Genomic DNA, 56,454 nt, shown 5'->3' with positions numbered 1-56,454 from the left:
GTCGAACGGCCCGTGCCCGAAGGCCCGCGGCCGGCCCCGGAGGAGCTGGCCGCGGAGCTGGCGGAGGCCCGGCGGCGGACCTCCTTCGGCTTCCCCGCCACCCAGGACCGGGTGGCGTGCCGCTACTGCCTGCACATCACGGAGGAGGGCGACGCGCTGGCGGTGTCGCTGACCGCGGACACCGCGTATCTGCCGCCGGAGGCGATCCGCGGACACCTGTACGCGATGGAGGAGCTGATCGTCGCGAGCGCGGCGGGCAGGCCTCCGCTGCTGGGCGGACTCCGCGCGCTGCTGGAGACGGCGGAGGGCGAGCGGCCATGAGCACCGGCGAACCGTTGCGGGCCTGGGCCGACCGGACCTCCTGCGTCCAGGGCGGCCGGCTCGCTTTCCACCTGACGGGCCTCGACGGTACGGGGGCGAGCGCCCGGGTCCGGATCACCGACGGGGTGAGCGGGGCGCCGCTCCTCACCGCCGAGGTGACCGGCCCCGACTGGACCCTGGACGTCCCGCAGGACTGGCCCAGCTCGCTCTGCCGCGCCGCCTTCGACGTACCGGGCGAGGACCGGCCGACGACCGACGAGGCCGAGCACGAGGTGTGGTTCGTCGTCCGGGCCGCCCGCCCCGGCACGACCTCCCGGATCCTCGTCACGGTCCCGTTCGCCACCTGGCGGGCGTACACCCACGCCGGGCAGCCGCACCGGGGCCTCTACTACTCCGAGCAGCCCCACCGCGCCGCCCGGGTCTCCTTCGCCTCGCCCGGCGGCGGCCCGCCGCCCGAGCGCTGGGAGGAAGGGCTGCTGCGCTGGCTGCCGACGGCCGGCCATCCGGTGGACTTCTGCTCCGGCCTGGACCTGCACGGTGGCGACGAACTCCTCTCCCACTACCGCCTGTTGGTGGTCAACGGCCATGACGAGTACTGGTCGATGGAGATGCGCGACAGCGTCGAGGCGTTCGCGCGGCGCGGCGGCAACGTCGCCTTCTTCGCCGCCAACACCGCCTGGTGGCAGATGCGGCTGGAGGACGACGGACGCACCATGGTCTGCCACCGGGACGCGCTCACCGACCCGATGACGGCGACCGACCCGCGCCGGACCACCGTCGAGTGGTCCAGCTCGCCCGTGGACCGCCCGGAGAACACGATGACGGGCCTCAGCTTCCGCCGGGGCGCGGGCGCGTGGGGCGAGGGCATGGCGGTGATGCGCAAGGACGCCTACACGGCCCGGTTCGCCGGGCACTGGGCCTTCGCCGGTACGGGCCTGGCGGACGGCGAACCCTTCGCGCGCGGCGCACTCGGCTACGAGACGGACGCCTGCGACCTGGAGTGGACCGGCGAGGTGCCGCGCGCGACGGGCGTGGACGGGACACCGGGCTCGTTCGTCGTCCTCGCCACCGCCGATCTGCGGCACTGGCGGGAGTACGGGCAGGGCGGCGCGGCGACGATGGGCGTCTTCCGGCTCGGCGCGGGCACCGTGTTCAACGCGGGCACGATCAACTGGGGCAGCGTCCTGGCGGACGACCCGGTCGCGGACCGCATCACCCGCAACGTCCTGGACCGGCTCGGCGGAACGGCTCCCGGCGACGGCTGGGAGGCGGCCGGAGACCCGGACGACGTGCACGCGCTGGCCGTCTGCGCGGGCACCCTGTTCGGCGTCGACGGGCGGGGCCGGCTGCTGTGCCGGGAGCCGTCCGGGCAGAACCTGCCGTGGCGGCCGGCCGGGCACGCTCCCGGGGTGCGGGCGCTGGCCTCGGCGCGCGAGGCGTCCGGCGGGCTGCCGCTGGAGCTGTACGCGGCGACGGAGGACGGCCGGCTGCTGCGGCGCGACCCGGTGCCGGAGCCGGTGCCGGGCCCGGGGGAGTGGGCGGAGGCCGGGACGGTGCCGGCCGGTACGACGGCGCTCGCGCTCTGCGACGCGGGGATCTTCGCCGTGACCCCGCACGACGACACGCTCCACCACCTGTCCGCGCTCGCTCTCGACGGGCCGTGGCAGGTGCTGGGCGACGCGGGCGGGGCGGTCGCGCTGACCACGCTGAACAGCAGGCTCTGGGCGGTCACCGCCGACGGCCGGCTGCGTACCCGGCTCCCGGCGGGCCCGGCGGACGGGCCGGTCGCGTTCACGGACAGCGGTGCGCCGGGCCCCTCCCCGGCCACCGGCCACCCGGGCGTCTGCACGGGGCTCGCGGGCCGTGCCGGGAGCCTGTACGCGGCCGTCGCCGGAGGCCCGCTGCTGCTGTGCGCGCGGCCCGCCGTACCGCCCGGCTGATCGGCTTCCGGCACGACGCCGGGCCGCCCGCCGCCGTAGTGTGGGCGGGGAGCAGGGCAGTGGGGGCGGGGAGGAAGCCGGACGTGGGTGCAGTGAAGAGCAAGCGGATGCCGCGCGCGGTGCGCGAGAAGCAGATGATGGACGCCGCGGTGCGGACCTTCGGGCAGCGCGGCTACCGGGCGGCCTCGATGGACGAGATCGCGGAGCTGGCGGGCGTCTCCAAGCCGTTGGTCTACCTGTACCTGAATTCCAAGGAAGAGCTGTTCTCCGCCTGCATCCGCCGCGAGGCGGCGGCCCTGCTGGAAGCGGTACGGGCCGGGGTGGAGCCGGGACTGCCCGCCGACCGCCAACTGTGGTCGGGACTGCGGGCGTTCTTCCTGCACACCGCCGAGAACCCGGACGGCTGGTCGGTCCTGCACCGCCAGGCGCGTTCGCACGGGGAGCCGTTCGTCAGCGAGGTCGGCTCCATGCGGGACGAGATCGTCGCGTTCGTGACGGGCCTGATCGGAGCCGCCGCCCGCGAGGCCCACAGCGACCCCGCCCTCGCGGACCGCGACGTGGCGGGCCTCGCCCAGGCCCTGGTGGGGGCCGCGGAGTCGCTGGCGGGCTGGGCCAACGACACCCCGGACGTCTCGGCGAAGGAGGCCGCGGCGACCCTGATGAACTTCGCCTGGGCGGGCCTGGAGAACCTGATGCACGCCCGGCCGTGGACGCCCCCGACGTCATAGGCACGTCATCAGTGGCTGGTTGAGTACGTGTACTCAAGGAGGCGTCGGCCTGCGAGCCCGAGACTGAGGGCCCGAACCGACCTCCTAGGAGCAGGCGATGGCCGCCACCACCCCGAACCCCGCCCCGTCGCTCGACGTGAGGCTGTCGCCGAGCCGCCGGCTGCCGGCCGCACTCGCCGTCGCGGTGACCGCGGCGCTCGTCGTGTCGAGGTTCGGAGCCGCCGACCCGACCACCTGGCTGCTGGAGACGGTGTGGGTGATGGCGGGCCTGCCGTTGATCATCCTGTTCCGGGCCCGCTTCCCGCTGAGCGGCCTGCTCTGCGGGCTGCTGGCGGCACATGCCCTGGTGCTCATCGTGGGCGGCCACTACACATACGCGGAGGTGCCCGTCGGAGACTGGGTGCGCGACGGGCTCGGCTGGGAGCGCAACCCTTACGACCGCTTCGGCCACCTCATGCAGGGCTTCGTCCCGGCGATCCTGGTACGCGAACTGCTCGTTCGTACCTCGCCTCTGCGCGGCAGCCGCTGGCTCCCGGTGCTCACCGTCTGCGCCTGCCTGGCCTTCAGCGCCGTCTTCGAGATGCTGGAATGGCTGGCGGCCGTCACCGGCGGCGAGGCCGCGGACGCGTTCCTGGGAACCCAGGGAGACGTGTGGGACACCCAGTGGGACATGTTCTGCGCCCTGATCGGTGCCGTCTGCGCCTTGCTGTTCCTGAGCCGCCTCCACGACCGCTCCCTCACCCGTACGGGCCTGAACAAGCCGGCACGCTCCTAGGACATGTCGTCCTGGGCCGGACGCGTCACCGCCCCGACGAGGTGCACGCGCCCCCCGGCACCCCGCAGGGCGAAGGCGCTCCCGGCGGGGTCGGCGGCGTACGTCACGGTCGCGGGCAGCAGCACAGGGGCCTTGAACTCGGCCCGTACGGAGCGGAGTTCGGCGACATCTCCGGTCTCGGCAAGGCAGCGGGCGACCGTCCACATGCCGTGCGCGATGGCCCGGGGGAAGCCGAACAGCCGGGCGGTCAGCGGGTGCAGGTGGATCGGGTTGCGGTCGCCGGAGACGGCTCCGTACCGTCGCCCGAGATCGCCGGGCAGCCGCCACTCGGTGACGGCGGGCAGCTCCTCGGCTGCCGGGGGTGCGTGCGGTGGGGGCGGGGTGTCGTCCGCCGGCTGCCGGTGCCGGGACAGATAGCCGCTGCGGGACTCCCACACCAGCTCCCCGGCCACCCGCGCCTCGGTCACCATCGTGACCTCGGTGCCCCGCCGGTGCGGCGTCAACCCATCGGCGTACACGGTCAGTTCGAGCGGTTCGTCGGGCCGCACCGCCCGGTGCGGGGTGATCTCGATCCAGGTGTGGACGAGCCCGAGCACCGGCAGCGGGAAGGCGCGGCCGGTCATCAGCCGCATGGTGAGCGGGAAGGCCAGGACGTGCGGGTACGTGACCGGCAGTGGGCCGGACTCGGCGAACCCGCAGATCCGGGCGTACGCGGCGAGGGGCCCGGGCGCGACGGGCGCGGCCGGGCGGGTGAGACGTCCCGGGGGCAGGGTGGCGTCCGGCTGCCCGGCGCGCTTGAACGGTGACGTGACGGCCCCGCGCACGAGCGAGGCGCTGAGTGAGGTCATCGGGCTCACGCCCCCAGCAGGCTCTGGCCGCAGACGCGCAGCACCTGGCCGTTGACGGCGGTGGAGTCGGGCTGCGCGAACCAGGCGACGGCCTCGGCGACGTCGGCCGGAAGGCCGCCCTGGGAGAGGGAGTTCATGCGGCGGCCCGCCTCGCGGATGAAGAGCGGCACGGCGGCGGTCATCTTCGTCTCGATGAACCCGGGGGCCACCGCGTTGACCGTGACGCCGTGCTCGGCGGCGGCGCGCGGGCCGAGCGAGCGGACGAGGCCGATGACGCCCGCCTTGCTGGCCGCGTAGTTGGTCTGGCCGTTGTTGCCCGCGATGCCCGCGATGGAGGCGGTGGCGACGATCCGGCCGCCCCGGTTCAGCGCGCCCGAGGTGAGCAGCTCGTCGGTGGTGCGGAGCACGCTGTCGAGGTTGACGTCGATGACCTGGGCCCAGCGGTCGGCCGGCATGTTGGCGAGGCGGCGGTCGCGGGTGATGCCCGCGTTGTGGACGAGGACGTCGAGCCCGTCCGGTGCGGCGGCGGCGATGCGGGCCGCGGCGTCGGGTGCGGTGATGTCCAGCGGCAGCGCGGTGGCCCCGAGCCGGTCGGCGGTGCGTACGAGATCGTCCTGGGCCTGGGGGACGTCCAGCACGATCACCCGCGCCCCGTCGCGGGCCAGCACCGAGGCGACGGACGCGCCGATGCCCCGGGCCGCCCCGGTGACCAGGGCGGTGCGCCCGGCGAGCGGCGCGTCCCGGTCGGCCACGGGGTCGGGCGCGGCGGCGGTCAGCTCGATCACCTGGCCGCTGACATAGGCGGACCGGGGGGAGAGGAGGAAGCGGAGGGTGGACTCGGCGGCCACCGGTGCGGCTTCGGCCGGGAGCCGCAGCAGCTGCACGGTGGAGCCGCGCCCGATCTCCTTGCCCAGCGACCGGACGAAACCCTCCAACGCCTGCTGGGCAGCGGCCTGATGGTGGTCCTCGGAGGACGGCGGCGTGCCGAGAACGACGATCCGGCCACCGGGAGCGAGCGACCGTACAACAGGATGGAGGGCCGCGTGCACCTCGGCGAGGCCCTGGGCGGAGGTGACCCCGGTGGCGTCCAGCACGATCCCGGCGGGCCGCGCCGCCCGCGCCTCGACGGTCAGCCCGGTCGCGGCCAGCACCTTCGCCAGCTCGTCCGTGATCGCCGAGGCCCCGGCGGTCAGATGCAGCAGCGGCCCGTCCAGGCCCGGCGTCTCCAGGGTCCAGCGGCGCAGCGGGGCGGGCTGCGGCAGGCCGAGCCTGCGGGTGAGGAAGCGGCCGGGTGCTGTGCCGGTGAGGTGCAGATAGCGATCGGCCATTGTCCTGACTCCCTGCTCGGTCGTAGATTTACTCTTGAGTAAGGTTACTCAAGAGTCAGGAGCTGGTCGAGATGAACAATCCCGGACCGACCGAGACGAGATGGTCACGGTGACGAGCGCGCACCCCTCGATTCCCCTCGCCCTGCCGCAGCCGCGCCGCGTCGCGGTCATCGGCGGCAGCCGCACCCCGTTCGCCCGCTCCGACGGCCCGTACGCGACCGCCTCCAACCAGGACCTGCTGACGGCCGCGCTGAACGGTCTGGTGGAGCGGTACGGCCTGGCCGGCGACCGGGTCGGGGCGTTCGTCGCGGGCGCGGTCCTCAAGCACAGCCGGGACTTCAACCTGGCCCGCGAGACCGTCCTCGGCTCCGCGCTCGACCCGCGCACGCCCGCGTACGACATCCAACAGGCCTGCGGCACCGGCCTCCAGGCGGTCATCGCCGCCGCGAACCAGATCGCGCTCAGGTCCGTCGACTCCGCCGTCGCGGGCGGCTCCGACACCACCAGCGACGCTCCGCTCGGCGTCAACGACGAACTGCGCCGCATCCTGCTCGCCGCCCGCCGCGCGAAGACGACGGGAGCCCGCCTCAAGGCCCTCGCCGCCGTACGCCCCCGCCACCTCGTCCCGGACATCCCGCGCAACGCCGAACCGCGCACCGGTCTGTCGATGGGCGAGCACGCAGCCGTCACCGCCCGCCGCTGGGCGGTGAGCCGCGAGGACCAGGACCAGCTGGCCGCCACGAGCCACCAGCGCCTGGCGGCGGCCTACGAACGGGGCTTCCTGGACGACCTGGTGGTCCCGTACCGCGGCCTGGACCGCGACCAGAACCTGCGCCCGGACTCGACGGCCGAGAAACTGGCCCGCCTGAAGCCGGTATTCGGCACCTCCGGCCCCAACCCCACCATGACGGCGGGCAATTCGACACCGCTGACGGACGGCGCGGCGACGGTCCTGCTGGCGAGCGAGGAATGGGCCGAGGAACGGGGCCTCGAACCACTCGCCTACCTCTCCCTGTACGAGACGGGCGCGGTCGACTACGTGGACGGCGACGACGGCCTCCTCATGGCCCCGGCGTACGCGGTGCCGCGCCTGCTGGAGCGGGCCGGGCTGGGCATCGAGGACTTCGACCTGTACGAGATCCACGAGGCGTTCGCCTCCCAGGTGCTGGCCACCCTCGCCGCCTGGGAGAAGCAGGGCCTGGCCCCGGTGGACCGGACCCGCCTCAACGTGGCCGGCTCCTCCCTCGCCACCGGCCACCCCTTCGCCGCGACGGGCGCCCGGATCGTGGCGACGCTGGCGAAGCTCCTCGCGGAGCGGGACGGCCCGGGCCGGGGCCTGATCTCGATCTGCGCGGCGGGCGGCCAGGGGGTGACGGCGATCCTGGAGCGCCCGTAGCGCAGCTGTTCCCTTCTTCTCCACCCTGCCGGACGGACGACCCGGCGAACCGACCCGCCCGACCCCCGAACCGAGGAGCCGCACGTGTCAACGCCACCTTCCGCCCCCACGTCCGCTACGCCCCCTGGGCCCGTCCTGATCGAACCGACGAAGCAGCGCGGCCCGGACGGCAGGGTCCAGGAGGTCTCCGTACCGAGGTTCGCGCCGACCGTGGAGCGCGGCTCGCTGGCCGAGATCCCGTTCGACAACGCGAGGGAGGCCCCTTCGGAACCGGTCCTCAGCCGCAAGGACGCCGAGGGCGCCTGGTGGGACGTGACGGCGGCCGAGTTCGCCGCCGAGGTGGTCGCGGTCGCCAAGGGCCTGATGGCGGAAGGGCTGCGGGCGGGGGACCGGGTCGCGATCATGGCCCGGACGACGTACGAGTGGACGCTGCTGGACTTCGCGGCCTGGGCGGCCGGGCTGGTGACGGTCCCCATCTACCCCACCTCCTCCGCCTTCCAGGCCCGCTGGATCCTCCAGAACTCGGGTGCGGTGGCCTGTGCGGTGGAGACGAAGGAACAGGGCCGCCTGATCAGCCAGGAGCGCAAGCAGCTCGGCGACCTGGCGCATCTGTGGCAGTTCGACACGGGGGCGATCGGCCACCTCAAGTCGCTCGGCAAGGACATCCCGGACGCCGCGGTCGCGGCCCGCCGGGCCACCCTGGAACCGGACACCCCCGCCACCCTGATCTACACCTCGGGCACCACGGGCCGCCCGAAGGGCTGTGTCCTGACCCACGGCAACTTCTTCGCCGAGGTCGACAACGCGATCGAACTCCTCCACCCGGTCTTCAAGTCGGTCTCCAAGGACCCGGCCTCCACGCTCCTCTTCCTCCCCCTCTCGCACGTCTTCGGCCGCATGGTGGCGATCGGCTGCATGCGGGCGAGGGTCCGCCTGGGCCACGCCCCCTCCATCCAGACGGAAGACCTCCTGGCCGACCTGGCGGGCTTCCGCCCCACCTTCCTCCTGGCCATCCCGTACGTCCTGGAGAAGGTCTACAACACGGGCCGGGCGACGGCGGAGAAGATGGGCCGGGCCTCGTCGTTCGACCGGGCGGCCCGCATAGCCCAGCGCTACGGCAAGGCGGTCGAGGCCGCCGAACACGGCACAGGCCCGGGCCCGGGCCTCGGCCTGCGCGCGGCCCGCGCCCTGTACGACCCGCTGGTCTACCGCCGTATCCGGGCGGCGCTCGGCGGGAAGGTCCGTTACGTGATCTGCGGCGGCTCCCCGCTGGGCCGCCGGCTCGCCGCGTTCTACGAGGGCGCGGGCATCGGCATCTTCGAGGGCTACGGCCTCACCGAGACGACAGCCGCCCACACGGTGACCCCGCCGCTCAAACCCCGCCTGGGCACAGTGGGTTGGCCCCTGCCCGGCACTTCGGTACGCATCGCGGACGACGGCGAGGTGCTCCTGAAGGGCGGCCAGGTGTTCCGGGGCTACTGGGACGGCGAACGCGCGGAGGTGGCCCCGGCGCTGCTGCCGGACGACTGGTTCCCCACGGGTGACCTGGGCGCGCTGGACGAGGACGGCTACCTGACGATCACGGGCCGCAAGAAGGACATCATCATCACGTCGGGCGGCAAGAACGTCACCCCGGCCCCGCTGGAGGACTGGCTGCGCGCTCACCCCCTGGTCAGCCAGTGCATGGTCGTCGGCGACAACCGCTCGTTCGTCACCGCCCTGATCACCCTGGAACCGGACGGCCTCCAGCACTGGCGCCAGATGACGAAGAAGCAGGACATCCCGATGCGCGACCTGATCCACGACGAGGACCTGCGCACGTCGCTCCAGAAGGCGGTGGACGAGGCGAACCGCCTGGTGTCCCGTGCGGAGTCGATCCGCAAGTTCACGATTCTGCCGGTGGACTTCACGGAGGAGGCGGGCCACCTGACGCCGTCGCTGAAGCTGAAACGGGACGCTGTCGCACGGGACTTCTCGGGGGAGATCGAGGCTTTGTACCGGAAGGGGTGAGGGGGGTGGGCGGCGGCTAGGGTGAAGCGGGCTCGCCGCCCTCCGGCGGACCGTGGTCGTGGGCGCGGGGTGATGCCCCGGAGCGAGCTGTCTGCCTTGCGCGTGCAGGGATGATCCGGTTTGGAAAATGGGCGACCTGCCTGATCTGTAGTGCTCCCCGCCCGTGCGGGGGTGGCCCCGAGGTCCAGGCGAAACTGGCGCTGGGGCTCGAACGCTCCCCGCGAGTGCGGGGTTGGTCCCGCGTTGAAAACTGCTGGTGGCGGCGTTGGGCGGTTTCCCCGCCCTGCGGGATTGCGGGATGGTCCGTTATCGACGTCCGCGTCACCGCCCCGGATGACGCGTTCCCTGCGTCCGCAGGGGTGGTCCCTTCACCGGGCCGGGCCTCCTGATGAAGCAGTGATCCCCGCCGCTGTGGGGTTGGTCCAGCTGTAGGGCAGATGATCAAAAACGGCCTGGCCGTGCTCCCCGCGTCGGCGGGGACCATGCGGAGCATCCGTCGGCACTCTGCCGGCCAGGGGCGCGTCGCGGTCTGGCGCAAAACCCGTCGATCATCGTCCGCGCCGCCTGGCACCCTGGCCGTAAGGGCCCGACGGCAGCAGATCCGCGGGCAGGGCGTCGCGAAGGAGAGGCCGCATGGCCACGGTCGTCGATCTGATCACCTACCCCGTCAAGGGCTGCGCGGGAACGTCCGTGGACAGCACATACCTCACGTCGGCGGGGCTCGCGCACGACCGTAGTTTCATGGTCGTCAGCGTCGAGGGGGTCTACCGCACCCAGCGCCGCGACCCCCGCCTCGCGCTCGTCCGGCCCACCGCCTCCGCCGACGGCAGCAGGCTCACGCTCGCCTCGGCGGAGCCGGACAGCGGTCATGGCACGCTGCACCTCGACGTCACCACCTCCGCGCCCCGGCGCGACGTCGACCTGTTCGGCGCGACGTACCAGGGCATCGACCAGGGCGAGGAGGCCGCCGAGTGGCTCTCGGACTTCCTCGGCGTACCGAGCCGCCTGGTCCGCGTGCCGCCGGAGCACGACCGGATCGCGGACGGCCTGACCCCCGGCACCTCCGGCTACGCCGACAGCAGCGCCGTACACCTGCTGTCCCGCGCCTCGCTCGCCCTCCTGAACACGCGGATGGCCGAGCGCGACGCCCCGCCCCTGGCCATGGACCGCTTCCGCCCGAACGTCGTCGTCGACAGCCACCCCGAGGGAGCCCATGGCGAGCACGGGGATGACTGGGCGGCGGAGGCCCACGCCGAGGACCGCATCCGCCGCATGACCATCGGCGAGGCCGAACTGGGTTACGCCAAGCTCGCCGTGCGCTGCGCGGTCACCCTGGTCGACCAGGAGGCCGGGGCCCGGGGCGGGCCGGAGCCGTTGCGTACGCTCGCGGGCTACCGGCGCTTCTCGGCAGGCGGCGTGGTGTTCGGCGCGAAGTTCGCCGTGGTGCGGCCGGGGAAGCTGTCCGTGGGCGACGAGGTGGCCGTCCAGGAGTGGGGCGAGGCCGAAAGCTGACGCGCCTCTCTGCCCGAGTCCGTGCGGGGCACTTCTACCCGCCCCGCACTTCTACCTGCCCCGCACGCGCCGGCACGTCCCGGTGAACACGCGGCCGAGCCGCTCGTCCAGAGCTGCGAGAACGGCCGACTCCGGTGTGCCGTCCGGGTCGATGTGCGTGTGCAGCGCGAGCCCTTCCGCTAACGCGACGATCCGCAGGGCCTGTTCGGCGGCCTCGACGTCCCGGCGACCTCACCGCATTCCGTGCCGTTGCCGATGGCCCGGAATCGTGAACAACTTCCCTCAGGGATTGCTCAAACGAATTTGATCATCCCGCCAAGATCGTTAATGTTCCTTCTACTCAATCGGCCACCATGCTCTGCCCGTGGGGAGCACCACAGAAAGCTGAGGTTGCGAAATGGACGTTCTGACCGTTCTGGCGTCGGCCGGGTTCGGCTCCACCGTGTATCTCACAACCCACTCGAACGTGAAATGGCTGAACCAGAAAGCCTCGCATGTGAAGGTCGCGGGCCTGGTGATGGTCGGCATGGTTCTGTGCGCGATCATCGGGATGATCGCGTTCGCGAGCCAGAGCGTAGCGATTGGATTCATCGTGGGTGGCGGCATCACGCCGCCCGTACACCGGCGGATCCTGCAACGACCTGGGCAGCTTCGTTTGGATCAGTAGGTTGTTGGTCCAGGTGTGCCGATGGCGGACGGGTGGTGGGCGCGGTGTCCGGATGCGCCCGGAGGACCGGCGGCCGCCCCGTCCGGCGATCGGGTAGGGTCTCCGAATCACCAAAGGGGGAAGCTGCGTTGGACGCTGAAATAGAGCGCTTTTTCACTCACCCGCGCTACTGGTTGATGTACGCGCTGCCGTGGCCGGCGACGGACCCGAACGCCGACATGGCGGAGGCGGCCCACGTGATCGCGCCCCCGACCGTCCCGGCCGGACAGCTGGACCGTCTGCCCCCGGACGTGGCCGATCTCCTCGGGTTCGTCGGCGTGTACGCGAGCGAGCATCCGGACCAGCGCGTGATCTGGTTCACCGACGTCACGCGGTGGCTGGAGTGGGAGAAGGACAGCAGCTGGAGCGCGCTCGGCGTTGACTGGGAGCACGCGCTCGCACAACTGACGCGACCCCCTTTTCTAGGGTTGTACATGACGGTCAGCCGCCGGGCGTACCACCATCTGATCAACACGGCCGAGCGCTTCCGGTTGACCTATACCGACGGGCACAGCGAGGTGCTGACCGACGAAGAACGCCAAGCGGTGCACGAGGCGTTCGAGCACAAGCTGGACGCGGACTGGCCGGCATACGTCCGCGACATGGTGGCGAGTGGACACCTCACCGTCGGTTAGGGCTTGTCCGGTGAGTCGGACCGTGCCGTCCGCCGTCCCGTGGGAGCGGAGGTGGTCTCGGGGCGGCCAGGGAGAACATGCCGGGCTGGCCGAGCCGCCCGGTGTCGCCGACGGACAGGAGGTCGCGCAGCGACGCCATATCCGTGACCCAGCATGAGGGCCTTCACGGCTTCGGTGCCGTTGCCGACGCCCGTACGGCTCACTCGAAGAACTTCAGGCTCCACCCCGTGTCCGAATTCGGCCCCGGGACGTTGGCTCGCGAGTACGTCGTGTTGCCCCACCAGGCGAACGTGCCCGTGTACCAATGGCGGTTGGCCCAGGAGTACGGGGTGCCCTTGGCGACCGCGTGGTACATCGACGGGAACCTCGGACCGGCGGGCGGGCTGGTGCCGATGTCGCCGTGCAGCAGGACGAACGTGTGGTGGCCGGGCCCGTTCACGTACAGCGTCGGGTCCCAACCCGCCATCATCGTCGACCGGTTGGAGCCGAATAGGCAGCCGTTCGACTTGTACCAGTCCCATACGTACGTGGGGTCGCCGCCCTTGCGCAGCCGCAGGTCGGCCAGGCAGTACTGCTCGCTCCAACTGCCGTTGGCGGAGTACGTGATGTGCAGCTGCCCGTTCGGGTCCTTGATCGCCTCGGGGCTCTCGTTGATGAACGGGTCGCCCACCACCCGCTCCCAGCTCTCGCGCGGCTGCGAGATGACGTACCGCGCGCCGGTGGGCTGGGTCGGGCTGCTCATCCGGGCGATGTAGAGGTTCTGCTCGACGTTGGTGTCGCCCGCCCACCCGGACCAGACGAACCAGCGCTGCCCCTCGAAGGTGAACAGGGTGCCGTCGATGGCCCATTTTCCGTCGGGCAGCGCGAGTTGGGTCTCGGCCCCGTACCCGCTGTCCGGGGCGGCGGAGCTGATGACGAACATGCGGTGGGCGGCCCCGACACCGGCGGTGAAGTAGATGTAGTAGCGCCCGCCGTCCATCACGATCTCGGGGGCCCAGACCTCCCCGCGCCCCCGGCTGTCGGCCCAGACCTGCCGGGCGGGCGCGGTGGCAAGACCGTCCGTGGACGACGCCTGCCGTACGACGATGCCGCCGCCGGTCGACTGGACGCCGACGTACGTACTGCCCACCCGCAACACGCTGGGGTCGGCCGCGCGAAGGCTGGTCTGCCCCTGCGGAGCCGCCGCCTCACGGGCGGCCGATGCGCCCTGGGCGGTGTCGGGCGGCGACAGGAAGAGCGTCGCGGCAAGGGCGCCGACCAGCGCGAGCGCGCCGAGGCCGGACGATCGGCGGAAGGGTCTCCTGGGCCTGCGCATGGGCTCGCTCCTGGGTGGGGGATTCGATGATGACGACGATGGCCATCGGCATAGGCATCGTCATGGAGGGATTTACATCGATAGAAGAGCGCTCTCGCAGAATCCCGCCGGGGGCGAGACCTGTCAATGACCGGGGCGGGACTTGACCGTGATGCGAGACTTCCGGCATGGATATGGGGCGTGAGTCGCGGTGGGAAAAGGATGCGCTGACGGTGGAGATCGTCTTTGCTCTGATGACCGCTGTCGTCCTCGCCGCGGCGGTCTTCGCCGGCGCTCTGGCCCTCACTCTCGTCTTCGACCTCTCCGGTTCAGCGTCCAGAGGTGTACGGATGGGGGGAGCCCTGGTGGGAGCGGCGGTCGGAACATGGCGTCTGGTGCGGGTGCTGTATCGCTTCGACGTGGAGCGCCGTAAAGGCCACTGACGGCAGGCGCAAGAAGCCGCCTGAGGGCCTTCGGGCCGAGCAGGGCTCGTCGGTGTCATGCGTGCGGAGATCTTCCGACGTCTTCGGGTGCCGGGCCGGATGATGCCTGTGCTCGCCTCCCGGCGGGGCCGGCCGGAAGGCCGCTGCGAGGGACCTTCGATGCCTTACGGGAACGCTCAGTTCGTGGTGTCCCGACCACGAGGGCAGGCCTGGGAAAGGCCATTCAGAACTGGAGTGGGTGGCCTTGCTTCAGGCGGTCCTGGCCTTCATCGGGTCGAGGTCCACGACGTGCGGGCTGTTCTCCGGAGGTATTCGGGTCGGGCCCCGCGTTGGCCTCGGGGCCAGTGCAGGTGGTCCTCACCCGACGAATACTGGCTGTAGTCGCGCCCATGGGCATCGCCGGGGTCGTTGCGATACATGTGTCCAGGAATCAGCCATTCCTGGATGTGAAGTCGCCATGCAGGAACGACGTGCGTCTTTCGCTATCCCCTGACATGCAGGATCCAGTAACTCAAACTGCATGATGGGGAGAAAAGTGTCCGTACCGGATCACAGACGAACTATCACCACAGCCGCGACCGCGGTCGTGACGATGATGGTCGCGGCCATCGGAGTGCCGGCGTACGCCGGGCCGCCATCGGCGAACACCGCGACGTCCGCAAGTGTGGAACCTGCCGAACTCGTCGAGCTCGCCGAGGGCTATCTCCAGCAGCGGGCTGACATGCTGACGTCCACCCATCCGACGGCAAGGTTCGCGAGCACTCGGCTCGGAGTCACCCGGGCCATGGCCTCCCGTGCGCACGAGGAACTCGCGGCTCTGGAGGAAAAGGGGCAACGCTACAAAGAAGTTGACGGCGGATACACGCGGGCAGAGGTCGACGTCGAAACCTCTTCCGTGGAGCTCAACGAACGAACGGCCACCCTTCGGCTCACCGAACATACGCGCTTGTACCTGCCGGTGACCCGCCAGGAGGTCGAGGACGGAGCGCCGGAATACGAGGAGTCCTCTCTCGCACGCACCATGACGTTCACTCGGAACGCTGAGGATGCGTGGCTGTTGTCGTCGGACGAGGTGGAGACCGGCGGTGGTCCGACACCGACAACGCAGGTGACCGAGATGGACCTGAACCTCGCTGACGACGACGGTGGCGGCACGCCGGACGAGGACGAAGGAGGCAAGGGCTCCGCATCCGACACAAGGGCGCTGCCCGAAAACGGTATTGAGTACACCAAGCCCGCGGTGACAGCGAGTTACAACTACAGCAAGATGGTCTCCTACGCCAACAAATACTGGAAGAAGCACAACAGCGCCTACCGCACGTACGGGAACGATTGCACCAATTTCATATCCCAGGCGGTACATGCTGGTGGCTGGGGTCCCAAAGGGGGAGCCTTGATCCAGCGTAAGAGCAACAAGTATTGGTTCTACGGACCCGCGAAGCCCCTCACCAGCTACACGTGGGCAGGAGCCGAGAACTGGTACTGGTTCGCGAAGAAGCACTCGAAGCGAACCAAGCCGCTCGACAACGTGTGGAAGATGGCATCCGCGGACGTTCTCCAGGCGGACTTCGACCGTAATGGAAAGATCGACCACACCATGATCGTCACGAAGAAGCACAAAGGCACGCCCTACCTCACCTATCACACCACTGACACGCACAATAAGAGCCTGAAGAAGATCCTTTCCGACTATCCGCGAGCCTTGTGGTATGCCCACCGCACCTGACAGATTGCTCACCCGTTCCCTCCGGGGAGAACAGGAGTGTGTCGTGCAACGTCGACGCCTCATTGCCGTTGCGGCCGCTCTCGTCGTCGCATCCGGCTGCGCACCGCAGAATGACGACGGCCCGTCCGGAGGTTCGGTCACCTCTCCCTCCGCGTCGGGCTCCGCCAGCGGCGTACGCCAGGCCGTTGAGGCCTATGTGCAGGCCCTCAACTCCCGCAGTGTCTCCGGGCTGATCTCGGTCGGAGGTGTGAAGGACGAGGAATGGTCCCGGCAGGAAGCCAACCAGATCCTCTCCGACAGGGGAGGACGCGGTTTCACGGTCAAGGACGTGCAGACACAGCAGGACATGGGGCCGGATGTCGCCTCGGTCCGCATCTCGGCAGAGGGAAAGTCGGGCAAGCCGCTGCGCGAAACCTTCACTGCCGTACGGGAGAAGAAGGCCTGGCACCTGGTCGTCTTCACGAACCAGCCTGCCGATCAGAGCAAGGAATCGGCCTCGACCGACAAGTCGGCTTCCTGAACGCGTAGTTGTACCGATTGCGTGAGTAGGGCTGTTCAGAACTGAAGGGCGCGGATCAGGCGTCGAGCGGTCCTGGCGTCGATCGAGCCCAGGTCCAAGAGGTCCGGGGTGTTGTCCCGTACGGATACGGAGAGGGCGCCGCCGCCGGTGGCCTGCGGGAAGGCGTGGCTCAGCATGGCTCTCACGGTGCCGGCGTCGGCGTCCGTGCCCGGCTGTTCGGTGGTCTGCGGCACCGCACCGAGCAGCCGGGCCAGCCGTGCCGCGTCGTCGACCTGGATGGGCCCGAGCGTGATGCGGCCCTGCCGGACGCGTAGCCCCGGGAGGTCGATCCGGTACCCCTCGCAGATCTCCCGCAGGGCGCGGGCGGCCTTCAGCGTGCGCTTGGTTCCGGTGCGGATGAGGCGGGCCAGTTGGCGGGCGTCGGTGGGGCTGAGAGCGGCGATGCGTACGGGGTTCTCCGCCTGCGATTCCGTATCCGTGACGTCCGCGTGCAGTCCGGCCTCGCTGAGCGCGGCGCGCAACTCCGAGGAGGGCGATGGGGGAGCGGGCATGTGCGTAGGCGTGTCGTTCATTCGTGGCTCCTGAGCGGCGGCGGGTCGGTCGGTAACAGAGGAAGGGTGGAGACCGGGTACGCGGTCCAGCGCCAGGCTCCGTCGGGCGTGGGCAGTTCGTACGCGTACCCCTGGCCGCGCCGCAGGCTCTGCACGACCGCCTCCGCGCTCCGACGGTCGCCGAGCCAGGCCCGGGCCCGGTGCCGGACGTCACGGTCGAGCCCTGGCGTCAGTCGTCGTACGGATGCGCGCATCCAGGCCACGGCCGGCCCGGGCGCGGTGGTGACGAGGTCGTCCGGCGGCCCCGCGGCAGGCGCGTGGTCGGTGTCCGCGTGACACCAATAGGCGCGTGGCAGCGGCCTGTTCACGTGGCGCACGCGGGGGTCGCGGCGCGGATGTCGGCCCAGACGTCCTTGCCGTCCTTCCGCATCACCGTTCCGCACTGCGCCGCGAGCGCGGCGATCAGAAGCACCCCGCGTCCGCTCTCCTCGCTCCAGTCGGGTTCGCGACGCTCGGGCGGCGCGGTGTCGGAGTCGCTGACGGTGACGCGTACGCCGTCGGGCTTGCGGCGCAACGTGATCGTGCAGAGCGGTGACCCGGTGTGCCGCATGACGTTGGTGAGCAGCTCGTGGGCGCAGAGCGTGGCGGCGTCGCTCAGTTCCCGCAGATCCCAGAGGTCGAGGTGCGCACTGACGATGCGGCGCATGATCGCGAGCGTCTCGGGGCGGGCGACGAGTTCCTGGCGGTAGTCGGGAGGGTCCAACTCGATGGTGGGGGCCATGGGTTCCTCCGGTGTGAGGGAAGACGATCCGGCCCACGCGGCAACCCTGAGTGACCGAGGCGGTGCCTTGCGTGGTGAGCAACAGAGTGGACCGTCGACAGCACGGTTCGCAACCCGTTCAGATGCAAAATTGTAGATTCGCCTGTGTGGGTGAACGCTTGTGCATATAAAGGGAGTTGCTGAAAGCGGTCATGAACGGGTAGCACTGAGTGGCCCGCGTCAGGGGAGGGACAACCACATGCCAAGCCATCCACGCCCAACGGTGCGACGCCGACGACTCGGTGCCGAGTTGAAGCGGCTCCGTGAGAAGGCCGGAGTCAAGATGGAGGAGGCCGCCGAGCGCATCGGCGGCGACAAGCCCAAGATCTCCCGTCAGGAGAACGGCCGCCAAGGCGTCAGCAAGCTGGAGATCGAGGCACTGCTCGCGCTGTACGGAGTATCGGACGAGCGGCTGCGGACGGCGCTGACCACGCTGGCTCGGGAAGGGCGGCGCAAGGGGTGGTGGGCGCAGTACAGCGACATACTTCCCGCTGGATTCCAGGAACGGTTGTCGATCGAGTCCGATGCGGCACGGATCCTCACCTTCCAGCCGATGCTTGTTCCGGGTCTGCTCCAGACGGTCGAGTACGCCACGGAGCTGATCCGTTCCGTCGACAAGGGTGCGACCGAGGAAGAGCGCAACTCGTACATCGAGGTGCGTCGGAGTCGGCAGGAGATCTTTGCGCGGGAGAGCCCGCCGCAGTACGTCTGTCTCCTCGACGAGGCGGTGCTGCGTCGCGAGGTTGGAGGGCCTGCAGTCATGGTGGCCCAGCTCGACAAGATCCTGGAGATGAACAATCCGCCGAAGCTGACCATCCAGGTGGTGCCGTTCGCCCAGGGCTGGCACGCGGGTGCTGACGGGGCCTTCAACATCTACAGCTATCCCGATCCGATGGACCTTGACGTCGTCAACTTGGACTACCTCGACGGCGCGTTGTACTTGGAGGAAGATCAGCCCGTCGAGCGCTACAAGTTGGCCTTCGACGAGCTGAGGGCGGCGGCACTCGCGTCGCGGCAGTCCATGGAACTAGTCTCGGCGGTGAAGAGAGAGTTCATGAACAGAGCGTAGAGGTGGACGCAGCAGATGGCGCGATACGGCCTTCCCGACAGTGCCTGGGTGAAGTCCTCGTACAGCGGTGACAACGGGGGGACGTGCGTCGAGACCCAGCCGACGCCCGACGGCCTCATCGCCGTCGGCGACAGCAAGGATCGCTCCCTCGGCGCGCACACCTTCGGCCCCGAGCAGTGGCAGGCCTTCGTCACCGCCGTACAGGACGGCTCCCTCTGAGGAGCGCTGACGGCCGGGCTCCGGCCTGGATCGTTCCCTTGGCCGCGGCTTACCGTGCCTGTCCCGGCCCGCCTTCGGCGGTCGGGATCCAGGGCGGCCCGCACACCGGCGAAGTCACGGCGAGTTGAGCAGCTCACCGCGGTCGAGGGCTTCGCACAGCACGGTGGAGATCTCTTCAGGCTGCAGGTTGAGCTCGGTGATGGCCGACCGAGTGAGGGGAATCTCCTCAAGGATGTACTCACCGCGGTCCTCCTTCCGGAATTCGGGGCCGCTTCGGTCGGCGAAGTTCCACTTCGTGACCCGGGCGACGTAGAAGTACTCCGTCTCGCCCGCCCGATTCACAAGTCGGTGGAGCTCCCGCAGGATCTCGGCCTCACCGGCGATCTCCTCGACCCGGCCGGTCCCGAACCACCAGTTGCCCATGCCCTGTGTTCTGACCGCCGCCCACCGGGAGTCGTGGGCATCCAAGGCGCCGCTCGGCACTGCGGCGGGGCCGATCCTTCGGGCCAGGATGCCGAGCTGCTTGGTCTTGCCGGTGTTGTCCGCGCCGCTCAGTGCGACCGTCCGCATATCGGCCACGGGGGCCTCCGATCAGGGCTGATGCTGCACTCCGGGCACAGGCGGCCCGCTGAGGTGATTGCACCCAAATACGGTCGTGCGAACCAGTGTTTGAGAGTCATGCGGGCGTCATGCGGCTGCGGTGTTCCGGCCCCGTGCAGCCCGTTCGGATGGTCAGATGGAGAGGTGGACGCGATCCTCCAACACCCGCTCGCCATCGCCCGATTCCTGCACGGCCTGTCCCAGAGGGATCTCGCAGAAGGGATCAGGCAAGCGGCGCGACGGCGCGACCGTATGGCCGGGACCACCAAGCAGCAGGTCTCGGTGTGGGAGCGAGGCAGGGTGCCGGACGCCTGGTACCAGCGGCTGATCGCTGACGTCTTCGGTGTGGATCTCGACCACGTGACCGCGCTCGGCTGGCCGTACTGGCTGCCCGGGAACGAGGCGCCCCAACCCCTGGACGCAGGGGCAACGGTCGTCGCTCTCAGAGAGGCCCACCGCCGCGCCATGCTCAACCGCCGCAGTATCTTCGGGCTCGCCCCCGTCGCACTCGTAACGCTCGCCCAGCAGTGGGCAACGCTCGATGCCGCGCCGCCGGCAAAGACGTTGACCGGTACCAGCGTCGATCCCGACTTCGTCGACTGGTTGGAAAGAAGCGTTCCGCACCTCACCGGCATGGCGACCGCCGACCGGGAACGTGCGGTCCCCCTCCTCAACAGCTTCTACGAGACAGTCGTCGGTCTTCTCGACAACGCCTGCTACGACGAGAAGACCGGTACCCGGCTGTACGCACTGGCCTCCTCGCTCGGCCAGACGATCGGCTGGTACCGCTTCGACCACGAAGACCACCGCAGCGCCGGCCACTACTGGGCGGCCTCGCTGGACGCTTCGCGCCGGGCCGGGGACACCGACCGGGGAGCGGGCATCCTTGCCGACATCTCCTACCAGAGCATCTGGCTGGGCCAAGCCGGGCTGGCGGTCAACATCCTCGACCTGGCTCTCCGCCGCGCCCAGGATCCCACCGCGCGGTCGTTGCTCCACCTCCGCAGGGCCCGGGCCTTGGCCATGGGCGGCGACGCGCGCGCCTGCCGCCGGGCTCTCGACGCAGCCGAGCACGCCCTGGACACTGCCAGGACACCGCCACCTGCCTGGTGTTCCTGGTACAGCACTGCCGATATCGCCGTCGACTCCGGCCGTTGCCTGATCGACCTCGGGGAGACCGGGCCCGCCCTCGCCCAGATCACCCAAGGCGTCGCCGACCTGCCTGGCGCGCGTGACAAGACGCGCTCTGTCTTCCTCGCATACGAGGCTGAGGCACTCCTGCGCCAGGGCGAGATCGACCACAGCGCTGCCTCCGCCCACGAAGCGCTCGTCCTCGCCAAGAAGATCGGCGCCTCACGCTGTATCCGCCAGATCAGCGACTTCGCTCCCGGCTTCGAGGCCCACCGGCAGGTACAGGGGGTTCAGCAGCTTCTCAACGCCGTGCGAGCAGCCTGATCAGTGGATCATTCACCCGGCAGTGGCTTACGGTGCCTGCCTCGCGTCCCGGCGCTCCGACCAGTCCGGCAGTCGGTCGTCCATGATCCAGCCATCCAGGGCCGGGAGCAGGAGGTCACGTGCCGCGGACCGGGGCAGCCAGCGCATGTCCTCGCCCGCCGCGACGTTCGTGAACGTTCCGTCGTACTCGTACCGCGTGTAGTCGCTGAGAGGTTCGGACACGATGCGCAGCCGACGCATGCTGACGCCGCGTGCGGTGGCGGCGGCGACCACGTCGAGCCAGGGGCGCCACCACGACGCGCGGTCCGCCGGGTCGTCGCGGTGGCCCTGCTGCCGGCGGACGAAGTTCGGGTCGTCCCTCATGTAACTGTCGCGCATTTCCAGGTGCTTGGCCGAGTGACGGGCCTGGGCCAGTGCCTCGCGTACTGCGGTTGCCATGGCTGCCTCTCGCTGTTCGTCCGAGAGGTCATCCTCTCCCGAGCAGGTTGTGTCAGCGGGACGTGAGAAGGTCCGCCAGCGGGATCGAATCCGTCCGGGGCCGTCCGGGACCTGGTGATCGCTCCCGGCGGCCCTGGGGGCTGAGACGACCGGCCGCAGTCACACCGTCGGGCCGCCTCGGTAGCGGCGCTTGTCGAGGAGAATGTCCACGTCCAGGGCGCCGTCCCGGACGATTTCGCACAGCTCGTCCAGGGCGCTCAGGCGGCGGTCGCGCTCGGCCTTCTCGCGTTGCCGCGGGGCCGCCGCGTTCCGCTTCGTCGAAGAGGTCGTGTGGGGTTGGTCGGCCGAGGTCATTCGTTCGCCCCGAGCCCGTCCAGCCGCGCCCGCAGCTCCGGTGTGAGCGTGAGGTCCGCCGCCGCCGTGTTCTCCTCCAGGTGGGCGACGCTGGACGTGCCCGGGATCGGGAGCATGACTGGGGAGTGGTCCAGGAGCCAGGCCAGGCAGACCTGGGTGGGGGTCGCGTTCAGCTCGGCGGCGACCGCTGCCACCTCCGTACGGTCGCCCGCCTTGCCCCAGGCGACCGTGCGCCAGGGCAGGAACGCGATGTCCGCCGCCTCGCACGCCGCGAGGACCGGTTCGTGTTCGCGGTCGGTCAGGTTGTAGCGGTTCTGGACGCTCGCGATGTCGACGATCTCCCGGGCCTCGGCCAGTTCGGCGACCGACACCTCGGACAGGCCGATCCGGGCCACCTTGCCCTCGTCGCGCAGGTCCCGCAGCGCGCCGAGCTGGTCGGCGAGCGGGGTCTCCGGGTCGATGCGGTGGAGCTGGAGCAGTTCCAGGCGGTCGACGCGGAGGCGGCGCAGGGCGTGGTCCACCTCCGCGCGCAGGGACTCCGGGCGGCCGTTCAGGGCCCACTCGCCCGTCTCGGGGGAGCGGAGCACCCCGACCTTCGTGGTGATCAGGAGATCCTTCGGGTAGGGGTGGAGGGCCTCGGCCAGGACCTCCTCGTTGGCCCCGTTTCCGTACATGTGGGCCGTGTCGATCAGCGTGATGCCCAGCTCGACCGCCCGGCGGGCCACGGCGATGGCCGACGGCCGGTCCTCGGGCTTCTCGGTGGGCAGGTGCATCGCGCCGAAGCCCAGCCGCCCTACGGTCAGGTCTCCGCCGATACGGAACGTCGTCGATCGCATGCGCGCTGAACTCCCCCTCGTTCGGATGTGCTTGACAATCTAGGGGGTGTTCAGGGGGGTGTGTCAGGGCGTTTCGGGGCCCTGGAGGATCTGGAGGTAGTTGCCCACCGGGTCCACGATCGTGGAGAAGAACCAGCCCTCCCCGATGTCCTCGACCGGGCGCACCCACGTCACCCCGAGGGAGTCGAGGTGGCGCTCGGCCGCCCGGATGTCGCGCACGGTGATGTTGATCAGGTGCCGGCCCGGTTCGGCGGCCTTGTCCGCCACGTCGTCCCGTTCGTCGAAGCCGATGATCGCGCCGGGTCCGACGATCAGGAGATGTTCCGCCCAGCGGGCTCCGAGCGGCTCCAGCGCGGCGCGGTACCAGGCGATCAGGGCGTCGGAGTCCGTGCTGCCGAGGATGACCCCCAGGCCGGTGATGGTGGTGTCGGTGTTGTCGCTGGTGGGGGCTGTCATGGTGGGTCCTCGCTCGGTGCTTGTGCGTTCGTGTGCTCGTGGGGCGGGGTGAGGCTGGTGATCGGGGCGCCCGGTCGCTCGATGCGTCCCACCACTCATGACCGCCACCGGTCGTGAAACTCATCGGTGGTCGCCCCCGATGACTCCCCGCGGCCTCCCCGATGCGCCCCGCCTCTTGTCTGATGACCCGTCAGGTATGACGATGGCGGCCGTTGCCCGGGGCGGGACCGCTCCGGGCCGGAGGGGAAGGAGGCCGCAGTGCCGATACTGCCCAGCGGGCCGCTGTCGTACGGGATGCAGCTGCCGGTCCAGTCGCAGAGCGTCATCTACGCGGAACCCTGGGAGGCGGCGGCGACCCCCGCCGATCTCGTCCGCATAGCCCGCGCCGCCGATCGGGGCGGCTTCGCCTACATCGCCGGTTGCGACCATGTCGCCATCCCGCGAAGGCTGGCGGAGGGCATGAGCACCGTCTGGTACGACCCCGTCGCCACGCTCTCCTTCCTCGCCGGGGTCACCGAGCGCGTGCTGCTGATGAGCCATGTCGCCGTCGTCGGGCTGCGCCATCCGCTCGTCACCGCCAAGCAGTACGCCACCCTCGACCATCTCAGCGGCGGGCGGCTGATCCTCGGGGTCGGGGCCGGGCACGTACGGGAGGAGTTCGAGGCGGTCGGGGCGGACTTCGACGGGCGCGGAGGCGTCCTCGACGAGAGCATCGACGCGCTGCGGGCCGCGCTCGGGCCCGAGGAGTACCCGCAGTTCGCGGGGGAGCGGTTCTCGTTCAGCGGGCTCGGGCAGCTGCCCCGGCCCGCCCAGGAGAGGGTGCCGGTCTGGGTGGGCGGCTCCTCGCCCGCCGCCGTGCGCCGGGCGGCCGTGCGCGGCGACGGGTGGCTGCCGCAGGGCGATCCCCGCGACCGGCTGCCCGCGCAGATCGCCCGGGTGCACGCCCTGCGGGAGGAGGCGGGGGTCGAGGAGCCGATCGTCATCGGTGCGATCACCGAACCGCTGTACGTGGGTGAGCCGGAGTGGTCCGTGGGGCGGCGGACGCTCACAGGGAAGCCGGAGGAGCTGGCCGAGTCGTTGCGGGAGTACGCGGCGATCGGCGTGCACCAGATCCAGGTCCGCTTCCGGAGCCGGAGCGTGGACGAACTGACCGATCAGATGGCGGCGTTCGGTGCGGACGTGGCCCCTCATCTCGACAGGTAGGGGAGAGCGTTATGGGCAAGCTGGACGGGCGGGTCGTCCTCGTCACCGGGGCGGCGCGCGGGCAGGGTGAGCAGGAGGCTCGGCTCTTCGCGGCCGAGGGTGCGCGGGTCGTCGTCGCCGATGTGCTGATCGAGCAAGGCGAGGCGCTGGCTAAGGAGTTGGGGGCGGACGTCGCTCGGTTCGTGCGGCTGGACGTCGGCGACGAAGATGACTGGGCCGCCGCCGTCGCCGTGGCCAAGGACGCCTTCGGGAAGATCGACGGGCTGGTCAACAACGCGGGCATCCTGCGCTTCAACGAGCTGGTCAACACCCCGCTGGCCGAGTTCGAGCAGGTGGTGCGGGTCAATATGACGGGCGCGTTCCTCGGGATACGCGCCGTCGCGCCGGAGATCGAGGCGGCGGGCGGCGGGACGATCGTCAACACCTCCTCGTACACCGGACTGACCGGTATGCCGCTGGTCGGCGCGTACGCCGCGACCAAGCACGCGGTGCTGGGGCTCACCAAGGTCGCCGCCATGGAGCTGGCGGGCAAGGGGATCCGGGTCAACGCCGTCTGCCCGGGGGCCGTCGACACCGCCATGAGCAACCCGGCCCTGCTGGACCCGGACGCCGACCTGACGACGTCCGGCGCCGCGCTGGACGCGTACTACCGCAAGCTCGTGCCGATGGGGCGGATCGGCCGGCCCGAGGAGGTCGCCGCGCTGGTGCTGTTCCTGACCTCGCGGGACTCCTCGTACATCACCGGGCAGCCGTTCGTCGTGGACGGGGGGTGGCTGGCGGGGGTCAGTCCCTTCTGAGCCTCTCTGTGCCGCACCGCGCCTGACGTGGCGTCAGCTATTGACGAGGTGCGGTGGTGGTGGAACAGTCGGTCGCATCACAATCTGACGGTGCGTCAGAAAAACCGCCAGGAAAACTTGAGGACGGTGAACCTCCGTGGAATTCGGGCTCTTTGTTCAGGGGTACGTGCCCGCCGCGCGTGCCAAGGTGGACCCCGAGGCAGAGCACAAGGCACTGATCGAGGAGACCGAGTACGTCATCCAGGCGGACAAGTCCGGCTTCAAGTACGCCTGGGCCTCCGAGCACCACTTCCTGGAGGAGTACTCGCACCTCTCCGCCAACGACGTGTACCTCGGCTACCTCGCGCACGCCACCGAGCGCATCCACCTCGGCTCCGGCATCTTCAACCCGCTCGCGCCGGTCAACCACCCGGTGAAGGTCGCCGAGAAGGTCGCGATGCTCGACCATCTCTCCGAAGGGCGCTTCGAGTTCGGCACCGGGCGCGGGGCGGGCAGCCACGAGATCCTCGGGTTCATGCCGGGCATCACCGACATGAACCACACGAAGGAGCTGTGGGAGGAGACGGTCGCCGAGTTCCCCAAGATGTGGCTTCAGGACGAATACGTCGGCTTCCAGGGCAAGCACTGGTCGCTGCCGCCGCGGAAGATCCTGCCGAAGCCGTACGGGAAGTCCCACCCGGCCATGTGGTACGCGGCCGGGTCGCCGTCCTCGTACGCCATGGCGGGCAAGAAGGGGCTCGGCGTGCTGGGCTTCAGTGTGCAGAAGGTCTCCGACATGGAGTGGGTCGTCGAGTCCTACAAGAACGCGGTCAAGGACGCGGAGCCGGTGGGGGCGTTCGTCAACGACAACGTGATGGTGACGTCCACGGCCATCTGTGCCGAGACGCATGCCAAGGCGGTGGAGATCGCGGTGGGCGGCGGGCTGAACTACCTGCAGTCGCTGCTGTTCCGCTACCACGACACGTTTCCGCGGCCGGAGGGGATTCCGGAGTGGCCGCAGCTGCTGCCGGAGTACACGGAGGAGATCGTGGAGCTGCTCATCGCTGAGGAGCTGATGATCTGTGGGGATCCCGATGAGGTGCTGAAGCAGTGCCGGCGGTGGGATCGGGCGGGGGCGGACCAGTTGAGCTTCGGGCTGCCGATCGGGATCAGTCCTGAGGACACGATGAACACGATTCGGTTGATCGGGGAGCATGTGATTCCGCAGATCGATACGGATCCGGTGCATCGGACCTCGCGGTTCCGGGCCGCCGCCAACTGATTTCGGGGCGCTGCCCCGGACCCCGCTCCTCAATCGCCGGAGGGGCTGAGTGGTCAAGCCCCTCCGGCGATTGAGGAGCGGGGGTGTGGGGGCGGAGCCCCTGCCCGCCGGTGCGGCTGAGCCCTGGGCTCGGGCCCGCCTCAAACGCCGGCGGGGCTGGAAACGGGCGGCGGCCTCCCGGACCGTCGTCCTGATGAGCCGGGGTACGTACCGCGGCCGAAGCGTGCGTACCCCGGCTGTCCCAACCGGCCGGAGAAGGTCTCCCGGAGAAGGAACCACGGAGAAGGGAACCGTCATGCTCGACCACCTCATCCGCCGTGCGACCGTCGTGGACGGCACCGGCGGACCCGCCCGCATCGCCGACGTCGGCATCCGCGACGGCAGGATCGCGGTCGTCGCCGAGCCGGGGACGATCACCGAAGAGGCCGTCACCGGCGAGGACGCCGACGGGCTCGTCCTCGCGCCCGGGTTCGTCGACCCGCACACCCACTACGACGCCCAGCTGTTCTGGGACCCCTACGCCACCCCCTCGATGAACCACGGCGTCACCACCGTCGCGGGCGGCAACTGCGGGTTCACCCTCGCGCCGCTCCACCCCGACCGGCCCGAGGACGCCGACTACACCCGCCGGATGATGTCCCGGGTGGAGGGGATGGCCCTCGCCGCCCTGGAGGAAGGCGTCGACTGGACCTGGTCCACCTTCCGCGAGTACCTCGACGCCCTCGAAGGGCGCATCGCCGTCAACGCCGGGTTCATGGTCGGGCACTGCGCCCTGCGGCGGCATGTCATGGGCGCCGATGCCGTGGGCGGGCAGCCCACCCCGGCCCAGATGGACGCCATGCTCGCCCTCTTCCACGACGCCATGGACGCCGGGGCCTGGGGGCTCTCCACCACCCAGTCCGCCACCCACTCCGACGGCGACGGCGAACCCGTCGCCTCCCGGCACGCCCGGCCCGAGGAGCTGCTCGCGCTGTCCCGGGCGGTCGGCGAGCACGAGGGGACGCAGCTGGAGGCGATCGTCGCCGGGTGCCTGGACCAGTTCTCCGACGAGGAGATCGACCTCTTCGTCGACATGACCGCCGCCGCCGGGCGCCCGCTCAACTGGAACGTCCTCACCATCGACGCCGCCGTCCCCGAACGCGTACCGCGCCAGTTGATACCGAGTGAGCGAGCCCGCCGCGCCGGCGGCCGGATCGTCGCCCTCACCATGCCGATCCTCACGCCCATGAACATGTCCCTCGGCACCTTCTGCGCCCTCAACCTCATCCCCGGCTGGGGCGAGATCCTGGCCCTGCCCGTCCCCGAGCGCATCGAACGGCTCCGGGATCCCGCCACCCGCGCCGAGATGCTGCGCCGCGCCGACAGCAAGGAGGCCGGCGTCTTCCGGCGGCTCGCGAACTTCGGCCGGTACGTCATCGGGGACACCTACAGCGCCGCCAACGAAGGGCTCAGCGGGCGGGTCGTCGACGACATCGCGGCCGAGCGCGGCCAGGACGCCTTCCACTGCCTGGTCGAGATCTGCGCAGCCGACGATCTGCGTACGGTCCTGTGGCCGATGCCCACCGACAACGACCCGGACTCCTGGGCGCTGCGGCAGCGGACCTGGGAGCACGAGGACGTCATGCTCGGTGGCTCCGACGCGGGCGCGCACCTGGACCGGATGTGCGGGGCCCCGTACACCACCCGCTTCCTCGGCGACTGTCTGCGGGGGCGGAAGCTCGTTCCGCTAACCGCCGCCGTCAAGATGCTCACCGACGACCCGGCCCGGCTCTTCGGGCTGCGCGAACGCGGCCGGATCGAGGAGGGCTTCCACGCCGACCTCGTCCTCTTCGACCCCGAGCGCATCGACGCCGGACCCGCCACCCTCGTCCACGACCTGCCCGGGGACAGCCCGCGCCTGGACTCCAAGGCCATCGGGATCGTCTCCGTACGCGTCAACGGCGTCGAGACCCTGCGCGACGACAAGGTTACGGGGGCGGTGCCGGGGACGGTGCTGCGCTCGGGCCGCGACACCCGGACGGTGAGTACGGCGTGAGCCCCGCACCTGAGCGGCTGTTCATCGGCGGTGAGTGGACCGAGCCCGACCACGGCCACTACGAGGTCGTCAACCCCGCCACCGAGGAGGTCGTCGGCCTCGCCCCCGAGGCGAGCCGCGCCCAGGTGTACGAGGCCGCGGCGGCGGCGAAAGCGGCCTTCCCGGCCTGGTCGCGGACCCGGCCCGAGGAGCGCGCCGCGATCCTGGACCGGGCCGCCGACCTCGTCCAGCGGGACTTCCTCGCCCACGCCGACCTCGCCCGGGCCGAGAGCGGAGCCACCGCCTCCACCGCCCGGGGCATGCAGGTGGGGGTGGGTGTCGCGCGCTTCCGGCGGTACGCGAAGGGCGCGCTGGAGCCCGTCGAGGACGCCATCGCGCCCCAGATCAACGAGGCCGGGCCGATGGGGCGGGCCGGGGTCTTCGGGGCGCTGGCGGTCCGCCGGCCGGTCGGCGTGGTCACCTGCATCACCTCGTACAACAACCCCTGGGCCAACCCGGCGGGCAAGGTCGCGCCCGCGCTCGCGATGGGCAACACGGTCGTGGTGAAGCCCGCCCCGCAGGACCCGCTCTCCGTCTACCGGATGGCGGCCGCCCTCGCGGAGGCGGGCGTTCCGCCGGGCGTCGTGAACGTCGTCACCGGCTCCGGCGCGGAGGCGGGCGAGGCCGCCGTCGATTCCCCGGACGTCGACATGGTCAGCTTCACCGGCTCCACCGCCGTCGGGCAGCGCATCGCGGAAGTGTGCGGGCGCGGCATGAAGCGGCAGCTGATGGAGCTGGGCGGGAAGGGTGCCGCGCTCGTCCTGGAGGACGCGGACCTGGGCTCGGCCGTCGCGGGCATCGGCACGACCTTCTCCTTCTACAGCGGACAGATCTGTACGGCTCCGACCCGCGTCCTGGTCCATCGGTCCCGCCAGGACGAGCTGATCGCCGCGCTGGCCGCGTACGCGAACCGGCTCACCGTCGGCGACCCCTCCGACCGGGCCACCGTGGTCGGCCCGGTCATCTCCGCCGCCCACCGCGACCGCGTCGAGGCGTACGTGGAGCTGGGCCGGAAGGAAGGGGCGCGGGTCGTCACGGGCGGCGCCCGGCCCGGCCACCTGGACCGGGGCTTCTACGTGGCCCCGACGCTCCTGGCCGACTGCACGCACGACATGCGGGTGGTCCGCGAGGAGATCTTCGGGCCGGTCGTCGTGGTCGTCCCCTTCGACGACGAGGAGGAGGCCGTCGCGCTGGCCGACGACAGCGACTACGGCCTCATCGACTACGTGTGGTCCGGCGATGTGGCCCGCGCCTTCCGGATCGCCCGCCGGCTGCGCGCGGGCGGGGTCGGCGTCAACACGGTCGGGCGGAACATGGAGGCCCCGTTCGGCGGGTTCAAGAAGAGCGGGGTGGGGCGGGACGTGGGCTCGTACGCGCTGCACGCGTACAGCGAGACGCAGGCGATCGTCTGGCCCGGCTGAGAGGCTCCTTGGGCCGTTGTGTGAACAGTGCGGGAAAATTTTGAACCCACACAAAACGGACAGTGCTGCGATTACCGTACGTCGTCGCGCTCGGCTGAGCGGCATGCATTGCAAGGTTTCACGGGAATGTGACCTTTAATTGATGAGGCGCTCTTGGAGAGTTGGCTGGCATATCCAAGGGTGAGACGTTGGAGTCTCACGCTCCGGATGTGGATATCGCAGCGCATAGCGTCCTTCTCATGACTCAGCTGGACGCGCGGCCACGGGCCGGAGACACGGTACGGGGAAGCGCCCCGGCCGACGGCGGTGACGGCGGTGTGCGGAGCAAGGGGCTCGGCGGGAACTCCGTCGGCCTCATGGGCAGTGCCGTCATCGGCGTCTCCACCGTCGCCCCCGTCTACTGCCTGACGTCCACCCTCGGCTCCACCGCCGGAGAGGTCGGCGTGCAGATGCCCGCCGTCTTCCTGGCCGGGTTCCTGCCGATGCTGCTCGTGGCCCTTCGCCTACCGCGAGCTGAACAAGGCGATGCCCGACTGCGGCACCTCCTTCACCTGGACGGTGAAGGCCTTCGGCCCGCGCGTCGGCTGGATGTGCGGCTGGGGCCTGGTGATCGCGACGATCATCGTGCTGTCCAACCTGGCGGGCGTCGCCACCTCGTACTTCTGGCTGCTGGCGGGCGAGATCACCGGCAGCGACGCCATCGCCGCCCTGGACGACAGCAAGCCCGTCCACATCCTCACCTGCCTGGTCCTCATCGCCGTCGCCACCGCCATCAGCTACCGAGGCATGACCGCCACCAAGGGCATCCAGTACGCCCTGGTCGGGCTCCAGTTGATCGTCCTCGCCCTGTTCGTGACGATGGCCCTGAGCAAGGCCGGCAGCGGCGGCCCGGACTTCGCGTCCTCGCTCGACTTCTCCTGGTCCTGGCTGAACCCCTTCGCCGTCCAGTCCTTCGCCGCCTTCACCGCCGGCCTCTCCCTCTCGATCTTCATGTTCTGGGGCTGGGACGCCTGCCTGACCGCCAACGAGGAGACCACCGGCAGCGAGAAGACCCCCGGCCGCGCGGCCCTCATCGCGATGGTCGTCCTGGTCGGCTCCTACCTCGCCACCGGCATCGCCGCCCAGATGGCCGTCGGTTCCGGCACCTCCGGGCTCGGCCTCGCCAACCCGGACACCTCCGACAACGTCTTCGCCGCCCTCGCCGGACCGGTGATGGGCCCCGGCCTCGGCATCCTGCTCTTCCTCGCGGTCCTCGCCTCGGCCGCCGCCAGCCTCCAGACCACGTTCATCCCGGTCGCCCGCACGGTGCTCGCGATGTCCGCGTACGAGGCGATGCCGGCCTCGTACGCCAAGGTCCACCCCCGCTTCAAGACGCCAGGCCGGGCCACGATCACGGCCGGCATCGGCACCGGTGTCTTCTACACCGTGATGACCCTGGTCAGCGAGCACGTCCTGGTCGACACCATCTACGCGCTCGGCCTCATGATCTGCTTCTACTACGCGCTGACCGCCTTCGCCTGCGCCTGGTACTTCCGCGCCGAACTGACCCGCTCCGCCCGGGACCTGGTCTTCAAGGGCCTCTTCCCGGTCGTCGGCGGCATCCTGCTCGCCGCCGTCTTCGCCAAGACCCTCTACGACATGTGGGACCCGGCGTACGGCTCCGGATCCTCGGTCCTCGGCGTCGGCTCGGTGTTCGTCATCGGGGTGGGGCTGCTGCTCCTCGGCGTGGTGCTGATGGTCGCGATGGAGCGCCGCAGCCCGGCGTTCTTCCGGGGCGAGGTCCTCACGAAGGAGACCCCGGCCCTCGTGGTCGAGGACTGAGGTCTCTCTCCTAGCGCTCTGCGTCCGGCGTCTCTCCGGGCTCCGCCCGCCCCGGCACCGCAACCTGCCTCCAAGGGCGCCGGGTTCCGGTCACGAAGGGGGTGGCCCGGTAGACGTCCCGCCGCCAGATCGTGGCGCCTTCGCCGTAATCCGGGAGCGCTTCGACGGCCTCTTCCAGACTGTCGAAGACGTACTCCTTGCCCTTGCCCGTCCGGATCTTCCACTCCGGCATGGGCATACCTGCCAGGCCGATTCCGGTCATTGATCCGCTCCTGTCATGCCGACGGGCTTTCCGAGCCGTTGCCACGAACGCTCGACGGGGAAGGGCGGGCGAACGCCGCGCGGGCCCGGTCCATCGAGTCTCGCACCGACTCCCCGCATCCGAAGGACGCGGCCTGGTCGTGGAAGGCCACGGCCGCGGCGTAGTCGCCCGACGAGAGCGACACCATGGCCTGGAGTTCCCGGATCTTTCCCAGGGTCGTCGCCGCGTCCGGGGTGGCGGAATCGGCAGCCTGCTCCAGCCGGGACGGGATGCGGTTCAGTACGGTCATGGCGCTGCCGAACTCCACCACCGCCGCGTAGTAGGCGGCCTCCACCGGGCGGCCGAGATCGGACAGGGACGATCCGTGGAGCGCTATCTCCTCGCGCCCTCCGAAACGGAGAGCCAGGTCGCAGAGGAGGATGGTGGCGTCGATCAGCTGATCTGCCTCGTAGTCCCGGATTCCGGGCCGGTCGTACCACGGCAGTGAGGAGCGGAGGTGGTCGTACGCCGCCCTCGCGTCCTCCGGCGTGCGTACGGCCGGCAGCAGAACGTCCCGGGTCTCGTAGTGGACCCATTTGGGGTTCCGCGGTTCCGCCGTGCGGCAGGATCCGATCATCGTTCTCGACCGGTCCGCCTTGTTCTTGGCGGTCACGACCTCGGGCTGATAGCCGGTGTGTTCCATCCCGAAGTCCAGCTCGATCCACGGAGGGCTCGAACCGTCCGGCAGGTAGGGCCGTTCGTGGATGTCTCCCATGAACCGAAAGGGCGCGTTCCTGCGGAATATCTTGCGGGTGTTCGTCGCCACGTGACCGCTTCCAACGTCGGCCAGCCAGGGCGACACGAGGAAGTCCTGACGGGGAAGCAGGAAGTCCAGGACGCGCAGGACCGGGCGGAGCGCCCCCTGGTCCGCGGGGCGGACGTACTCGTCGGCGTCGATGAAGAACAGCCAGCCGTCGTCGACCAGGGTGATGGCGTGGTTCCGTTGTCCGGAAAAGCTGTCGGGCCAGGCCCGGGACACCACCTTCACCGTTTCGGAGACCGCCCGCGCGTTCTCCGGGGTGCCGTCCGTCGACCCCGAGTCCAGCACCACCGTGCCGGTGCAGTCCCGCACCGCGGAACCGATGCACCGCCCGATGGATTCCTCCTCGTTCATGGTCAGGACAAGCCCGGTGACCATCGGTTCCGACGCGTCGGACGCATAGGCGGCGACGAGCGAGTCGTAGTCACCGTTCCACACGTCGAGCCCGCTCAACGCGTTGTCGACGGCGACGACCCTGCGGAGATCCGCGGCGAGGCGGGACGGCGCGGGTCCGCACTCGGACGCCGCGGCCGCCAGCACGTCGTACAGCTTCATGTTCCGCTCCCGGCTGTGGAGGTCCCGGCCATCGCCGGGGCCCGATGGTCGTCCGGGTCGAGACAGAGTGCCGCGTCGGTGGCGAACGTATGGTTGTGGGACACGCCGACCAGCGTCCTTCCCAGCATCGAGAGGTTCTCCCAGATCTTCTGCGCGGTGCTCGCGTCTATGCCGCTCATCGACTCGTCGAGAAGCAGTACGGGGGCGCCGTTGAGTACGGACCGGGCGATCGACATGCGCTGATGCTCGCCATGGGACATGGCTGACCTGTCCTCCCGGAGCAGGGTGTCGAAACCGGAGGGCAGCTGTCGGACAACGGTGTCGAAGCACGCGGTCCGGCAGGCCGCCCACACCTCGTCCTCCGAGAACTCGCGGTCCAGCCGAAGATTTTCCAACAGGGTTCCGGAGATCACCATGGGCGTCTCCGGAACATAGAGAACCGTGTTCCGGATCTTCTGTTCCGAGAAGCTCGCCAGGTCGGCCCCGCCCAGGGTGAGCGTTCCGGAGTAGTCCGCGTGGAATCCGGCGATGAGCTTGAGCAGTGTGCTCTTTCCGGTTCCGTTCGCTCCGCGCACCGCGATGCGCGACCCCGCCGCCATGTCGAAGGACACGGAGTCGAGGCAGGGCACCGACCGCTGAGGATGCGTATAGGTCAATCCGCGCGCCACTATGCCCACTCCTCTGTGCGCCGCCGTTCCTGCCCCGTTGTCCGCCGGAGTGCGGGACGGGGTCTCTTCGAGGGAGAGCCGGGCGTCTTCCTCCTGCAGGATGACGTCCCGGTATCGCCCGAGAGCGGCGGACGTGCTCTGCACCATCACCTGCAACTCGGCAACGCTCTGGACCGAGGTCAGGAAGTAGCCCGACATCGTGTAGAAGGCGAAGACCTCTCCGAGTGAAACCGCCCCGGACCGGAGCTGGATCATTCCCGCCCACGCCGCGGCGATGGAGAACGCGCCCGCCAGGGCGTTCCGCGCGACCGAGCTGGCGTTGTGAAGGTTGCCGAGCCTGCTCTGCGCGGAGATCCGGCGGTCCAGAGCCACGGCCAGTTTGTCCGAGACCATGGGCCTCAAGGCGTACGACACCACGCTGTCGAAACCGGACAGCAGGTTCACCGCGACGGCCTTGAGGGTGGAATCGTGCTGAAGCGACTCCTCCGCCGCCTCGCGGATCGACCGGAAGGAGACCCAGGCGATGACCGCGCTGGCCCCGGCCGCCACGGCGAGCAGGGAGAACATGAGCAGATTCATCGTCGCGAGATACGTTCCCACCACCAGAATGACGCCGAAGTCCACACAGACCCCGATCGTGGCTCCGGTCGCCAGCGCCTGAAGCTGCTGGATGTCGTCCAGCCGGCTCACGAGGTCACCGATGCGCCGCGTGTTGAAGAACCGGACGGGCAGTCTGACGAGCTTGCCGACGTAGGAGGACGACAGATCCTTCTGTATCCGCTGCCCGAGCGTCACCACCAGTCGGCCCTGCACGAACTGGAGCAGGTTGCCGAAGAGCGTGACGCAGATGAATCCCAGCGCGAACAGCGTCAGCGGCCGCCCCGACTCCTCACCCACGTACCGGTCCACCGCGAACTGCAGGAAGAGAGAGGTCGAGATCGCTATCACCGCGACGAGCACGGAAAGAGCGGATACGGCCGCTATCCGGGAGCGGTAGGCGGAGACCAGCCCTATGAGGGAGACCCGTCTTTTCGTTCCGGCGGGCGGTCGGTCGGCGAGGCCGGAAGGAACCTCGGTCAGGAGGACCTTGCCGGTGAACTCCGTGCCGAAGTCCTCGACCGAGACGGTGTACATCTCGAAGAACGAAGGGTCGCTCACCAAAAGCTTCCCGGCTCGGTCCACCCCGTGGACCACCACGAAGTGGTCGTTGAGTTCGCGTTCCAGATGCACCACGGCGGGTCCGGTCACCTTCACCGCGGCCACCAGTCCGGCCAGGGGTATCTCGTAGGACTCGGCGGGAACTCCGTACGAGTTGAGACCCTCACGCAGCCGCAGGAGGCTGCAGCCCGCCTGTCCGAGACCCACCGAATCGCGCAGGGTCGGAATGTCGATGGATATGCCGTGCCGCTTGAGCACCATCCCGGCGGCGGCAGGGCCGCAATCGGTCTCGCCGTCCTGGCGGATATGGTATTTCCGGGTCTTCTTCGTCAGCATCATTACCTCCCATGGGGCGAGGCCGCGGGCTGCGGCGCCTCACTGCCGCGCCTGCAACCCGCGTCGACCCGCGTCTCGCCCCTGGGAGGTGCACATGGCCTCCGGAGCGTCTCAGCTCAGGTGGGCTACTTCTTCTTGCAGTACTTGTTCCACAGGTTCAGGTAGTTCTGGTGACCGGCGGACAGCCCGGCGCCACCGCTCGCGATCATCAGGGACCACTGGAGGCACTGCGCCTTGGTGGCTCCGCCCACAACGTTTTCCTCCTGCTCGGGCGTCAGCCCGGCGAAGCCCATTTCGCGAATGTCGGAAAGGCTCATTCTCGTCTCCTTGTTCTCTCGTGACGGCCCGCCGTCGAGCGGGCCGGAAAGTGAAGTTACAAGGTTCGAACCCTTTCCGAAAAGGGGCCTGTAATTCCGTTTTGCCCCTAATTTACTTTCCGTTTGAACGACATTTGCTCGTGCCGTGGAAGGCTGACGGAAGGTCAAAGGCGTTGCCGGTTCGCCGATCGGGTGATGTGTTTCCGTTTTTCCGGGATTCCGTGCGCCGCCCTTTTTTGGCCGGGGCGGGAATGAATCGAATGCAGAGGTGAATGTCACGGAACTCACGGAGGGATTTCTGCATCAGGGGTACGGCCGCCCGGCTGCTGCGGTCGGCCGGGTCCTGCCGTGCGGGTCGTTGCGGTCCGGGCACGCGTAAGGGCCCCGGCGCGCGCCGGGGCCCTTTGCGGGTGGTGCCGTCAGGTCCTACGGCCGCCAGTAACCCAGCGCGTTCACCCGGTCCTTGGGCAGGCCCAGCTCCTTGCGGAGGTACGCCGACAGGGTCCGGGTGGTCGAGGTGTCGCAGGCGACCCAGACGTACGCGTCGGAGTGGTCGTCGCCCAGCAGTGCCGGCAGGGCCGCCTTCACCTCGGCGACGAGCTGCCCGCCCGCATCGCGGCGCTCCACGTGATGCAGCGTGTGGTGGGCCTCGTCGAGGCGGAACGGCAGTTTCCGGTCCTCCTCGTGCGCGGTCTCGAACCAGATCGTCGCCGGGGTCGACGGGACCGCGTCCAGCAGGGAGTTGATCGCGGGCAGCGCCGCCGCGTCACCGATCACGAAGAGCCGCGAGGGCGCCGGGTCGGGCAGCGTGAAGCCGGTGCCCTGGAGCGTCGCGTCGATCGTGTCGCCGGCCTTCGCCTCCCGCGCCCAGGTGCACGCGGCCCCTTCGTGCAGGGCGAATTCCAGACTGAAGGTGCCGGCCTCCGGGTCCGGGTCGACCAGGGTGTAGGCGCGCTGATGCGGTTTGCCGTCCTTCTCGAACCACAGCCGCACCCACATCGTCGGATGGGCCCCGCCGGTCGCGGCGAGCAGTCCGCCGTCGGTCACGTGCACCCGGCGGAAGCGGTCCGTCACCTGTTCCGCGCCGGTCACCGTGAACGTGAAATCGCGCCCCCGGAACAGTTTGAGAACGACGCCTTCCCAGCCATGCCCCACGGTGTCTCCTGCCTCGCCCCGGTGCCCAGGCCCTCTGCCCTACGGGTCACTTTGGTTAGGCTAACCTAAATTTCGGGGGCTGGGGAGTGGCTGAAAAGCACCGGAAGTGGGGATGGGCAGGCGATGACCGCCGACGTCGACAGTGAGAGACCTAGCGAGAGACCGGGCGGGAGATCCGGCGGGAGACCCGGTGAGGGATCGGGTGCGCGGACCGGCGGGAGACCGGGCCCGGGGGCGGGCGACGCCTTCGAGGTGTTCCGCGACGACTGGGGGATCCCGCACCTGCGGGCCGCCGACGCCCTCGCGCTGGCCCGCGCCCAGGGCCATGTCACCGCCCTCGACCGGGCCTGGCAACTGGAGACCGAGCGGCACCGGGTGCTCGGCTCCACCGCGTCCCACCTCGGCGCGGAAGCCGTCGACTGGGACCGGTTCGTCCGGCGGGCCCGGATCGCCGACACCGCCCGCCGCTGCTTCGACCGCCTCGCGCCGGAGACCGCCGCCTGGGTGGGCGCGTACGTCGACGGCGTCAACGAAGGTCTCGCCGAAGGGGCCGCCCACGCACCCGAGTTCGCCGCGGTGGGCCTCGCCCCCGGCCGCTGGGAGCCCTGGACCCCGCTCGGCGTCTGGCTCTCCACCCACATCCTGTTCGCGGGGTTCCCGACCAAACTCTGGCGCGAAGAGGTCGCCCGCCGGCTCGGCGAGGACCGGACGACCCTCTTCGCCACCGACGGCCCCGGCACGGCCGGCAGCAACGGCTGGCTGCTCACCGGCGCCCGCACCGCCACCGGAGCGCCGCTGATCGCGGGCGACCCGCACCGCTTCATCGAGGCCCCCGGCGTCTACCAGCAGATCCGCCTCGCCTGCCCCGAGTTCGACGTCGTCGGCCTCGCGGTCCCGGGCGTCCCCGGCATCGCCCACTTCGGGCACACCGGCGGCGTCGCCTGGGCGATCACCAACGCCATGGCCGACTACCAGGACCTCTACCGGGAGCGGATGCGCCGCACCCCGGACGGCGGGGTGGAGGCGCTCGGCCCGGACGGCTGGTACCGCGCCCACGCCCACACCGAGACGATCGAGGTGGCGGGCGCCGACCCGGAGACGGTCGAGGTGATCGAGACGGACCGGGGGCCGGTGATCATCGGCGAGGTAACCGGTGGAGTCGGTGGGCCCGGGGGCGCCGGGGACTCCGGGGACGGCACCGTCGCCGACGCGTCCGCCGGAGACGTCGCCGGGGGCGGAGCGGCGGGCGCGTCCTCGTTGGACGCGGGCCCCTTCATCAGCCTGCGCTACCCGCCCCGCGTCACCGGCGAGCTCGGCTTCGACGTGCTGCCCGCGCTGCTCCGGGCCCGTACGGTCGCCGACCTCGACACCGCCCTCGACCGCTGGGTCGAGCCCGTCAACGTGGTCCTGGCCGCCGACACCGCCGGGGGCGCCCTGCACCGGGTCGCCGGACACGTCCCGGTGCGCCCGTACGTCAACCGGCTGCGGGTCGTCCCGGCCGAGGATCCCGCGTACGCCTGGCGCGACGGCGAGGCCGTCCCCCTGCCCCGTACCGACGCGGACGGCCCGGACGGGATCGCCGTCATGGCCAACGAGCGCGGCCTCGCCGCCCCGCTCGGCGTCGAGTTCGCGCCCGGGCACCGGGCCCGCCGGATAAGGGAGTTGCTCGGCGCGGGCGCCGACTGGACCCCGGACGGCCAGGCCGCCGTCCACACCGACACCCGCCTCGCCTCGTCCCGCCCGCTGCTCTCCCTGCTGGCCTGGGCCCCCGGCCTCGGTCCGGCCGCCGAACGCCTCCGGGACCGGCTGCTGCGCTGGGACCGCCACATGGACGCGGACAGCACCGACGCGACCCTCTACGCCCGCCTGCGCACCGACGTCGTCCACCGGCTGGCCGGCCACCCGGCCCTGAAGGGCGTCACGGGCGCGGACGACCCCTGGCGCTCGACCGCGTACCCGGCGCTCTTCCGCCCCTGGCTCGCCGCCGTGCCCCGGATCGGCTACGCCCTGGAGAGCCTGCTCTCGGTCGGACTGCTGCCGTACGAGGACCGGCTGGCGGTGGTCGCGGCCTCGGCCGAGGCGGTCGCGGCGGCGGCCGATGAGACGCCGCCGGGCCCGTGGGGCGAGCTGCACCGGCTGTCGCCCTGGCAGGCGCTGCCGGACCGCACGCCCGACGGTTCCGGCGGGCAGGAGATCCGGCCGGGGCTCGCGGGCGACCACGACTGTGTGCTGTCCACCTCCAGCGTCCCGGGCGTCACCGATCTGTTCGCCCGAGGCCCGGCCGCCCGCTACGTCTGGGACCTGGCCCGCCGCGAGGACAGCCGCTGGGTGGTCCCGTTCGGCGCGTCCGGAGTCCCCGGATCCGCCCACCACCGCGACCAGACGCCCCTGTGGGCACGGGGCGCCCTCGCCCCGGTGGTCACCGACTGGAACCTGCTGCACCGCACGACGCACCGTCCCGAGGAGAACCCCGCCGTGACCACCGACGAATCCGCAGCCCCCGCCCTCCGCACCGCCGTTCACGAGCAGAAGATCGAGGGCTTCGGAGTGGTCCGCCTGGTCCCGGTCGCCCCGGCGGCCGACGCCGACCTGCTGCACGGCTGGGTCACCGAGGAGCGGGCCCGCTTCTGGGGCATGGGCGGCCACACCCGCGAACAGGTCCGAGAGATCTACGAGTTCGTCGAATCGCTCCCCACCCACCACGCCTACCTCGCCCTGCGCGACGGGGTTCCGGCCGCGCTCTTCCAGACGTACGAGCCGGACGCCGACCCGGTCGGCGAGTGCTACGACGTGCGGCCCGGCGACGTCGGCATCCATCTGCTGATCGCGCCCGCCGAGGGCGAAGGCGCGGTGAAGGGGTACACGGACGCCCTCCTCACCGCGTTCATCGGCTTCGTCTTCGGCGACCCGGCCCACCTGCGGGTCGTCGTCGAGCCGGACGCCCGCAACGAGAAGGCCCTCGCCCGGATGGTCAGGATCGGCTTCGAGCTGGGCCCGGAGATCGTGAAGCCGGAGAAGACGGCCCGGCTCGCCTTCCTGACGAGGGCGGCGCTGGAACTGGCGTAGGCGCGCCCGGACCGGCGTAGGCGCGCGGGCACCGGCGTCGGCCTCGGGGCCGGCGTGACGGAGCAAGGCACCGTGACGGAGCAAGGCACACAGAGGCGGGGCGGGTCCTACGGTGTGGGGTCCGCCCCGTCCGGGTGCAGTGCGCCGCCCGGCCGGAACAGCCGCTTGGCCACGGTGTGCCCGCCCTCCGCCGCCATCCGGAACCACGGCTCCGCCGCCGCCAGGCCCTCGCGCTGCTCGACCAGCCGGCCCAGCTCCCACATCGACTCCAGGTCGCCGGCCTTCACCGCCTGCCGCAGCAGCCGCTCGGCGGTGTCGGGCCTGCCCTCGGCCCGTGCGGTCAGGGCGAGCGTGCGCAGCCCCCGTACCGCCCGGGCGTCCCCGGCCGCGGCGGCCGCCGCGAGCTTCCGCGGATCGACCGGGCGGCGGGCCCGGTTCCGGAACAGCAGCAGGATCCCGAGCACCCACATGATCCAGCTCAGGCTGATCAGCGTGCCGTTGCCGGTGATGACCCCGGTCAGGCTCAGCGCGCCGCCCGCCGGCAGCAGGAAGTACCCCAGCCCCGGTCCCATCGCAGTTCCTCTCCGTCCGGCACCCGCCACGCGTGCTTCGTCCCTTCCCCCTTCTCAGCCTTCCGTACCGGCCTCCGCGTCGAGGAAGACCGGGTTGGTGAGGGCCGCGAACGCGCCCGGCAGCCCCGGCACGGCCGGAGCGTGCCGGACCTCGGCGCGCACGTACGCGGCGTGGGCGGGAGTCGTACGCCACTCCACCACGCCCGCGCCCGATGCGGGCAGCGGGGTGGTCAACAGGGGCCCCTGATCGGTGACCAGCCGCACCGTGCAGTCGGCGGACGCGCCCGACACCTCCAGCCGCACGGTCACCGGGGCGTCCGCCGCCGCCCGCAGCCGCCCGCCGATGCCCGCGTGCCGGCCCCGCCCGTCCGTCGCGCCGAAGGAGAGGGACAGGGCGGCGGACTCGGCGAGGTAGGAGCGCCCGGCCCGGATTCCGGCGAGGACCGCCTGCCGCGACAGCGCGTCGGCCAGGACGACGGTCTGCGGATGGCCCACGAGGTCGGGCTCGCGGTGCGCGTCGCTGTTGCCCATGGCGGGAAGCCAGCGCCCCGGCCCGTCGCCCGGGTTCCGTACGGCGGCCACCAGCGCGTTGTCCCACTCCGCGAGGGCGATCTCGTCGTCCGGGGTCCAGGGCCCGTTCCACACCTCGACCGCGTCCGCGTCCGCGAGGCCGAACTTCCAGTTGCAGCCTATGCAGGTGGCGTGCGGATGGGCGGGCACGACGAGCCCGCCGGACCGGCGCACCTGCCGCGCGTACCGGCCGAAGCGGTGGTCGCGGGCCCGGTAGCGCCAGTCGACGAAGACCCCCGGGTCGGTGCCGACGGCCAGCACGTGCCCGTTGCGGGTGGTGATCTCCTCGCCGGTCAGGATGAGCAGGTCGTCGCCCCACAGCCCCTGCCACGCGGCGTGCGCGGAGGTGGTGTTGTGCTCGCTGCTGTTGATGAAGTCGAGCCCGGCGGCCCGTGCGGCGGCGGCGACCTCGGCCGGGGTGCGCCGCCCGTCGGAGTGCGTGGAGTGCACATGGCAGTCGCCCCGGTACCAGGCCCGGCCGCGCCCCTTCGCCCGCTCGGGCGGATAGACCGGTACGGGGGTGCGCGCGCCCTTCCCGAAGCGCAGGGTGACGGTCACCTCGTACGGCAGCCCCTCGGGCGCCACGGTGTAGGGGGCCAGGGCGATGTGCCAGACGCCGGGGCGTACGGGGCCGGGGAGGTAGCCGGGGGTCGCGGTGTCGCCCCGGACGGAGAACGAGGTGCGCGCCCCGCCGGACCAGCCGCGGAAGCCGCGCCCGCCGAGTTCCGTACCGCGTTCGTCGAAGAGGCCGATGTCGAGGGCGTTGCCCTGGACGCCGGGCGGCACGGGCGGCTTGCCGTACGTGTACGAGACGGCGAACTCGGCCACCCCGTCCGGCACCTCGACGGGCAGGTACACATAGTCGGGAGCCCCGGCGGGCAGCGTCCCGCGCACGGTCCGGGTACGGACGGCGGCGGCCCGCCCGTCCGGTCCGTCCGGTCCTCCGGCGTCCTCGGCGGCCCGGGCGAAGCTCACCGTGCCCAGGGTCAGGGCGGTGGCGGCGGTCCCGGCGAGCAGGCTGCGGCGGGCGAGAGGCGAGTGGTCGGGCCGGCGGGGTGAGGGCGAATCCGTCATGCGAAGGCTCCCTGGGTACGGACACGAACACGGACACGGATACGGGCACCGAAACGGGCACCGGGACGGGCACGGGTACGGGCACGGACAGGCGCAGAGGTACGGGTCGACGGTCTCGGATTTCGTTGTCGTACGGCATACCTTGGCCCTTCGCACGCATGACGCGCTGAAGGACGACGGAAGACCGACGACAGACGGACGACGGAGGTGTTCTCGATGCGGATCGCCACAACGATCTTCCTCACCGACGAGACGGTGACCCCGGTCAGGCTCGCCCGCGAGCTGGAGCAGCGGGGGTTCGGCGGGCTGTATCTGCCCGAGCACACGCACATCCCGGTGAGCCGCCGCACGCCGTACCCGATGGGCGGTGAGCTGCCCCGCGAGTACGGCCGCACGCTGGACCCGTTCGTCGCCCTCGGCCAGGCCGCCGCCGTCACCGAGCGCCTCGCGCTGGGCACCGGCATCACGCTGGTCGCCCAGCACGACCCGATCGACCTGGCCAAGCAGGCGGCCACCCTGGACCACCTCTCCGGCGGCCGGTTCACGCTCGGCATCGGCTACGGCTGGAACGTCGAGGAGGCGGCCGACCACGGGGTGGAGTGGTCGACGCGCCGGGACCTGGGGCGGGACCGGATGGCCCTGATGCGGGCCCTGTGGGCGGACGAGCCGACCGGTTACGAGGGCGAGTTCGGGTCGGTGCAGGCGAGCGAGGCGCACCCCAAGCCGGCCCAGCGGCCCCGCGGCCCGGTCAACGGCCCGCGCACCCTGATCGGCGGCGGGGCGGGCCCGAAGCTGTTCGCGCACATCGCGGAGTACGCGGACGGCTGGCTGCCCATCGGCGGCGGAGGCCTCACCGAGTCGCTGCCGAAGCTGCGGGCGGCCTGGGAGGAGGCCGGGCGCGATCCGAAGGACCTCCAGGTGGTGCCGTACGCGGTCCTGCCCAGCCCCGGGAAGCTCAGCCACTACGCGGATCTGGGCATCGAGGAGGTCGTGCTCCAGCTGCCCCCGGCGGACGAACCGGAGGTCCTGCGGACGCTGGACGCGTACGCCGCGTACCTCTGAGGAGGCCCGCCGGTGCAACCGGGCACGGTCACAGGGCATCCTTAATCACCGGGGATCGCATACGCGGGCCCGGTCGGCAGGCGTCTCGCCGCGCGGACCGGAGCCCGCCCGGGTGGGGAGTGGAATGAACAGGCCGTTGCGGCACATAGCCATCTTCTGCGGGCTGCTGGTGCTGGCCCTGCTGCTGCGGGCGAACTGGCTCCAGCACGTCGACCGCCAGGAGCTGGCCCAGCACGAGAAGAACGCCCGGGTGCGGTTCGAACGGTTCTCCACCCCGCGCGGCGACATCATCGTCGGCGGCAAGGCGATCACCGGGTCGAAGGAGACCGAGAACAAGGACTACGCGTTCCGCCGGACCTCCAAGGAGGGCCCGATGTACGCGCCCGTCACCGGTTACGCCTCCCAGGCCCGGGGCACCTCGCTGCTGGAGCGGACCTACGACAGCATCCTCAGCGGCCAGGACGACCGCTTCGCCTTCCGGCACGCCAAGGACATCCTGACCGGGCAGCCCCGGCGCGGCGGCGACGTGATCACCACGATCGACGCCAAGGCGCAGAAGGCCGGCTACAAGGGGCTGACCGACCTGGGCGCCCGGGGCGCGGTCGTCGCCCTGGACCCGGAGACCGGCAAGGTGCTGGCCCTGGTCTCGACGCCCTCGTACAACCCGGAGGTCTTCGCCGGGATCTCGTTCAAGGAGAGCGACCGCTTCACCGCGCTGGAGAAGGAGAAGGGCAAGCCGCTGGCCAACCGCCCGCTGCGCGAGACGTACCCGCCCGGCTCCACGTTCAAGATCCTCACGGCCGCGGCGGCGCTGGAGCACGGTGTGGTCACCGATGTGGACGCCAGGACGGACGCGGTCTCGCCGTACCCGCTGCCGCTCTCGACGAACAAGATCGGCAGCGAGGCGGGCGACGCGCTCTGCAACAAGGCGTCGATGAAGACCGCCATGCAGTACTCGTGCAACAACGTCTTCCTCGACGCGGCGGCCGAGCTGGGCGAGGACCGGATGCGGGAGACGGCGGAGAAGTTCGGCTTCAACGAGGACGTGTACGCGGAGGAGTTCGGCGACCTGCTCGCCACGAAGAGCCTCTACCCGCCGAAGCTCGACAAGCCCGGCACGGCCCTCACCGGCATGGGCCAGGGCAGCCTCACCAGCACCCCGATGCAGATGGCGATGGTCACGGCGGCCCTCGCCAACGACGGCAAGCTGATGCAGCCCTACATCGTCGACGAGCTGCGCGGCCCGGACCTCTCCACGCTGGAGAAGAACGAGCCGACGGAGATGAGCCAGGCCGTCTCGCCCGAGACGGCGAAGAAGGTCCAGGAGATGATGGAGCACACCGCGAAGGAGGGCAGCGCCCAGCGCGCCCTGATCGACGGTGTCACGGTCGGCGGCAAGACGGGCACCGCCCAGCGCGGTGTGGACGTCCGCGACGAGGTTCCGTACGGCTGGTTCGTCAGCTACGGCAAGAAGGACGACGGCCGCTCGGTCGCGGTCGCGGTCTTCATCGACCCGACGGACATGGACATCTCCCGCTCCGACATCTCGGGCGGCCGGCTGGGCGCCCCGATCGCGAAGAGCGTGATGCAGGCGGTACTGGGGGACTAGGCCAACCCAGCCCGTCCGGCCAACCCAGCCTGTGCGGCAAACCCAGCCCGCGTCCGGCAAACCCAGTCTGTGCGGCAAACCCAGCCCGTCCGGCGTGGGCCAACCCAGCCTGTGCGGCAAACCCAGCCCGTCCGGCGTTTGAGGACGGAACCGTGCAGGTGGGCCCGGGTGCCTCGAACGGGATGCCGTGCCCCAGTTCCCTCGCTGTCAGGCTCCCTTGAGCAAGGGTTCCGTCCTCAAGCGCCGAACGGGCTCGGAGGCGTCCCGGTCGGGTGCGTGCCCGTGACGCCCATGACCGCGGAGTAGAGACTGGTCTCCGCCGTGATGAAGAGCCGATTCCGCTTGGCCCCGCCCCAGGCGATGTTGGACACCTTCTCGGGCACGACGAGCCGCCCGATCAGCGTGCCGTCGGGGTCGTAGCAGTGCACGCCGTCGTCCATCGCCGCCGCCCACAACCGCCCCGCGTCGTCGAAGCGGAGGTTGTCGAAGCGGGCGGCCCCGCGGACCCCGGCCCCGGCGAAGACCGTGCCGTCCGACAGCGTGCCGTCCTCGCGGACGTCGAAGCGCCGGATGACCCCCGCCCGGGTGTCGGAGACGTACAACTGCCGTTCGTCGTGCGAGAGGACGAGCCCGTTGGGGGCGCCGAAGCAGTCCGCGGCCAGGTGCACGTCGCCCGTCGCGGGGTCGATGCGGTAGACGTTGTTGGAGCCGATCTCGCCCGTCGCGCGGTGGCCCTCGTAGTCGCTGGTGATGCCGAAGTCCGGGTCGGAGAAGTAGACGGATCCGTCGGACCGGACCGCCGCGTCGTTCGGGCTGTTCAGACGCTTGCCCTGCCAGCGGTCGGCCAGCACCGTGACCGTGCCGTCGTGTTCGGTCCGGGAGACCCGGCGGTTGCCCTGCTCGCAGCTGATCAGCCGGCCCTGGCGGTCCAGGGTGTTGCCGTTGGTGTATCCGGCGGAGCGGCGGAAGACGCCGACGTCGCCGGTCTCCTCGTCCCAGCGCAGCATCCGGTCGTTGGGGATGTCGCTCCAGATCACCTGCCGCCAGGCGGGCACGTACAGGGGGCCCTCGGCCCAACGGCAGCCGGTGTACAGCACTTCCAGACCGGCGTCACCGTTCATGCACCGCCCGGTGCGGAACCGGTCGTCGAACATCTCGTACATGTGCCCTCCCCATCCATCTCGATGTCGGCCGAATCATCTACGGCCTGGAGGGGAGATTGCCGTATGGGATATGGTCGTGGCAAGAAATCGCCGAATGGAGAGTTGTGGATCACATCGATCGTTCCCTGCTGGCCCATCTCCAGCAGGACGCCACCCAGTCCTACGCCGCGTTGGGTCGGGCCGTGGGCCTCTCGGCCGGGGCCGCCCACGAACGCGTACGGAAGCTGCGCGAGAGCGGAGTGATCCGGCGCACCACCGTCGAGGTGGACCCGGTGGCGGCCGGTCACGCCGTCCTGGCCTACGTCATGGTCGACTCGGTCTCCTGGATGGGCGATGCGGCGGAGGACTTCGCCGCGCTCCCCGAGATCGTGGAGGCGCATGTCATCGCCGGCAGCGCATCGGTGCTGGTGAAGGTCAGGACCGCGACCACCGAGCGGTTGCAGGACGTACTCCGCCGGATCTACGCGATCGACGGCGTCAGCGGGACGCAGGCCACGGTCGTGCTGGAGACGTTCTTCGAGCGCCCGGTCCCGCTGGAGGCCACCGGCCCCGACCCGGCCTCGCCGACGGGCCACCGGTCCTAGCGCACCGACCTCAACGCCCCGCGCCGCACCACCTTCGCCCCCGCGCCGGGCGACGCATCCGTCACGTCCGACGCTTCCGGCGCATCCGGCGCATCCGGCGCGTCCGACGCCTCCGAGGCAGCGGACCCCGACAGCCCCGACAACCCTGCCAGCCCCGACAATCCCGCCAGATCCGTCAACGCGTCGATGCGGAAGTCCGCCGTCTCCACCACGTCCGGATGCTCCGCCCACCAGTGCCCGTAAGGCCCGCGCCGCAGATGCGCCGTCCGCATCCCCGCCGCCGCGGCCGGGAACAGGTCGTCGGCCGGGTGGTCGCCCACGTACAGCGTCGCTTCCGGGGCCGCGCCCGCCACCTCGGCCACCCGTGCGAAGAACTCCGGGTCCGGCTTCCGTACGCCCCACTCGTCCGAGGTGACCACCAGGTCGGCGGGCAGGTCCAGCGCCCGCAGCAGCTCCCCGGCCCGGACCGTGCCGTTGCCCGCCACCACGACCCGGATGCCCGCGGCCCGCAGTTCGCCCAGCGCCGGGCGGACGTCCTGGTAGAGGTCCGACTCGTCGAGGTGTTCACCGCGCCCGGCGGCGGCCCGCGCGCGATACGCCTCCTCGACGTCCATGTCGGGCCGCAGGATCCGCAGCGCGTCCGTGGCCTCGCGGCCCTGGGCGACGGCCGCGCCCACCAGCGCACTGAGTGTGTGCGGCGGTACGCCGAGCCAGTTGGCCCAGGACGCCCAGTGCCGGTCGTCGCGTACGAGGGTTTCGCCGATGTCGAGGACGATCGTTTCCATCACCGTTCCGACACTAAGCGTGAGGACGCCGTCGGCGGGGTCTCATCCGGGTGAGTCGGCCCGCACGAGTGACCAGGAGCACTCCGCGGCCCGCGAATCCCGTGCCCAGGCCCTGGTCCGGCGCGCGCGCCTCGCTCGTATGCTCGGTTCATGACCGATCCTCAGAGCGGACGCCCCACCTCCAACGCCATGCGGCGCGCGCTCAAACGTGCCCGTGACGGTGTCGCCCTCGATGTCACCGAGGCCGCCGTCCTGCTCCAGGCGCGCGGCGACGATCTGACGGACCTCGCCGCCTCCGCCGCCCGCGTCCGGGACGCGGGGCTGGAGGCGGCGGGCCGGCCGGGCGTGATCACGTACTCGCGCAAGGTCTTCATCCCGCTCACCCGCCTCTGCCGTGACCGGTGCCACTACTGCACCTTCGTGACCGTCCCCGGCAAGCTGCGCCGGGCCGGCCACGGCATGTTCCTCTCGCCCGACGAGGTGCTGAAGATCGCCCGCGAGGGCGCGGCGATGGGCTGCAAGGAAGCGCTGTTCACCCTCGGCGACCGCCCCGAGGACCGCTGGCCCGAGGCGCGGGAGTGGCTGGAGGCGGAGGGGTACGACGACACGCTCGCGTACGTACGGGCCATGGCGATCCGGGTGCTGGAGGAGACGGGTCTGCTGCCCCACCTCAACCCGGGCGTGATGACCTGGACCGATCTCCAGCGCCTGAAGCCTGTCGCGCCTTCCATGGGGATGATGCTGGAGACGACGGCGACCCGCCTGTGGTCCGAGCCGGGCGGCCCGCACCACGGCTCACCGGACAAGGAACCGGCCGTACGGCTGCGCGTGCTCGAAGATGCGGGCCGCTCCAACGTTCCCTTCACCACGGGCATCCTGATCGGCATCGGCGAGTCGTACGAGGAGCGCGCCGACTCCCTCTTCGAGCTGCGCAAGACGGCCCGCGCCTACCACGGCATCCAGGAAGTCATCGTGCAGAACTTCCGCGCCAAGCCGGACACGGCGATGCGCGGGATGCCCGACGCGGAGTTGGAGGAGCTGGCCGCCGCCATCGCGGTGGCCCGGCACATCCTCGGCCCCTCGGCCCGGATCCAGGCCCCGCCGAATCTGGTGGACGCCGAGTACGCGCTCCTCATCGGCGCGGGCATCGACGACTGGGGCGGGGTCTCGCCGCTGACCCCCGACCACGTCAACCCCGAGCGCCCCTGGCCCCACATCGACGAACTGGCCGAGCGAACCGCCGAGTCGGGCTTCACGCTCCGCGAACGCCTCACCATCTACCCGGAGTTCATCCAGCGCGGCGAGCCCTGGCTCGACCCCCGCCTCCTCCCGCACGTCCGCGCCCTGGCCGACCCGGAGACGGGCCTGGCCCGCGAGGACGCGCTGCCCGTCGGCCTGCCCTGGCAGGAGCCGGACGAAGGGTTCACCTCTTCCGGCCGCACCGACCTGCACGCCACGATCGACACCGAGGGCCGCACCGGCGACCGCCGGAACGACTTCGACGAGGTGTACGGGGACTGGGAGGCGCTCCGCGAGGCGGCCGCCCCCGGCATGGTCCCGTCCCGTATCGACGCCGACGTACGCCAGGCGCTCGGCCAGGCCGCCGACGACCCGACGAAGCTCACCGACGACCAGGCCCTCGCCCTGCTCCACGCGGACGGCCCGGCGCTCGACGAGCTGTGCCGGATCGCGGACGCGCTGCGCCGGGACGTGGTCGGCGACGACGTCACGTACATCGTCACGCGGAACATCAACTTCACCAACGTCTGCTACACCGGCTGCCGCTTCTGCGCCTTCGCCCAGCGCCGCACCGACGCCGACGCGTACACCCTCTCGCTGGACCAGGTCGCGGACCGGGCGGCGCAGGCGTGGGACGTCGGCGCGGTCGAGGTCTGCATGCAGGGCGGCATCCACCCGGACCTGCCGGGCACGGCGTACTTCGACATCGCGCGGGCGGTGAAGGAACGCGTCCCCGGCATGCACGTGCACGCCTTCTCGCCCATGGAGGTCGTCAACGGGGCGACCCGCACCGGCATGTCGATCCGCGACTGGCTGACCGCCGCCAAGGAGGCCGGGCTCGACTCGATCCCCGGTACGGCGGCGGAGATCCTGGACGACGAGGTCCGCTGGGTCCTGACCAAGGGCAAACTGCCCACGGCCACCTGGCTGGAGGTCATCAGGACGGCGCACGAGGTGGGCCTGCGGTCGTCCTCGACGATGATGTACGGGCATGTGGACCAGCCGCGCCACTGGCTGGGCCACTTCCGTACCCTCTCCCGGCTCCAGCAGGAGACGGGCGGGCTGACGGAGTTCGTCACCCTCCCCTTCATCCACACCAACGCCCCGGTCTACCTGGCCGGCATCGCCCGCCCGGGCCCGACGGACCGCGACAACCGTGCGGTTACGGCCATGGCGCGACTCCTCCTCCACCCGCACATCACCAACATCCAGACGAGCTGGGTGAAGCTCGGCACGGAGGGCGCGGCGGAAATGCTCCGCTCGGGCGCGAACGACCTGGGCGGCACGCTGATGGAGGAGACCATCTCCCGGATGGCCGGGTCGAGTTACGGCTCGTACCGCTCGATCCAGGACCTGAAGGCCATCGCCGACCTGGCGGGCCGCCCGTCCCGCCCGCGTACGACGCTGTACGGGGAGGTCCCGGCCGAACGGGTCGCGGCGGCCACGGCCTCGGACGGGCATCTGCCGGAACTGCTGCCGGTGCTGCCGAGCTGAGGGCGGGGGAGAACGGGAGCCGGTGCGGGGCGGGGATGTTCCCCGCCCCGCACTCCGCTTCCCGCCCCGGGCGTCATAACGTTGCGGCGTGATGGAGACTCCGCACCTGGACGCGACACGGCAGTCGTACGACGCCGTCGCCGCCGACTACGCCCGGTCCGTCAAGGACCCCGCCGAGCTGGACCCGCTGTCGCGCGCCGTGCTGGCCGCGTTCGCCGAGCTCGTCACGTCGGCGGACCTCGGGCCGACGGCCGATGTGGGCTGCGGACCGGGCAAGGTCACCGCGTACCTGACCGGGCTGGGCGTCTCCGCCTTCGGGGTCGACCTGTCGCCGAGGATGGTCGGGCTGGCCCGCGCCGCCTATCCGGAGCTGCGCTTCGACGTCGGCTCGATGTCCGCGCTGGAGGCCGGCGACGGTGAACTCGGCGGGGTCCTGGCGTTCTACTCCACGCACCACCTGCCGCCGGAATCGCTGCCCGGCGCGTACGCCGAGTTCCATCGGGCGCTGGCGCCCGGCGGGCACCTGCTGCTCGTCACCCGGGTCGGCGACACCGGGCACCAGCGCCGGACGTACGGCTACGGGGGCGGCGAACCCGCCGCGTTCGACAGCTACCGGCTGCCCGCGGACCGGATCGCGGAGCTGCTGGAGCGGGCGGGGTTCGTCGTCACGGGGCGGACGCTGCAGGAACCCGAGACGGGCGCGAAGCGGCCGGTCGCCGGGTTCCTGGCCCGGAAGCCGGAAGCCCGGCAGGCGTAGTCCGGCCCGGGGAGGGCCTCTGCCGATTCCTCTGGAGCGGACTCCGTTTCGCTCTGTCATGTCCCGGGCAACTCATGGGATGCCACCCCGCCGTCCCGTGCCGACGACTCAGGAGAGCCAACCGTGCGAAAGCAGCTGATTCCCGCATCCGCCCCATCCGCCCCATTCACCCCGGGCGCCCCTCCCGGCAGGCGCCGGGCCTCCCGCACCGCCGCCGTCCTCGCCGCCGCCGGCCTCCTCGTGCTGGGCACCGCCTCCGCCGCCCATGCCGATCCGCCGGGCAACCTGCCGCAGAACGCGGGCGGTTACGAGCAGGCGTTCTCGCCCGCCTTCGACTACGACGGCGACGGCTGCTACGCCACCCCCGCCATCGGCCCGGACGGCACCCTCGCGCCCGGCCTGAAGACGAGCGGCGCGATCAACGGCAGCTGCCGGGACCAGTGGGACCTGGACAACTCCCAGACGTACGCCCGCTCGAAGTGCAACAACGGCTGGTGCGGCATCGTCTACGCGAGCTACTTCGAGAAGGACCAGGCCGTCCACGGCAGCGGACTCGGCGGCCACCGGCACGACTTCGAGCATGTGATCTCCTGGGTCAACCAGGGCACCGACCAGGTCGATTACGTCTCGACCACGCAGCACAGCACCGTCAAGACCTACCCGCGCTCGCAGGTGCGGTTCGACGGCTCGCACCCCAAGGCCGTCTACCACAAGGACGGTCCGAGCACGCACTTCTTCCGCCTCGCCAACGGCAACGACGAACCGCCGGAGAACCACTACGGCGACTGGCGCTACCCGCCGATCGTCGACTGGAACGGCTTCCCCAGCACGGAGTTGCGCGACAAGCTCATGAACGCCGACTTCGGGTCCGCGACCATCAAGGTCACCGACAAGGACGACCGCTTCCGCAACCTCCTCAACAACTCCAAGCCCGCCGGGATCCCCTTCGACCCCTGGGCCTGAGGGGCTCCCAAGCCTTCACGCCAAGGGAAAGGCGCGTCGGTAGTCGCTCGGCGACACCCCGATCTGCTTGAGGAAGTGGTGGCGGAGGTTGTTCGCGGTGCCGAGGCCGCTCAGCTCGCCGATCCTGGCGACCGGCAGGTCCGTCGACTCCAGCAGACTCTGGGCCCGGCGCAGCCGCTGGTTGAGCAGCCATTGCAGCGGCGTCACCCCGGTGGCCGCCTGGAGCCGCCGGTAGAGGGTGCGCGGGCTCATCGCGGCCCGCTGCGCCAGGTCCTCGACCGTCAGCGGCTCGTCGAGGTGCGCCCGTGCCCAGTCCAGCACGGGCGCCAGGCCCCGGTCGTCGGTGGCCGGCACAGGCTGGTCGATGAACTGCGCCTGGCCGCCTGGGCGGTGGGCCGGCACCACCATGCGGCGGGCCAGTTGGTTGGCCACGTGCGCGCCGAGGTCGCGGCGTACGAGGTGGAGGCAGAGGTCGAGTCCGGCGGTCAGCCCGGCGCTGGTGAGGACGTCGCCGTCGTCCACGTACAGCACCGAGTCGTCGACCCGCACCTTCGGGTAGCGGGCGGCCAGTTGGGCGGTGTGCATCCAGTGGGCGGTGGCGCGGCGGCCGTCGAGGATGCCCGCCTCGGCCAGGGCGAAGGCGCCCGTGCACAAGGAGACCATGCGGGCGCCGGCGTCATGGGCCAGGCGCAGGGCGGCGATCAGCTCCGGCGGCAGCGGCCGGCCCTCGTCGACGCAGGCGTCGGGCACCGAGGGCACGATGACCGTGTCGGCGTCGACGAGATCGGCCAGGCCGTAGCGGGTACGCAAGGAGAGCCCGGCCCCGCTCGCGGGCGTGCCCGGTTCCTCGCCGGGCTCCTGCGTGCCGCACAGTCGCAGGTCGTACCAGGGATCCGCCAGATCGGGCTGCGGCTTCCCGAACACCGTGCAGGGGATGCTCAGTTCGTACAGGTCCCAGGAAGGGACATGGATTTCCTCGGTCACGACCACGGCGACAGAACCAGCGCTCATGCGGGTCAGCGTATGGCAGGAATTTGGTGGTTGCCGTCACCACTGTCACTTCTGCCGCTCCTCCGGGGCTGCGAGCGTGGTCCGTACGTGATCAACCGGCCCAGGCGTGGGCAGGAGTACGGGAGTTGTTGAGGCATGGGTACCGAGCGTTCGGCCGTGACGGTCATCGGACTGGGGCAGATGGGATCGGCGCTGGCCGCCACCCTGCTGGAGCGGGGCCACCCGACCACTGTGTGGAACCGTTCGGCGGCGAAGGCGCGGCCGCTGGTCGAGCGGGGCGCCCGGCAGGCCGCGACTCCCGAGGAGGCCGTCGCGGCGAGCCCGCTGATCATCGTCTGCGTGCTGGACTACGACGCGCTGCACACCACCCTCGACCCCGTCGCGGCCTCCCTCGCGGGCAAGTCCCTGGTCAACCTCACCTCCGGGTCCCCGGAGCAGGCCCAGGAGGTCGCCGCGTGGGCGCGCTCGCACTCCGCCGACTATCTCGACGGCGCGATCATGACCACTCCGCCGGGCGTCGGCAGCCCCGAGATGATGTTCCTCTACAGCGGGTCGCACACCGTCTTCGACGCCCACCGCCCGACCCTGGCGGCCCTCGGCGACCCCCTGCACCTGGGCGCCGAGCCCGGCCTGGCCTCTCTCTACGACGCCGCGTTGCTCGGCCTGATGTGGTCCACCATGACCGGCTGGCTGCACGGCACCGCCCTGGTCGGCGCGGAGAAGACCGAGGCCACGGCCTTCACCTCGGTCGCGATCCGCTGGCTGAGCGCCGTGAACGGCTTCCTGACCACCTACGCCGCCCAGGTCGACGCAGGCCGCTACCCGGGCGACGACGCCACCGTCGATGTACAGATCGCGGCCATCGACCACCTCCTGCACGCCGCGGCGGCCCGGGGCATCGACAACGCCCTGCCCGAACTCCTCAAGGCCACCATGGAACGCACCCGGGACCTGGGCCACGGCTCCGACAGCTACGCGAGCGTCATCGAGGTCCTGCGGAAGGGGGCGGCCGGCGCATGACCGCGATCCCGTCGGCCACCACGACTCCCGCTCAGATCGCACCTCCCGCTCCGGTCGCGTTTCCTGCTCCGGCCGCGGCTTCTGCGCCGCCGACCGCACCTCCCGCTCCGGCCGCAGCTTCTGATCCGCCCGCAGTTTCTGATCCGTCCCCGCGGTGGACGGACCTGCTCGTGGCCGCCACCGACGCCGGCCTGGCCGCGCTGGAGGAGGTGGCCGGGCGGGACTGGTCGCGTCCCGCCCACGGCCTCGACTGGACCTGCCGGCAGACCCTGGACCACCTCGCTCTCGGCCTGACCGGCTACGCGGGCCTGCTCATCGCCCGCCCGACAGACCGCTACATCACCCTCTTCGCCTCCCTCGACCCCCAGGCCCCCGTCCGCGACTGCCTGGACGGCCTCCGTATCGCCGCGACGCTCGCCGCCTCCACCGTCCGCGACACGGACCCGGACGTACGGGCCTGGCACCCCTGGGGCACCTCCGACGCGACCGGATTCGCCGCCATGGCGATCACCGAACTGGCCCTCCACACCTACGACATCACCCGCGCCCTCGGCGTCCCCCGGACCCCGTCCGACACCGCCGCCGCAGCCGTCCTGGCCCGCCTCTTCCCCGACGCGCCTTCCGGGCACCGCCCGTCCGACACGCTGCTGTGGTGCACGGGCCGCGCCGCGCTTCCGGGGCTGCCCCGGCGCGTGGAGTGGCAGTGGGACGGGACGGTGCGCTGACGGCGGCCGGTTCTGACGGATCGTCAGGAATACTCTTCCATCAGGTAGTCCAGGTGCTCGACGTCTCCCGGTCGTACGGAATCGCGCGGCAGCCGACGCAGAGCGGCGATGTCCTCGGCCTCGAACAGTCCGGTCGCCGAGAGTTCGCCCAGCGCGTTCAGCTCGCACTCCAGACAGTCCGCGTCCTGCTCCAGGACGGCGGCCGAGGCGAGGAGCGAGGCCAGCGTCCGGACCTCCCGTCGGTCGAAGGACCGCACCCAGTCGCCGATCGTCTCGCACGCCCGCACCCGGTCCTTCGCCGTGGCCGACACGAGGCCCCGGGTGAGCGCGAGCAGCTGCTCGTCGCCGATGGACCGGGAGGCGGCGGGCCGGGAGGCGGAGGGCCGGGAGGCGGAGGGCGCGGCCCCGTCCTCGGCCGTCGCTCCCGCCTCGCCCGCGCACTCCTCCGGCCAGAAGCCTGTCGGCTCCGGCGTCCCGTCCAGCGCCGCGTCGACCCGCCCCCGGATGTACGCCCCGGTCATCGGGCACTCCAGCGCCCGGTCGGTCCGGCAGTCGAGCATGTGGGTGAGCACCCCCACGGCCCGCTCCAGCCTCCCGATCCGTCCGAGCAGTGCGTCCCGCTGGCCGGCGATCAGGGCAAGCCGGTCGTCCAGCCGGTCGCTGTCCACGATGGCGCTGGTCTCCGCGAGCGTGAGCAGACCGTCCTCGTGCCAGAGCTGCGCGTACGCCAGCCGGGCCAGGTCCGCGCGGCGGTAGTGCCGGACGCGGCCCCGGCGCTCACTGTGCCGGACGAGGCCGCGCTCCTCGTAGAAGCGCAGGGCCGCGACCGTCAGCCCGAAGGCCTCCGCGACCTCGCTGATCGAGTACAGATCCCGCACGGGCACCTCCGGAACCGCGATCCGCCACTTGCGCTCAAGTTTACTTGAGCGTGAAAGCTGTGCCGGGTCGTCGCACCCACCGGAAGGTCCAGGTCAGCCATGCCGGCCCAGCCACCGCCGCTCGCCGCACCCACTCCCACGTCCCCACCCGGCACTCCTGCCCCCGGCACCGGACCGTCCGCCCCGGCGAGGGCCTCCGCTGTCCTCCTGATCACCGGCTTCGTCCTGGTCGCCCTCAACACCCGGGTGGCGTTCGGGCAGCTCGGGCCGCTCGCCCCGGTCGCCGGCTTCGGGACCGGGGCGCTGACGGTCCTCGGGCTGCTGCCCCCGCTCTGCATGGGCCTCTTCGCCCCGCTGGCCGTGACCGTACGGCGTCGGCTCGGTGAGGAGCGCGGTCTGTTCTGGGCGAGCGTTCTGCTGCTCGCGGGAGCGGTCGTCCGGGTCCTCGGCCTGCCGGGCCTCTTCGCCGGAACGGTGCTCGTCAGCATCGCCACCGCCGTCGTCAACGTGCTGGTCCCGGTGTTCGTGCGCAGCCGGTTCGCCCCGCGCCGGACCGGCGTCATGATGGGTGTCTACGCCCTGTCGATGGGCGCCGGATCCGCCGTCGTCGCCGCGCTGACGGTGCCCGTCTGGCAGGCGTCCGGCCAGTCCTGGCGTACGGCCATGGCTCTGGCGGTCGTTCCGGCCGCGCTCGCCGCTGCGGGTATCGCTCCTCAACTGCGGTACGCGGGACGGGATGTGCGACCGGAACCGGTACGGGCCCGGGTGCGCGTCCTCGGCGGCCGCGGGAAGGGCCTCGCCTGGAGCCTGGTCGGCTACTTCGGCCTCCAGACGCTGCTCTTCTACACCACCCTCGCCTGGCTCCCCGCGATCCTCGTCGACGCCGGGGTGGCCGAGGCGACGGCCGGGACCATGCAGTCCCTGTTCATCCTCGGCATCGCGGCCGGCGGCTTCCTCACCCCGGTCCTGGCCGCCGCCCGAACCGACCAGCGCCCCCACATGCTCGCCGTCCTCCTGGTCTGCGGCCTCGGTTACGCCGGTCTCCTCGCCGCCCCCGCCGCGCTCCCCGCCCTCT

General features: G+C 71.0%; 53 protein-coding genes and 1 pseudogene (2 of these 54 only partly in view). 31 read left to right on the top strand and 23 right to left on the bottom strand.

Annotated elements, in window-relative coordinates:
- From G3I54_RS36935 to G3I54_RS36920, 4 genes are all read left to right on the top strand, one after another.
- Positions 1-321, top strand: partial view of a condensation domain-containing protein gene (locus tag G3I54_RS36935; RefSeq protein ID WP_164621387.1) — the end only. Its footprint begins 1,161 nt before the window's first position; the window shows 321 of its 1,482 coding nt (coding positions 1,162-1,482); its start codon lies off the left edge, out of view; it ends in the stop codon at positions 319-321.
- The gene (locus tag G3I54_RS36930; RefSeq protein ID WP_164621386.1) at positions 318-2,261 is read left to right on the top strand and encodes a N,N-dimethylformamidase beta subunit family domain-containing protein; all 1,944 of its coding nucleotides are present in this window, start codon (positions 318-320) and stop codon (positions 2,259-2,261) included. The genes G3I54_RS36935 and G3I54_RS36930 overlap by 4 nt, the downstream gene beginning before the upstream one ends.
- Positions 2,262-2,344: 83 nt before the next feature.
- Complete coding sequence (locus G3I54_RS36925; protein ID WP_164621384.1) at positions 2,345-2,989, top strand: TetR/AcrR family transcriptional regulator; 645 nt, start codon at positions 2,345-2,347, stop codon at positions 2,987-2,989.
- A 97-nt stretch (positions 2,990-3,086) separates the two neighbouring features.
- Positions 3,087-3,764: a DUF2238 domain-containing protein gene (locus G3I54_RS36920; protein WP_164621382.1), complete on the top strand. Its 678-nt coding sequence runs from the start codon at positions 3,087-3,089 to the stop codon at positions 3,762-3,764.
- On the opposite strand, the gene G3I54_RS36915 is transcribed toward G3I54_RS36920, so the two are convergent.
- A complete protein-coding gene (locus G3I54_RS36915) occupies positions 3,761-4,612 on the bottom strand; it encodes a MaoC/PaaZ C-terminal domain-containing protein (protein WP_164621380.1) in 852 nt (283 codons plus the stop codon). The two genes, G3I54_RS36920 and G3I54_RS36915, sit on opposite strands and share 4 nt — an antisense overlap.
- A 5-nt stretch (positions 4,613-4,617) precedes the next feature.
- Entirely contained in the window at positions 4,618-5,940 is a 1,323-nt protein-coding gene (locus G3I54_RS36910) for a 3-oxoacyl-ACP reductase (RefSeq protein WP_164621378.1), read from the bottom strand.
- Positions 5,941-6,040: 100 nt separating this feature from the next.
- Here G3I54_RS36910 and G3I54_RS36905 point away from each other — a divergent pair, with 100 nt between their 5' ends.
- From G3I54_RS36905 to G3I54_RS36895, 3 genes are all read left to right on the top strand, one after another.
- Positions 6,041-7,336, top strand: a complete 1,296-nt coding sequence (locus G3I54_RS36905) for an acetyl-CoA C-acetyltransferase (RefSeq protein ID WP_164621376.1) — start codon at positions 6,041-6,043, stop codon at positions 7,334-7,336.
- Between the two features lie 84 nt (positions 7,337-7,420).
- A complete protein-coding gene (locus G3I54_RS36900; protein ID WP_164621374.1) occupies positions 7,421-9,346 on the top strand; it encodes an AMP-dependent synthetase/ligase in 1,926 nt (641 codons plus the stop codon).
- A 633-nt stretch (positions 9,347-9,979) separates the two neighbouring features.
- Entirely contained in the window at positions 9,980-10,858 is an 879-nt protein-coding gene (locus G3I54_RS36895; protein WP_164621372.1) for an MOSC N-terminal beta barrel domain-containing protein, read from the top strand.
- 51 nt (positions 10,859-10,909) lie between these two features.
- Here the strand turns inward: G3I54_RS36895 and G3I54_RS36890 are convergent, their stop codons facing one another.
- Positions 10,910-11,050, bottom strand: coding sequence for a hypothetical protein (locus G3I54_RS36890; RefSeq protein ID WP_343240513.1), 141 nt, complete (start codon positions 11,048-11,050; stop codon positions 10,910-10,912).
- Positions 11,051-11,255: 205 nt separating this feature from the next.
- Between G3I54_RS36890 and G3I54_RS36885 the strand changes: the two genes are divergently transcribed.
- Positions 11,256-11,525 (top strand): hypothetical protein, encoded by a 270-nt coding sequence (locus G3I54_RS36885; RefSeq protein WP_164621370.1) that lies wholly within the window; start codon positions 11,256-11,258, stop codon positions 11,523-11,525.
- Positions 11,526-11,653: 128 nt separating this feature from the next.
- Positions 11,654-12,199, top strand: a complete 546-nt coding sequence (locus tag G3I54_RS36880) for a hypothetical protein (protein WP_164621368.1) — start codon at positions 11,654-11,656, stop codon at positions 12,197-12,199.
- Between the two features lie 199 nt (positions 12,200-12,398).
- Here G3I54_RS36880 and G3I54_RS36875 read toward each other — a convergent pair whose 3' ends face one another.
- Entirely contained in the window at positions 12,399-13,514 is a 1,116-nt protein-coding gene (locus tag G3I54_RS36875; protein WP_164621366.1) for a glycoside hydrolase family 43 protein, read from the bottom strand.
- A gap of 167 nt (positions 13,515-13,681) precedes the next feature.
- Between G3I54_RS36875 and G3I54_RS36870 the strand changes: the two genes are divergently transcribed.
- The 3 genes from G3I54_RS36870 to G3I54_RS36860 all read left to right on the top strand — a co-directional run bounded on the left by G3I54_RS36870 (position 13,682) and on the right by G3I54_RS36860 (position 16,182).
- Positions 13,682-13,936: a DUF6332 family protein gene (locus G3I54_RS36870; protein WP_164621364.1), complete on the top strand. Its 255-nt coding sequence runs from the start codon at positions 13,682-13,684 to the stop codon at positions 13,934-13,936.
- 592 nt (positions 13,937-14,528) lie between these two features.
- Positions 14,529-15,662 (top strand): amidase domain-containing protein, encoded by a 1,134-nt coding sequence (locus tag G3I54_RS36865; protein ID WP_239144764.1) that lies wholly within the window; start codon positions 14,529-14,531, stop codon positions 15,660-15,662.
- A gap of 43 nt (positions 15,663-15,705) precedes the next feature.
- Positions 15,706-16,182, top strand: coding sequence for a hypothetical protein (locus G3I54_RS36860; protein WP_164621360.1), 477 nt, complete (start codon positions 15,706-15,708; stop codon positions 16,180-16,182).
- A gap of 35 nt (positions 16,183-16,217) precedes the next feature.
- Here G3I54_RS36860 and G3I54_RS36855 read toward each other — a convergent pair whose 3' ends face one another.
- From G3I54_RS36855 to G3I54_RS36845, 3 genes are read right to left on the bottom strand one after another with little or no spacing between them, the layout of a single operon-like run.
- Positions 16,218-16,754, bottom strand: a complete 537-nt coding sequence (locus G3I54_RS36855) for a hypothetical protein (protein WP_164621358.1) — start codon at positions 16,752-16,754, stop codon at positions 16,218-16,220.
- The gene (locus G3I54_RS39925) at positions 16,751-17,101 is read right to left on the bottom strand and encodes a hypothetical protein (RefSeq protein WP_239144743.1); all 351 of its coding nucleotides are present in this window, start codon (positions 17,099-17,101) and stop codon (positions 16,751-16,753) included. Before G3I54_RS39925 ends, G3I54_RS36855 begins: the two co-directional genes overlap by 4 nt.
- Complete coding sequence (locus G3I54_RS36845) at positions 17,098-17,514, bottom strand: ATP-binding protein (protein ID WP_164621356.1); 417 nt, start codon at positions 17,512-17,514, stop codon at positions 17,098-17,100. Before G3I54_RS36845 ends, G3I54_RS39925 begins: the two co-directional genes overlap by 4 nt.
- A gap of 238 nt (positions 17,515-17,752) precedes the next feature.
- Between G3I54_RS36845 and G3I54_RS36840 the strand changes: the two genes are divergently transcribed.
- Together G3I54_RS36840 and G3I54_RS36835 are read left to right on the top strand one after the other, a co-directional pair.
- Positions 17,753-18,622 carry a Scr1 family TA system antitoxin-like transcriptional regulator gene (locus G3I54_RS36840; RefSeq protein WP_030624623.1) on the top strand — a complete coding sequence of 290 codons (870 nt, stop codon included), beginning with the start codon at positions 17,753-17,755 and terminating at the stop codon, positions 18,620-18,622.
- Positions 18,623-18,637: 15 nt separating this feature from the next.
- Positions 18,638-18,841: a DUF397 domain-containing protein gene (locus G3I54_RS36835; protein ID WP_164621355.1), complete on the top strand. Its 204-nt coding sequence runs from the start codon at positions 18,638-18,640 to the stop codon at positions 18,839-18,841.
- A gap of 114 nt (positions 18,842-18,955) precedes the next feature.
- Here G3I54_RS36835 and G3I54_RS36830 read toward each other — a convergent pair whose 3' ends face one another.
- The gene (locus tag G3I54_RS36830; RefSeq protein WP_239144763.1) at positions 18,956-19,411 is read right to left on the bottom strand and encodes a hypothetical protein; all 456 of its coding nucleotides are present in this window, start codon (positions 19,409-19,411) and stop codon (positions 18,956-18,958) included.
- Between the two features lie 174 nt (positions 19,412-19,585).
- Between G3I54_RS36830 and G3I54_RS36825 the strand changes: the two genes are divergently transcribed.
- Positions 19,586-20,896 (top strand): helix-turn-helix transcriptional regulator, encoded by a 1,311-nt coding sequence (locus tag G3I54_RS36825; RefSeq protein WP_164621353.1) that lies wholly within the window; start codon positions 19,586-19,588, stop codon positions 20,894-20,896.
- Between the two features lie 27 nt (positions 20,897-20,923).
- Here G3I54_RS36825 and G3I54_RS36820 read toward each other — a convergent pair whose 3' ends face one another.
- From G3I54_RS36820 to G3I54_RS36805, 4 genes are all read right to left on the bottom strand, one after another.
- Positions 20,924-21,334, bottom strand: coding sequence for a DUF6879 family protein (locus G3I54_RS36820; protein ID WP_343240512.1), 411 nt, complete (start codon positions 21,332-21,334; stop codon positions 20,924-20,926).
- A 159-nt stretch (positions 21,335-21,493) separates the two neighbouring features.
- Positions 21,494-21,688 carry a type II toxin-antitoxin system VapB family antitoxin gene (locus G3I54_RS36815; RefSeq protein WP_164621352.1) on the bottom strand — a complete coding sequence of 65 codons (195 nt, stop codon included), beginning with the start codon at positions 21,686-21,688 and terminating at the stop codon, positions 21,494-21,496.
- Positions 21,685-22,524, bottom strand: coding sequence for an aldo/keto reductase (locus G3I54_RS36810; RefSeq protein ID WP_164621351.1), 840 nt, complete (start codon positions 22,522-22,524; stop codon positions 21,685-21,687). The genes G3I54_RS36815 and G3I54_RS36810 overlap by 4 nt, the downstream gene beginning before the upstream one ends.
- Positions 22,525-22,587: 63 nt before the next feature.
- Positions 22,588-22,980 (bottom strand): VOC family protein, encoded by a 393-nt coding sequence (locus G3I54_RS36805; protein ID WP_164621350.1) that lies wholly within the window; start codon positions 22,978-22,980, stop codon positions 22,588-22,590.
- Between the two features lie 258 nt (positions 22,981-23,238).
- Here G3I54_RS36805 and G3I54_RS36800 point away from each other — a divergent pair, with 258 nt between their 5' ends.
- From G3I54_RS36800 to G3I54_RS36775, 6 genes and pseudogenes are all read left to right on the top strand, one after another.
- The gene (locus tag G3I54_RS36800) at positions 23,239-24,183 is read left to right on the top strand and encodes an LLM class F420-dependent oxidoreductase (protein WP_164621347.1); all 945 of its coding nucleotides are present in this window, start codon (positions 23,239-23,241) and stop codon (positions 24,181-24,183) included.
- Positions 24,184-24,194: 11 nt separating this feature from the next.
- A complete protein-coding gene (locus G3I54_RS36795) occupies positions 24,195-24,980 on the top strand; it encodes an SDR family NAD(P)-dependent oxidoreductase (RefSeq protein ID WP_164621345.1) in 786 nt (261 codons plus the stop codon).
- A 136-nt stretch (positions 24,981-25,116) separates the two neighbouring features.
- Positions 25,117-26,241, top strand: coding sequence for an LLM class flavin-dependent oxidoreductase (locus G3I54_RS36790; protein ID WP_164621343.1), 1,125 nt, complete (start codon positions 25,117-25,119; stop codon positions 26,239-26,241).
- Between the two features lie 295 nt (positions 26,242-26,536).
- Positions 26,537-28,276: a D-aminoacylase gene (locus G3I54_RS36785; protein WP_164621341.1), complete on the top strand. Its 1,740-nt coding sequence runs from the start codon at positions 26,537-26,539 to the stop codon at positions 28,274-28,276.
- On the top strand, positions 28,273-29,736 hold the full coding sequence (locus tag G3I54_RS36780; RefSeq protein ID WP_164621340.1) for an aldehyde dehydrogenase family protein: 1,464 nt from the start codon (positions 28,273-28,275) through the stop codon (positions 29,734-29,736). The genes G3I54_RS36785 and G3I54_RS36780 overlap by 4 nt, the downstream gene beginning before the upstream one ends.
- A gap of 239 nt (positions 29,737-29,975) precedes the next feature.
- Positions 29,976-31,557, top strand: a pseudogene (locus G3I54_RS36775) (APC family permease).
- Positions 31,558-31,567: 10 nt separating this feature from the next.
- Here G3I54_RS36775 and G3I54_RS36770 read toward each other — a convergent pair.
- From G3I54_RS36770 to G3I54_RS36750, 5 genes are all read right to left on the bottom strand, one after another.
- Entirely contained in the window at positions 31,568-31,819 is a 252-nt protein-coding gene (locus G3I54_RS36770) for a hypothetical protein (RefSeq protein WP_164621338.1), read from the bottom strand.
- A gap of 13 nt (positions 31,820-31,832) precedes the next feature.
- Entirely contained in the window at positions 31,833-33,173 is a 1,341-nt protein-coding gene (locus G3I54_RS36765; protein ID WP_164621336.1) for a glycosyltransferase, read from the bottom strand.
- Complete coding sequence (locus G3I54_RS36760; RefSeq protein ID WP_164621334.1) at positions 33,170-35,335, bottom strand: ABC transporter transmembrane domain-containing protein; 2,166 nt, start codon at positions 35,333-35,335, stop codon at positions 33,170-33,172. The genes G3I54_RS36765 and G3I54_RS36760 overlap by 4 nt, the downstream gene beginning before the upstream one ends.
- Positions 35,336-35,460: 125 nt before the next feature.
- Complete coding sequence (locus tag G3I54_RS36755) at positions 35,461-35,652, bottom strand: hypothetical protein (RefSeq protein WP_164621331.1); 192 nt, start codon at positions 35,650-35,652, stop codon at positions 35,461-35,463.
- Positions 35,653-36,078: 426 nt separating this feature from the next.
- Complete coding sequence (locus G3I54_RS36750; protein WP_164621329.1) at positions 36,079-36,807, bottom strand: siderophore-interacting protein; 729 nt, start codon at positions 36,805-36,807, stop codon at positions 36,079-36,081.
- Positions 36,808-36,930: 123 nt separating this feature from the next.
- Here G3I54_RS36750 and G3I54_RS36745 point away from each other — a divergent pair, with 123 nt between their 5' ends.
- Positions 36,931-39,873 (top strand): GNAT family N-acetyltransferase, encoded by a 2,943-nt coding sequence (locus G3I54_RS36745; RefSeq protein WP_164621327.1) that lies wholly within the window; start codon positions 36,931-36,933, stop codon positions 39,871-39,873.
- A gap of 107 nt (positions 39,874-39,980) precedes the next feature.
- Here G3I54_RS36745 and G3I54_RS36740 read toward each other — a convergent pair whose 3' ends face one another.
- Together G3I54_RS36740 and G3I54_RS36735 are read right to left on the bottom strand one after the other, a co-directional pair.
- Positions 39,981-40,445 carry a sel1 repeat family protein gene (locus tag G3I54_RS36740; protein WP_164621325.1) on the bottom strand — a complete coding sequence of 155 codons (465 nt, stop codon included), beginning with the start codon at positions 40,443-40,445 and terminating at the stop codon, positions 39,981-39,983.
- A gap of 54 nt (positions 40,446-40,499) precedes the next feature.
- Entirely contained in the window at positions 40,500-42,089 is a 1,590-nt protein-coding gene (locus G3I54_RS36735) for a CehA/McbA family metallohydrolase (RefSeq protein WP_164621323.1), read from the bottom strand.
- A 216-nt stretch (positions 42,090-42,305) separates the two neighbouring features.
- Between G3I54_RS36735 and G3I54_RS36730 the strand changes: the two genes are divergently transcribed.
- On the top strand, positions 42,306-43,151 hold the full coding sequence (locus G3I54_RS36730) for an LLM class F420-dependent oxidoreductase (protein ID WP_164621321.1): 846 nt from the start codon (positions 42,306-42,308) through the stop codon (positions 43,149-43,151).
- Positions 43,152-43,275: 124 nt separating this feature from the next.
- Positions 43,276-44,760, top strand: coding sequence for a penicillin-binding protein 2 (locus G3I54_RS36725; protein ID WP_164621319.1), 1,485 nt, complete (start codon positions 43,276-43,278; stop codon positions 44,758-44,760).
- Between the two features lie 236 nt (positions 44,761-44,996).
- Here G3I54_RS36725 and G3I54_RS36720 read toward each other — a convergent pair whose 3' ends face one another.
- A complete protein-coding gene (locus tag G3I54_RS36720; protein WP_164621317.1) occupies positions 44,997-45,923 on the bottom strand; it encodes an SMP-30/gluconolactonase/LRE family protein in 927 nt (308 codons plus the stop codon).
- A 104-nt stretch (positions 45,924-46,027) separates the two neighbouring features.
- Between G3I54_RS36720 and G3I54_RS36715 the strand changes: the two genes are divergently transcribed.
- A complete protein-coding gene (locus G3I54_RS36715) occupies positions 46,028-46,507 on the top strand; it encodes an Lrp/AsnC family transcriptional regulator (RefSeq protein ID WP_164621315.1) in 480 nt (159 codons plus the stop codon).
- Here the strand turns inward: G3I54_RS36715 and G3I54_RS36710 are convergent.
- A complete protein-coding gene (locus tag G3I54_RS36710; protein WP_164621439.1) occupies positions 46,504-47,292 on the bottom strand; it encodes an HAD family hydrolase in 789 nt (262 codons plus the stop codon). The genes G3I54_RS36715 and G3I54_RS36710 overlap by 4 nt on opposite strands.
- 150 nt (positions 47,293-47,442) lie before the next feature.
- Here G3I54_RS36710 and G3I54_RS36705 point away from each other — a divergent pair, with 150 nt between their 5' ends.
- From G3I54_RS36705 to G3I54_RS36695, 3 genes are all read left to right on the top strand, one after another.
- Complete coding sequence (locus tag G3I54_RS36705) at positions 47,443-50,025, top strand: bifunctional FO biosynthesis protein CofGH (protein WP_164621313.1); 2,583 nt, start codon at positions 47,443-47,445, stop codon at positions 50,023-50,025.
- A gap of 88 nt (positions 50,026-50,113) precedes the next feature.
- Positions 50,114-50,782, top strand: a complete 669-nt coding sequence (locus tag G3I54_RS36700) for a class I SAM-dependent methyltransferase (protein WP_343240511.1) — start codon at positions 50,114-50,116, stop codon at positions 50,780-50,782.
- Between the two features lie 138 nt (positions 50,783-50,920).
- Entirely contained in the window at positions 50,921-51,745 is an 825-nt protein-coding gene (locus G3I54_RS36695; protein WP_164621435.1) for an NPP1 family protein, read from the top strand.
- 15 nt (positions 51,746-51,760) lie between these two features.
- Here G3I54_RS36695 and G3I54_RS36690 read toward each other — a convergent pair whose 3' ends face one another.
- Positions 51,761-52,756 carry a helix-turn-helix domain-containing protein gene (locus G3I54_RS36690; protein WP_164621311.1) on the bottom strand — a complete coding sequence of 332 codons (996 nt, stop codon included), beginning with the start codon at positions 52,754-52,756 and terminating at the stop codon, positions 51,761-51,763.
- Between the two features lie 135 nt (positions 52,757-52,891).
- On the opposite strand from G3I54_RS36690, the gene G3I54_RS36685 reads away from it, so the two are divergent.
- A complete protein-coding gene (locus tag G3I54_RS36685) occupies positions 52,892-53,776 on the top strand; it encodes an NAD(P)-binding domain-containing protein (protein WP_164621309.1) in 885 nt (294 codons plus the stop codon).
- A gap of 164 nt (positions 53,777-53,940) precedes the next feature.
- A complete protein-coding gene (locus G3I54_RS36680) occupies positions 53,941-54,501 on the top strand; it encodes a maleylpyruvate isomerase N-terminal domain-containing protein (RefSeq protein WP_239144761.1) in 561 nt (186 codons plus the stop codon).
- Between the two features lie 23 nt (positions 54,502-54,524).
- Here G3I54_RS36680 and G3I54_RS39920 read toward each other — a convergent pair whose 3' ends face one another.
- Positions 54,525-55,379, bottom strand: coding sequence for a MerR family transcriptional regulator (locus G3I54_RS39920; protein ID WP_164621305.1), 855 nt, complete (start codon positions 55,377-55,379; stop codon positions 54,525-54,527).
- A 99-nt stretch (positions 55,380-55,478) separates the two neighbouring features.
- Here G3I54_RS39920 and G3I54_RS36670 point away from each other — a divergent pair, with 99 nt between their 5' ends.
- Positions 55,479-56,454, top strand: partial view of an MFS transporter gene (locus G3I54_RS36670; protein WP_164621303.1) — the 5' portion only. The gene runs 260 nt beyond the window's last position; the window shows 976 of its 1,236 coding nt (coding positions 1-976); the start codon lies at positions 55,479-55,481; its stop codon lies off the right edge, out of view.

This window comes from Streptomyces sp. SID14515, assembly GCF_010548505.1.
Taxonomy (GTDB): domain Bacteria; phylum Actinomycetota; class Actinomycetes; order Streptomycetales; family Streptomycetaceae; genus Streptomyces; species Streptomyces caviscabies.
Note: the sequence above shows the minus strand (reverse complement) of the source record. Positions and strands in the feature narration are given on the sequence as shown.

Coding starts and splice junctions, on each gene's coding strand:
- G3I54_RS36930 (WP_164621386.1), top strand. CDS start 318: ATGAGCACCGGCGAACCGTTGCGGGCCTGGGCCGACCGGACCTCCTGC.
- G3I54_RS36920 (WP_164621382.1), top strand. CDS start 3,087: ATGGCCGCCACCACCCCGAACCCCGCCCCGTCGCTCGACGTGAGGCTG.
- G3I54_RS36915 (WP_164621380.1), bottom strand. CDS start 4,612: ATGACCTCACTCAGCGCCTCGCTCGTGCGCGGGGCCGTCACGTCACCG.
- G3I54_RS36910 (WP_164621378.1), bottom strand. CDS start 5,940: ATGGCCGATCGCTATCTGCACCTCACCGGCACAGCACCCGGCCGCTTC.
- G3I54_RS36905 (WP_164621376.1), top strand. CDS start 6,041: ATGGTCACGGTGACGAGCGCGCACCCCTCGATTCCCCTCGCCCTGCCG.
- G3I54_RS36895 (WP_164621372.1), top strand. CDS start 9,980: ATGGCCACGGTCGTCGATCTGATCACCTACCCCGTCAAGGGCTGCGCG.
- G3I54_RS36885 (WP_164621370.1), top strand. CDS start 11,256: ATGGACGTTCTGACCGTTCTGGCGTCGGCCGGGTTCGGCTCCACCGTG.
- G3I54_RS36875 (WP_164621366.1), bottom strand. CDS start 13,514: ATGCGCAGGCCCAGGAGACCCTTCCGCCGATCGTCCGGCCTCGGCGCG.
- G3I54_RS36870 (WP_164621364.1), top strand. CDS start 13,682: ATGGATATGGGGCGTGAGTCGCGGTGGGAAAAGGATGCGCTGACGGTG.
- G3I54_RS36865 (WP_239144764.1), top strand. CDS start 14,529: ATGATGGTCGCGGCCATCGGAGTGCCGGCGTACGCCGGGCCGCCATCG.
- G3I54_RS36855 (WP_164621358.1), bottom strand. CDS start 16,754: ATGAACGACACGCCTACGCACATGCCCGCTCCCCCATCGCCCTCCTCG.
- G3I54_RS36845 (WP_164621356.1), bottom strand. CDS start 17,514: ATGGCCCCCACCATCGAGTTGGACCCTCCCGACTACCGCCAGGAACTC.
- G3I54_RS36840 (WP_030624623.1), top strand. CDS start 17,753: ATGCCAAGCCATCCACGCCCAACGGTGCGACGCCGACGACTCGGTGCC.
- G3I54_RS36835 (WP_164621355.1), top strand. CDS start 18,638: ATGGCGCGATACGGCCTTCCCGACAGTGCCTGGGTGAAGTCCTCGTAC.
- G3I54_RS36830 (WP_239144763.1), bottom strand. CDS start 19,411: ATGCGGACGGTCGCACTGAGCGGCGCGGACAACACCGGCAAGACCAAG.
- G3I54_RS36820 (WP_343240512.1), bottom strand. CDS start 21,334: ATGGCAACCGCAGTACGCGAGGCACTGGCCCAGGCCCGTCACTCGGCC.
- G3I54_RS36815 (WP_164621352.1), bottom strand. CDS start 21,688: ATGACCTCGGCCGACCAACCCCACACGACCTCTTCGACGAAGCGGAAC.
- G3I54_RS36810 (WP_164621351.1), bottom strand. CDS start 22,524: ATGCGATCGACGACGTTCCGTATCGGCGGAGACCTGACCGTAGGGCGG.
- G3I54_RS36805 (WP_164621350.1), bottom strand. CDS start 22,980: ATGACAGCCCCCACCAGCGACAACACCGACACCACCATCACCGGCCTG.
- G3I54_RS36795 (WP_164621345.1), top strand. CDS start 24,195: ATGGGCAAGCTGGACGGGCGGGTCGTCCTCGTCACCGGGGCGGCGCGC.
- G3I54_RS36785 (WP_164621341.1), top strand. CDS start 26,537: ATGCTCGACCACCTCATCCGCCGTGCGACCGTCGTGGACGGCACCGGC.
- G3I54_RS36770 (WP_164621338.1), bottom strand. CDS start 31,819: ATGACCGGAATCGGCCTGGCAGGTATGCCCATGCCGGAGTGGAAGATC.
- G3I54_RS36765 (WP_164621336.1), bottom strand. CDS start 33,173: ATGAAGCTGTACGACGTGCTGGCGGCCGCGGCGTCCGAGTGCGGACCC.
- G3I54_RS36760 (WP_164621334.1), bottom strand. CDS start 35,335: ATGCTGACGAAGAAGACCCGGAAATACCATATCCGCCAGGACGGCGAG.
- G3I54_RS36755 (WP_164621331.1), bottom strand. CDS start 35,652: ATGAGCCTTTCCGACATTCGCGAAATGGGCTTCGCCGGGCTGACGCCC.
- G3I54_RS36745 (WP_164621327.1), top strand. CDS start 36,931: ATGACCGCCGACGTCGACAGTGAGAGACCTAGCGAGAGACCGGGCGGG.
- G3I54_RS36740 (WP_164621325.1), bottom strand. CDS start 40,445: ATGGGACCGGGGCTGGGGTACTTCCTGCTGCCGGCGGGCGGCGCGCTG.
- G3I54_RS36735 (WP_164621323.1), bottom strand. CDS start 42,089: ATGACGGATTCGCCCTCACCCCGCCGGCCCGACCACTCGCCTCTCGCC.
- G3I54_RS36730 (WP_164621321.1), top strand. CDS start 42,306: ATGCGGATCGCCACAACGATCTTCCTCACCGACGAGACGGTGACCCCG.
- G3I54_RS36725 (WP_164621319.1), top strand. CDS start 43,276: ATGAACAGGCCGTTGCGGCACATAGCCATCTTCTGCGGGCTGCTGGTG.
- G3I54_RS36720 (WP_164621317.1), bottom strand. CDS start 45,923: ATGTACGAGATGTTCGACGACCGGTTCCGCACCGGGCGGTGCATGAAC.
- G3I54_RS36710 (WP_164621439.1), bottom strand. CDS start 47,292: ATGGAAACGATCGTCCTCGACATCGGCGAAACCCTCGTACGCGACGAC.
- G3I54_RS36705 (WP_164621313.1), top strand. CDS start 47,443: ATGACCGATCCTCAGAGCGGACGCCCCACCTCCAACGCCATGCGGCGC.
- G3I54_RS36690 (WP_164621311.1), bottom strand. CDS start 52,756: ATGAGCGCTGGTTCTGTCGCCGTGGTCGTGACCGAGGAAATCCATGTC.
- G3I54_RS36685 (WP_164621309.1), top strand. CDS start 52,892: ATGGGTACCGAGCGTTCGGCCGTGACGGTCATCGGACTGGGGCAGATG.